A 54,971-nucleotide genomic window follows, 5' to 3' on the forward strand; every position below is an offset into this window, starting at 1 on the left:
CCTCATGTCCACCACCCTTCCCCGCACCACCACCCGCCCCTAGGTTGGGGGGACCCGCATCGCCGACCGCGCACCACAGAGTTCCGATGGAGGAACGCCATGGCCACGACACCCGTGCTCCGCAGGATCGCGATCGCGCTGGTCGCGGTCGTCGCAGTGGGAGTGGCGGGTGCCGCACCGGCGTCCGCCCTCGACAGGCCCGTCTCCGGGTACCTGAAGGACAGCGGGCTCACGCCCGAGAAGATCCGCGACTTCCTCGGCGGACCCCTCATCTCGCCCTCGACGCAGGTGGGCTACGGCGGAGCGGTCTCGAGCGTCGACGCGAACGCGAGCCGCGTGGGCATGGAGGTGCTGAAGCGCGGCGGCAACGCAGCTGACGCCGCTGTCGCCACGGCCGCCGCCCTCGGCGTGAGTGAGCCCTACAGCGCCGGCATCGGCGGAGGCGGGTACTTCGTCTACTTCGACAAGGCCTCCGGCGAGGTCAGCACCATCGACGGACGCGAGACAGCGCCGGCCGGGATCACCTCGGACGCGTTCCTCGACCCCGCGACCGGAGCCCCGTACCCGTTCACCCCGGACCTCGTCTCCTCCGGCGTCGCGGTCGGCGTGCCCGGCACGGTGGCGACCTGGGACACCGCGGTCGACCGCTTCGGAACCCTGCCGCTCCCCGTCGTGCTGGCGCCCTCGATCGCGCTCGCGGCGAAGGGCTTCCGGGTGGACGAGACCTTCCGCAACCAGACGCTCGACAACCTCGAGCGGTTCCAGGCGTTCCCCGACACGGCCGAGCTCTTCCTCCCTGGTGGGGACGCGCCGAAGGTGGGCAGCACCTTCCGCAACCTCGACCTCGCGAAGACGCTGACCTCCATCGCCGTCCACGGGCCGGACGCGTTCTACGAGGGCGCGCTGGCCGCCGAGATCGCCGACACGGTCCAGAACCCGCGGATCGCCGAGGGGTCGGACCTCCCCGCCCCGGCCGGCACGATGACCGCCGCCGACCTCGCGGCGTACTCGGTCGCCGAGCAGGCGCCGACCCGCGTCTCCTACCGCGGACTCGACGTCTACGGGATGGCACCCTCCTCCTCCGGCGGGATCGCAGTCGGCGAGGCCCTCAACATCCTCGAGAACCACGACCTCGCGGCCGAGGACACAGGCAGCGCCCTGCACCTCTACCTCGAGGCGTCCGCCCGCGCCTTCGCCGACCGCGGCGCCTACGTCGGCGACCCGGCCTTCGTCGACGTGCCCACCGAGACGCTCCTCAGCCAGGAGTTCGCGGACTCGCGGGACTGCACGATCGACCCGGCGACCGCCTCCGTCCGCCCGGTCGCGCCCGGCGCTCTCGACGGCTCGGGATGCGCGACCGCCCCCGCCGCGGAGGAGTCGGACACCGAGAACATCTCCACCACCCACCTCTCGGTCGTCGACAAGTGGGGCAACGCCGCCTCCTACACGCTGACGATCGAGCAGACCGGCGGCTCGGCGATGACCGTCCCCGGCCGCGGCTTCCTCCTCAACAACGAGATGACCGACTTCTCCCCCACCTTCGTCGACGGGGACCCGAACCGGATCGAGCCGGGCAAGCGCCCGCGCTCGTCGATGTCGCCGACGATCGTGCTCGACGGCGGGGACGTGCGGTTCGTCGTCGGCTCGCCGGGCGGATCGACGATCATCACGACGGTCCTGCAGACCCTGGTCAACCGCATCGACCTCGGCATGACGCTCCCCGAGGCGGTGGCAGCGCCCCGCGCCTCCCAGCGCAACGGCGCGACGACCTCCGCCGAGCCCGAGTTCATCGAGGCGTACGCCGACGACCTCGCTCCCTTCGGCCAGCAGCTGGTCCCCTCGGGCGACACCTTCACCTCGGCCGCGCAGATCGGGGCAGTGGCCGCCATCGAGGTCGACCCCTCCGGCCGGATGACCGCGGTCGCCGAACCGGTGCGGCGCGGCGGCGGCGTCGGGCTGGTGGTCCGGCCCGAGAAGTGACGCCCCGGAGCCTCCGCGGCCCGCTGAGAGGAACCGTCGGCCGGCCGCCCCTCTCGCCCGGGAGCGGTCCTCCGCGGGAAGGAGGCGTCTGCGACACTGGGGAGATGTCGTCGTCGCGCCCGCTGCGCACCCTCCGGGGTGTCGTCGCGGCGACGGTGGCGACGCTCGTCGCGCTGTTCTCGCACGTGGCCGGCGGCGGCCAGATCCCGGGTCCGCTCGGTGTCGCGATGCCGCTCGTCCTGTCGGTCCTGGTGTGCGTGGCGCTCGCCGGGCGCAGGCTCTCCCTGGTCCGCCTGGCGGTCTCGGTGGGAGTCAGCCAGTTCCTGTTCCACACGCTCTTCACGATCGGGACCTTCGCGGGGCCGGTCGATGCGCCGACCCTGCACGCGCACCACGGTGCCGTGATCGACGTCAGCGCGGCGATGACGCACAGCGGGATGACCGGCTCCTCGATGTGGGCGGCGCACCTCGTCGCCGCCGTCGCGACGACCGCGGCGCTCCACCGCGGCGAGTCCCTCCTCGTCCGGGTCGCCGCGACGACGAGCCACCTCGTCACCCGCCTGGTGCGGGTCCTGCCGGCTCCGGTGGCCGCTCCTCGACCCGCGCGACGCTCCTCCTTCGAGCTGCGCGACGTGCTCCCCCTCGCCTCGGGCGTCTTCCCCCAGGCGGCGCTGCGGCGCGGCCCCCCTCTGCAGCCCGCCTCCTGATCATCGACGCGAGCCGCGGCGAGGACCTCCCCGGAGGTCCCCGCGGCGTCTGACCGACCCGTCTCCTCCCCCGCAGGGGTCTCCGAGGGACGCCGGCCGGTCGGCGTCTCGGCGACTCCTCCCGGACGGATCGTCCTGGCCCGGCGCTCCTGCGCGCCGGCGGAGGGGTCTGTGGAGCGTCCCCTCGGGGACGCCCGTGAAGGGAGCCACGCCTGTGGCACAACCATCGACACCGATCGACGACGACCTCCTCCCGCCTCAGCGGCCGCTCGCCGCTCCTCTCCGCGGGGCGGAGGCGTCCCTCCTGCTCGCGATACCGGCGGCGGTCGCCGTCGCCCTGCTGGGCCTGTCGTACACCGGGGCGTTCTCGGTGGCGACGCGGCTGATCGACCCCGGCGACCTGGTGACGCGGGGCCTGCCGATCGCGCGGGTCCTGCACGACTCCGCCGCGTCGCTGACGATCGGCCTGCTCACCGCGGCCACCTTCCTGCTGCCCGGGCAGCGCATCGCGCCGGGCGTCGTCTCGTACTCGCAGAACCGCGCCCTGCGCTGGGCGACCTGGTCGGCCGCGATCTGGGTGGCGTCCGCGATCGCTGTCCTCGTGTTCACGGCGGCGAACACCATCGGGCAGCCGCTGGACGCGCCGGGCTTCCGGACGCAACTCGTCTTCTACGCCACGCGGATCGAGCTGGGGCAGACGCTCGTGGCCTCGACGGTGTGCGCGACGGCCGTCCTCCTCCTCACCCTGTTCTCGCGGCGGCTGGCCTGGGTGGCGGCGGCGACCGCGATCGCGGTGCTGGCCCTGCTCCCCCTCTCGCTCTCCGGGCACGCCGCCGGCGCCGACGAGCACGCGAACGCGGTGAACAGCCTGGCCGTGCACCTGATCGGAGTGACGGCCTGGGCCGGCGGGCTCGCCGCGGTGATCCTGCTGCGGCGGACCGTCGGCGCCCAGCTCGGCGTGGTCGTCGCGCGCTACTCCGTGCTGGCCGGCTGGGCGTTCGGGGCCGTCGCCTTCTCGGGTCTGGTGAACGCGTCGCTCCGGATCGAGGACCTCGACGACCTGAGCACGCCCTACGGGCAGCTGCTGATCGTCAAGGCCGTCGCGCTGCTCGCCCTCGGCGGCGCGGGCCTCGGGCACCGGCTGCGGCTGATCCCGCGGCTGCGCGCCGACCCGGCCGACCGCCGCGCGTTCGTCGCGATCGCGGTCGGCGAGGTGGTGGTGATGGCGCTGACCATCGGCGTCTCGGTGGCGCTCTCGAACAGCGCGCCGCCGGTCTCGCAGGACCCGATCAGCGGAGACGTCGGGCGCAGTCTGCTCGGCTTCCGCTACCCGCCCGAGGTCACACCCGAGCGGATGCTCGACCAGTGGCACCTTGACGCCGTCTGGCTCGGGATCGCGGTCGTCGGCGCCGCCCTCTACGTGTCGGCGGTCCTGAGGCTGCGGCGCCGCGGCGACGCCTGGCCGCTCGGGCGCACTGTCGCCTGGGTGGCCGGCTGCGCGGCCCTCGCCTACACGACCAGCGGCGGCCCGGCCATGTACGGGCAGGTGCACTTCAGCACCCACATGATCCAGCACATGCTGCTGATGATGGTCGTGCCGCCACTGCTCGTGCTCGGCGGACCGGTGCTGCTCGCTCTGCGGGTGCTGCCGGTGCGCCGCGACGGCGGGCGCGGGCTGCGCGAGTGGATCCTCGCCGTCGTGCACTCCCGCTACCTCGCCGTGCTGTCGCGGGCACCCGTCGCCGCCGTGCTCTTCGCCGGCAGCCTGGTCGTCTTCTACTACACCGGCTGGTTCGAGTGGGCGATGTTCAGCCATCAGGGCCACGTCCTGATGACCCTGCACTTCCTCGCCACGGGCTATCTCTTCTTCTGGGTCCTGATCGGCGTCGACCCCGGCCCGAACCGGCCCGGCCACGTGCTGAGGCTGCTGGTGATGCTCGCGACGCTGGCGTTCCACGCCTTCTTCGGCCTGGCGATCATGTCGCAGACCACCGTGCTGGCCGCGTCCTGGTGGACCGCGCTCGGGTACACCGACACGGAGGCGCTGCTCGCCGACCAGGGCGTCGGCGGAGGGATCGCCTGGTCGGCGGGCGAGATCCCGATGGTGCTGATCGCCCTCGTCGTGGTCGCGCAGTGGGTGCGCTCCGAGGAGCGGACCGCGAAGCGCTACGACCGGCGCGCCGACCGCGACGGCGAGGCCGAGCTCACCGCCTACAACGACCGTCTGAACCGGCTCGACAGCCGGAGCACTCCCCGTCCGACCACCACGAAGGAGACCGACCGATGACCTCTCGACCCCTGCGACGGCTTCCCGCCGCGCTGGCAGCCCTCGCCCTGGCGGGCGTCCTGATCGGGACGGCCGGGCCCGTCCAGGCGCACGACCAGCTGATCAGCAGCACTCCCGGCTCCGGTGAGCACTTCACGAACTCGCCTGCGGAGGTGACGCTGACGTACTCCGAGGACGTCCTCACGATCGGCGCGCTGGTCCTCGTCACCGACATGGACGGCATCGACCACGTCTCCGGCCCGGTCGAGCTGACCGACTCGACGGTCACCGCTCCGCTCGAGGCGGCGCTTCCCGGCGGCTCCTACGACCTCAAGTGGCGGGTGGTCTCCGCCGACGGCCACCCGATCGCGGGAGTCGTCCCCTTCACCGTCGGCGACGGCGCCTCGGCGCAGGCCGCGGCCGTGGCGGAATCCACCCCGACCGTCGAGCCGACCGTCGTCGCAGCCGCCTCCTCGCAGGCCCCGCCGGACGTCCTCCGACCGGTCCTCATCGGTCTGACCGGCGCGGTCCTCGCCGTCGCGGCCTTCCTCCTGATCACCCGCCGCCGCGGGCGGCCCTCGACCACCACCGAAGACCGGACGTCGTCGTGACCGCCGACGTCCTCCACCCACCGCACCACTTCACAGGAAGGCGCCACACCATGCGCACTCGACACGTCACCACCCTCTCCGCCCTCTCGGCCGCAGCCCTGCTCGCCCTGACCGGCTGCAGTGCCGGAGCCTCCGGCAGCCCCTCCGCCGAGGTCGCGCCCGCCGCGACCGAGGTGACCATCACCGACGGCTGGGTGAAGGCCGCCGACTCCGGCATGTCCGCCGCGTTCGGTGAGCTGGAGAACTCCGGCACCGAGGACGTCACCGTCGTGTCCGCCACCTCCGCCGCGTCCTCCGAGCTCGAGCTGCACGAGACCGTGGCGAACGAGTCGGGCGAGATGGTGATGCGTGCCAAGGAGAGCGGCTTCACGATCCCCGCCGGCGGCAGCCTCGAGCTCGCCCCCGGCGGGAACCACATCATGCTGATGGACCTCGCCGCGCCGATCGTCGCCGGGGACGAGGTCACCGTCACCCTCACCTTCTCGGACGACTCCACGACGGAGTTCACCGTCCCGGCGCGCGACTACGCCGGCGCGAACGAGAACTACGAGGGCGGCGACATGGACATGGACATGGGCGGAGAGGGCTGATGAGCGAGGACCGCGAGACCGGCCACAGCGCCGACGAGCGCCCGCGCAGCGCCGTCAGCCGGCGACGGCTCCTCCTCGGCGGAGCAGTCGCCGGCATCGGCGCGGCGGGTGCGATCGGAGCGGACCAGCTGCTCGGCCGCGGCGGCGCTGCGCCGGCAGCGGCCGCCGCGCTGAACGGCGACGAGACGATCCCCTTCCACGGTGCGCACCAGGCGGGGATCGCCGCGACACCGCAGGCGCACGCGACCTTCGTCGCCCTCGATCTGCGCGAGAGCACCGACCGGGACGGACTGCGGCGGATGCTGCGCATCCTGTCCGACGACGCCGCGCGCCTCACCCAGGGGCAGCCGGCCCTGGCCGACTCCGAGCCCGAGCTCGGCGTGGTCCCCGCCCGCCTCACCGTGACCTTCGGGTTCGGGCCGAGGCTCGTGTCCCTCGCGGCCGGCGAGGCGGCGAAGCCGGCCTGGCTGGCACCGCTACCTGCGTTCGGGATCGACCGGCTCGAGGAGCAGTGGAACGACGGGGACCTGCTGCTGCAGTTCCACGCCGACGACGCGTTCACGATCGCGCACGCGCTGCGGATGCTGCTGAAGAACACCCGCACCTTCGCGACCGTCCGCTGGACCCAGACCGGGTTCCGCCGGGCGCACGGCTCCGAGAAGGCCGGCACCACGATGCGGAACCTGTTCGGCCAGGTCGACGGGACCGTCAATCCGCGCCCCGAGGACGTCGACTTCGACGAGCTGGTCTGGGTCCGCGACGGCTGGCTCGTCGGCGGCACCGGGCTGGTGCTGCGCCGGATCCGGATGGACCTCGACAAGTGGGACCGCCTGGACCGCAGCGGCCGCGAGCAGTCCGTCGGGCGGACCCTCGCGAACGGCGCGCCCCTCACCGGGACGGCGGAGGCCGACGAGCCCGACTTCGAGGCGACGACGGCCATCGGCTTCCCGGTGATCCCGGAGTTCTCGCACATGAGGCGCGCCCGCTCGGAGAACACCGCCGAGCGCTTCCACCGCCGCGCCTACAACTACGACGACACCCCGACGGGCGAGGACATCTCGAACTCCGGGCTGATCTTCGCGGCGTACCAGGCCGACGTCACCGCGCAGTTCGTGCCGATCCAGAAGCGCCTGGACGAGCTGGACCTGCTCAACGAGTGGACGACGCCGATCGGCTCCGCCGTCTTCGCGATCCCGCCGGGCTGCGTCGAGGGCGGCTACATCGGCGACACCCTCCTCTGACCCTCACCGGCACCCGCCACAGCACCGAAGGACCAGAAGCATGACCACCACCGCCACGAGACCCCGCGACTCCGCCGACACCCCGCCCTCGCCGCGCAGAAGCAGCGCAGGCTGGCTCGGACAGCTGCTGCTCCGCCTGCACTTCTCCGCCGCCCTGTTCGTCGGGCCGTTCATCCTCGTCGCCGCGACCAGCGGAGCGCTCTACGCACTCACCCCGCAGCTCGAGCAGGTCGTCTACGCGCAGGAGCTGCACGCCCCCGAAGCGGACACCTACCTGCCCCTGGCCGACCAGATCGACGCCGCCGACGAGTACACCGGAGGCGGGCAGAGCATCGTCGCTGTCCGCCCCGCCCCGAACCCCGGCGACACCACCCGGGTGATGTACGCGGACCCGTCGCTCGGCGCGAGCGAGACCCGCGCGGTCTTCATCGATCCGGCCACCGCCGACGTCCGCGGCGACCTCACCGCCTACGGCACCAGCGGCGCCCTGCCGTTGCGGACCTGGATCGGCGACCTGCACCGGACGCTGCACCTCGGGGACGTGGGCCGCTCCTACAGCGAGCTCGCCGCCTCCTGGCTGGGGGTCGTCGCCCTCGCCGGCCTGGGCCTCTGGATCATCCGCCTCCGCCGCGCCCGCGTGAAGAGGGACCTGCTGCGCCCCGCGCCGAGGACCACCGGCTACAAGCGCCTGTTCTCCTGGCACGCCTCCATCGGCGTCTGGCTGCTCGTCGGCGCCCTGTTCCTCTCGACCACCGGCATCACCTGGTCGCTCTACGGAGGCGGGAACTTCGAGACCCTCCGCTCCGCAGTCGGCTGGACCACGCCCTCGCTGGGGACGACGCTCGGCGACCGGACCGGCGAGGTGGCCGACGAGCACGCCGGGCACGCCGGACACGGCGCGGCCACCGGCGACGCCGTCGAGTCGACGGCGGGCTACTCGCCGGCCGCCTACGACTCGGTGCTCTCGGTCGCCCGCGAGGTCAACGTGAACACGGGACTGGTCGAGATCCGGCCGCCCGCGGCGGAGGGCTCGGCCTGGGTCGTGCAGGAGATCCAGCGCAGCTTCCCGACCGAGGTCGACGGCGTCGCGATCGACGGGAGCACGATGCAGGTCGTCGACCGGGTCGACTTCGCCGACTTCGGCCTCGTCGCCAAGCTCTCCCGCTGGGGCATCGACACGCACATGGGCTCGATGTTCGGGCTGCCCAACCAGCTGCTGCTGTTCGTCACCGCGGCCGGCATCGCCACGATGGTCGTGCTCGGGTACCTGATGTGGTGGAAGCGCCGCCCCACCCGCGGCCCCCGACGGCTCGTCGGCACCCCGCCGGCCCGGGGAGCGCTCCGGCGCGCGCCGTGGTGGGGAGTCGCGTCCGTCCTGGTGGTCGCCGCCGCGGTCGGGCTGTTCCTCCCGCTCCTGGGTGCGAGCCTCGCGGCCTTCGTGATCGTCGACACGCTGCTGGGGCTCCGACCCGCGCACCGCTGAGCGGAGGGGGCGCCGGCCCGGTGGGGTCCACCGGGTCGGCGTCACAGCCCCTTCGGGAAGGCGAGGGAGCGCAGCGCGGGGTCGAGGCCCTCCCACTGGTGGCGCCGCTCCGCGTCCCGGTCGGCGTCGCTCCCCCGGAGCCCGACCGCCTTCGCGGCGTACACGGCGGCGTGCGAGCAGTGGTCCGCCATGTGCGCGACGGCCGCGGCCTGTCCGGCCGCCCGCGCGGCGGCGGTGGCGGCGCGCTCGCCCGCCTGCGTCGCGGCGCGGGCTGCGGCGTGCGCCGCGAAGGCGGCCGTGCGGCACTCCGTCATCGGAGCCCCGCCCCGCTCCCAGGCGCGGAGGACGTCGAGCGCGCGCCGGGGCCGGGGATCGTCCGGATCCCACTCCTCGAACGCGGGGAGGGCGCGCTCCGCGCACTCCGCCGCCCATCGCGCGAGCGCCCGGTGGACCTCCGGCTCCGGATTCGCCCAGGCCGGCTTCTCCGCTCCGCTCACGGGTCTTCCTCCGATTCCGGAGCTCAGCTGGCTCTTCCCAGATGAGGGTGTAGGTCGGCCGGGAGCGTCGGTCCGCAGATAGACGTCGAGGTCTCCCGACGACGGAGGTTCCTCCGCCATCCGTCCGAAAGACCTCGACGTGACCGACGCTACCCCGCCGGCCGGCTTCGGCCTCCCTGACCTGACCGCCTTCGCGTCTCATCCCAGTCGACCCTGATCGAGTCTGCTGACCCCCTCGACGAGAACGCAGCGACATCACAGCCACCCAACCCCGACCGTCCGGGAAGCCGGGACACGTCACATGACCTGTGCTGCGGGCGTGTCGAGTGGGTCGTCCAGGGGCGACGCAGGAGCGTCGACGCGACGTGCTGAGAGGTGGTTCCAGTCGAGCGCTAGGACACCGGCTACAGGCATGGCGATAGGTCAGGAACGGCGTCGCTCCCTGCGCAGGAGGGAGCGCAGAGTCTCGGCATTCGCGTAGCCGACCCGTAGCGCGATCTCGGCGGAGGTGAAGTCCGTGGTTGCTGAGAGGTGCCGAGCTCGTTCGATGCGAAGCCGTTGGACGAAGCCGAGCGGAGTGAGGTTGAGCGCCGCACGGACTCGTCGTTCGAGGGTGCGCCGGCTGGTGCCGAGCGACTGCGCGACGAAGGCGACGTTGAACGGTTCGTCCAGGCGGGCGCGCACGAAGCGTTCGAACTCGACGACGATCGGGTCCTCGTGCCGGAGATGTTCGTAGGCGACGAAGGCCGCCTGAGACGGACGCTCGTCGATGATGAGGAGCTTGGCGACATGTTGGGCCAGGTCGGGGCTGATCGATCGCACGAGTGAGAGCGCGAGGTCGATGTGGGCGAACGCGGCGCCGGCGGTGACGAGGTTCCCGTCGACCACGACCATGGTGTCGAGATCGAGGGCGACGGTCGGATAGCGCTTCAGGAACTCCGGCCCCAGGAACCAGCTGGTCGTCGCCCTCCGATGATGCATCCGTCCGGTCTCGGCGACAGCGAACACGCCGGTGCACGCCGCGGCGATCCGGGTGGTCGCCTCGTCGAGGCGCCCGAGCGAGGCGATGACCGAACGAGCATCTCGGCTCTGGAGGACGTCGTTGGTAGCGGCGGCCGTAAGGGTTCCAAGCGCAGGGACGACGACCACGTCGAACTCTCCGGACTCCGACAGCGGGTGGTCCACCGACAGGGTCATCGATGCCGTCGTGGTCACTCGCCGTTTCGGTCCGAGGATGGCGAGTTCGATCGGGTCGATCCGCGGGTCGACATCGCCGCGGGCTCCGTCGGCCACCCGCACGATGTCGATGATCGACGCGATAGCCGAACCGAAGCAGCCGTCGATCGCGATCAGTCCGATACGCATGACGTAAACAATAGCAATACTGCCGTATACGCCACTCCCCACCGGCCCTCGCTCGTCATACGCTGAACTCGTCCCACGAAGAACCCCGACGTCAAGGAGAGTCCCTCATGTCCACACCCGCATCACTTCCGTATGCCTTCGTCGCCAAGATCGTCGCGGCCGATGGACAGCACGACGCGGTCGCCGATCTGCTCGCCGGCGCTGTCGCACTCGCCAACGAAGAAGTAGGAACGATTGTCTGGTTCGCGGTCAGGACCCACGCCGACACCTTCTGGATCTTCGATGCATTCCCCGACGAAGCCGCTCGCGACGCCCACGCCAACGGCGCCATCGTCGCAGCCCTGATGGCCAACCAGCACCTCCTCGGCGCAGCACCCGAGATCCTGGCGGCCGACGTCCTCGCGTCCAAGCTCCCGTAGTCCGCCAACGCACGAGACGATCGCGCCCCGCCGAGCCGTCGCCAGGTCGCGACGCAACGCCACGCTGCGTTGCCGAGCGGTGCGAGGCCTATCGGCACACGGACAGGATGCCGGCCGCGAGCGCTCAGCCGGCGAGGGGTCCGTCGCAGAGGAGAGCGACGTCGGTGTCGGGCAGAGCCGTGAGGCCAGCGCATCGCGCGACCACCAGAACGGTTCGCCGGAGCCGCCTGTCGGAATCGAACGGACGACCTAATCACGTCGGCTTTGCGTCTATCGCTTGATGCGCCCACTGGGCGAACGAGCCGCTGACCTGCGCAAACGCCGAGCGTGGAGGACGCCGCCATCCGGTGGTGACCGACGACGACCGACCAGTACCGACCGTTTCACCGGAGCTTGCGGCGGCGTCGAAGCCGAGCAAGCTCCATTCTTTCAACTCACCGCGCCCTCCTCCTCGCCGGCCCCGTCGTCGGCGAAGACGTTTCAGGGGTCTTCTCAGATGACGGTGTAGGTCGGCCGGGAGCGTCGGTCCGCAGATAGACGTCGAGGTCTCCCGACGACGGAGGTTCCTACGCCATCCGTCCGAAAGACCTCGACGTGACCGACGCTACCCCGCCGGCCGGCTTCGGCCTCCCTGACCTGACCGCCTTCGCTCGACTCGACGGCCTCGGTCTGCACACCGGCGCGGACCTGCTCACCGACAAGCAGAGCGACAGGCTACGCGCGCTGTTCGTTGATGACGCTCACGTCGAGGTCGAGGCGACCTGGGGTGTCTACCAGCGCATGATCGCCGCCTATCGCCACGAGGACCGGCAACGTGGCCGCGAGCTCATGGAGAAGCTGATCACCGACCTCAGCGCCGGCGTCCCCAAGGTGCTCACCGAGCTCACCACCCTGGGCCGGACCCTGAAGAAGCGAGCCGCTGACGTGCTCGCCTACTTCGAACGACCCGGCACCAGCAACGGGCCGACCGAGGCGCTCAACGGACGGCTCGAACACCTGCGCGGCTCCGCACTCGGGTTCCGCAACCTGACCAACTACATCGCCCGAAGCCTGCTCGAGACCGGCGGCTTCAGACCCCAACTCCTACACCCCCGATTGGGATGAGCCGCTCAGCTCCGGCGCGGCCGCCCCGTGAAGTGCTTCACCCCGTAGACCAGGAGGAGCAGGATGCCGCTCAGCTGCAGGGCGAGCGAGAAGCCGGAGGCGAACTCACCGGCCGGCCACACCAGCCTCAGCACCAGCGCGACGAACATCGCTGTGACCCCGACGACGAACAGGACTCGATTCCGCATCCATCGAGTCGACCATCCGCACGCGCATCGGGGCCGGCCGGAGGCCTCAGCTCCGCGGCCGCCGCAGTTCGGCGTCGTCGTCTCGCGGCGCTCACCTCCCGGATGCAGGAGCCGGCGTCGAGCTGTCCTCGGAAGTGGACCAGACCGCCTGCGCTCCGGTGTCGCCGATCTGGACGACGTTCGCAGTCGCTCCCACTGCGACGACGATCGCGACGGCGGCGAGGATCAGCGAGGGGACCGAGCGGGCGCTCCGTCCCCTCGTGTCGGCGGAGTTCCTCCCGCGCGTCCGGAACCAGAGCCAGTGCGCCACGCAGAGGACGAACAGTCCGGCAGCCCAGGGCAGCAGGTGATCGCCGAGCTCGGCGTGGCGTTCGAGTGCTGCGGAGGGGTCGACCTGCCGTTCGAGCGCTTCGCCGGCCTGAGTGGCGAGCGGGACTCCGAGAAGGGCGACGAGGGCGGTGATCGGAGTGATCACGCCCAGGCGTCGGCGGGCGGCCGGCCAGACGCTGCCGAGGATGAGCATCAGGGCGGCGAGGGGGAGCAGGACGACGACGACGTGGACGAGGAGGGGGTGGAGGGGGAGGCCGTTGATCTGCCAGTCGGTCATCGTGAGTCACGCTTTCGGTTGAGGAGGCGTTCCGGTGCGCAGCGCATCGTTCAGCCTCCGGCGAGGGTGGTCAGCAGGTCCTGGATGCTCGTCTTCTCTGCGACCGGGTCGGGGCTTCCGGCGCGGACGGAGGAGAGGACGGGGTCGATCTGCTGGTCGACGTAGGTCCACGTCTGGCAGTTCGCGGCGCTCAGCGCAGGCTCCGCGTCGTCCCAGGCGGTCTCGAGGTCGGTGGCGCGGGCTTTCGCGCCGGCCTGGTCGCCGCTGGTGACGAGGGCGAGGGTGTCGGCGGTGATCGTCTGGAAGTTCTGCACGTCGGCGGAGGGGAAGTCGGTCTGAACGGATGCCTTCGCGTCAGCTGCGGACAGCGTTCCCGACGCATCGCAGGCCGGGGCTGCGCCTTCGGGTGCTGGGGTGGTGTGCGGCTGGCTGTTGGTGAAGGCGAGCAGCCCGACGACGGCGACGGCGAGGACCGCGAAGGCGACGAGTGAACGGCGTTCGCGGGCGACGGGCGGGGCGTGGTGCTCGGATGCGCCTTTGTCGACATCGGCCTTGCTGAGGGAGAGGTAGACGACGGTGGCGAGGATCGCGACCAGGAAGATGATGCTGGTGACGAAGGTGCCGAGCCCGAGGCCCTGCTCGTCGGGGGACAGGCCGAGCCAGTCGCCGATATTGGCGCCGAGGGGGCGGGTGAGGATGTAGGCGATCCAGAACGCGAGGACCGGGTTCGCGCCGTAGCGCCAGAGGCCGGTGACGATCGCGATCAGGGCGAGGGGCAGGAGGATCGAGACGCCGGGGCCCCAGCCGGTGAGCTCGAGAGTCCAGTCGCCGAGGGCGGTGCCGAGCGCGAAGGTGACCAGGACGGTGAGCCAGTAGAACGCCTCCCGCGGGGTGGTGTCGATGCTGTGGATCGAGAGGGTGCGCTCCTTCGAGTACCAGACGCCGAACACGATCACGAGCAGCACGGAGAAGACGAGGGAGCTGGCCCAGAGAGGCACGCCGAGCTGGTCGGTGAGGATGTCGGTGAGCAGGGTGCCGGTGACGCTCATCACGACGACGGTCAGCCAGTACGCGGAGGGGACGTAGCGTCGCAGCCGCATCTGGATGGCGAGCACCACCGCGGTGACCACGATGAAGATCACGGCGGTCGCGATGAGGCCGACGCCGAGGACCATGTTGATCCAGTCGGCGAAGCTCTCACCGACCGTGGTGCAGAGGATCTTGATGATCCAGAACCAGATGGTGACCTCGGGGACCTTGCTGAGCAGCCGCCGGCCCGAGGCGCGGGATGTCGTCGTTGAGATGTCCATGCCCGCAGAGTCTCAGTCGGGACGTGGGCGGCGGCTCGGGATGCGCCGTACTGCGTTGTGTGTGCTCACAACGACCCGAAGCACCGCGGTTCGACCAGGTCAGTACCGAGCCGATGGGCTGAGGTTCTGTGCTTTCACAACAGTTGCAGGAGAATCCTCTGCCGCAGGTGGACGCACGTTCGTAGCGTGGACTCCTCCGGCGCGCTCCGCGTCGAGAGACGAGGACGACACTGATGCCGAACCGGGATCCCCTATCGGACGGTGAGATCGCCTACCGGGCAGCGCGACGCTGGCCGCTGATCTCGGCCGGCCTCGCGGTGCTGCTCACCGTCCTCCTGGCCGCGCTGATCTTCTACCGCGAGCACGACAAGCCGTTCGGATTCGACACCGCCTGGATGAACGAGATCATCGAGCACCGGTCCACGTTCTGGCTCGTGCCGTCGCTGGTGATGAACAGCCTCGGAGGCGGGATCCTCGGCACGATCGTGATCCCTCTCATCGTCTTCGTGGCGCTGCTGATCCGGCGCGGACGCTGGACGGCGACGTACTTCGCGATCGCCGCGCCGCTCGGCGGGCTGCTGGTGCAGATCCTCAAGAACGCGATCGGTCGTCCCAGGCCGCTGGAGATACTCGTGAACGCCGACTTCGGCTCGTTCCCCTCCGGCCACAGCGCGAACGCCGCCACGACCGCGGTGGTCCTCGCTGTCGTCTTCCCGCTCTGGTGGGTCCGCATCGCCGGCGCCGTGTACACGGTGGCGATGATGCTCAGCCGCACCTACCTCGGGGCGCACTGGATCTCCGACACCGTCGGCGGACTGCTCCTGGGCGCCGGCGTTGCCCTGATCGTCTGGGCGCCGCTCGCGGTCCGGCTGCACACCGAGCGCGTGGCGTCACCGCCGCCCCTCTGGCGCCGGATCGCCCGACGGCGGGCCCTCAGCTGACGCCTCGTCAGGGTCGAGGCTTCTCGACGGCGCCGCGGAGGATCGTCAGGAGGACGACGGCGACGATCGACCCGGACGCGATCAGGCCCGCGAGCACGACGATCTGGAAGACGCCCGCCGCCACAGGCGAGAGTCCGCCGAAGACGGCGCCGATGAACGCGCCGGGCAGGACGACGAGACCTGTCGTCCTGGTCTGGTCGGTCAGCGGCACCAGGCCGGTCCAGGCCGCCTCCCGCGCCAGGCCGATCGTCGCCTGCCGGGGCCGGGCGCCGAGAGCCAGCCAGCCCTCGACCTGCTCCCAGCGGTCGGCGAGCGTGATCGCCAGGGCTCGGCCGGTGACGGTCGCGACGGTCATCGCGCCGCCGAGGAGGATCCCGCCGACCGCGAGGACGTAGCGGCCGGTGAACGGGACGGCTCCGAGCCCGAAGACGATCCCGGCGCTGAGGGCGACTCCGGCCGTCATCGCCGCGGTGACCGCGAGGACCGTGCGCCGGGTGCGGCCGAGGCGGGCGGACGCCGTGAGCACCGCGGTACCGAACATGACGGCCAGGAAGAGCAGGACCCAGCGGAGGTCCGCGATGACTCCCGAGAGGATCACCGCGAGCACTCCGAGCTGAACAGCCCCACGGAGGATCGCCAGCGCCGGTCGCGCGAACGAGACGACTCCGAACGCGCGGAGTGCGGCCACGGAGACTGCCGCGCAGATCGCGACCGCCGCGGCCACGGCCGCCGGGGTCAGCTGGTCGATGGGCGTTCCTGGATGACCCAGGTGTTGCCGTCGAGGTCGGTGAAGAAGACGAACGAGTTCCACTCCCCGCCGCGGCCCTCGAGGCGGACTCCGTCCTCGAAGTGCGTCACCGGGCTGACGTCCACCCCGCGCTCGGCGAGCTCGGCGCGGGCTGAGTCGATGTCGTCGACGACGAGCTGCAGCCCTTCGAGCCGGGTGGTGCCGGTCTTGAGCTGGATGCTGCTGTGCGAGCCGGGCGGGGTGAGCTGCACGATGCGCATTTCGTCGTTGATCCGCACGTCGAGGTCGAGGTGGAACCCGACCTGGTCGGCGTAGAACGCTTTCGCCCGGTCGACGTCCTCGACGCTGACGGGGACGACTTCGAGATTCCACTGCACAGGGTGCCCCTTCGAGGAAGTGATGGACGAGCGTCGGTCGCCGTCCAGTGTGTCCGGCGGGAGGGCGCCGGGCGATCGGGTCAGCTCGCCGCGATCGTTCCGGTGAGCAGGAGCCCGGACACGACGAAGGCCAGGGCGACGCGGTAGCCGACGAAGACGCCGAAGCCGTGGCCGGCGACGTAGCGCAGCAGCCACGCGATCGATGCGTACGCGACAACGAAGGAGACGAGGGTCGCGACGAGGGTCGGAATCCAGCCGACGCTCACGCTGACATCGGACGCGGCGGTCGCCGCTTCGTAGGCACCGGCGGCGGTGAGCGCGGGGATGGAGAGGTAGAACGCGAACTTCGTCGCCGTCACCCGGTCCAGCCCCCGGAACAGCCCACCGCTGATGGTCGCTCCGGACCGGGAGACGCCGGGGATCAGTGCGATGCACTGCACGAGGCCGATGATGACCGCGTCCTTCCGGGTGATCGCGCGACGGTCCTTGGTCTGGGTGCCGACGCGTTCGGCGACGAGCATCACGATGCTCCAGCCGAGCAGCGCGGCGACGACGACCCACAGATTTCGCAGGCCTCCGCTGATGAGGTCCTTGCCGAGGAACCCGATGACCCCGATGGGGATCGATCCGAGGATGACGTACCAGGCGATCCGGTAGTTCGTCCGCGTGCGCTGCGACGGGTGGCGCAGCCCGACGAACCACGCGACGGCGAGCTCGGCGATGTCCTTCCGGAAGTAGAGGAGCACGGCGGCGATCGCGCCGATCTGGATGATCGCGGTGAACGCGGTCACCCCGGCGTCGTCGACGCGGAGGCCCATCAGCTTCTCGGCGATGGTGAGGTGCCCGGTGCTGGAGACCGGGAGGAACTCGGTCAGTCCCTCGATGATGCCGAGGATGATCGCCTGGAGGATGTCCATCGGGTCCGTTCCGGTCGGAGGGGAGCCGCGGCGGATCCCGCGAGCGCTTCCGAGAGTAAGGATCGCGACGGCCCTGCTCGGCCGGAAACCGGGACGCTGTGTGCATCTTCAACGGCCCCGGCGAAGAGCACAGGATGCGGGTCCACCCGCTGCTCGAGCATGACGGGATGACGCACCTTCTCGCCCCGCGCCGATCCTCGCTCCGCGGCGGTGTCCTCGCCGGCCACTACGCCTCCTCCACGGTCCCGGAGGCGACGGCGCTGTTCTGGATCCTCAAGGTGCTGACGACCGGGATGGGCGAGACGGCGTCGGACTTCCTCGCGACCGCGTTCGACCCCGTGATCGTGGTCGGCGCGACCGGATTCGCGTTCCTCGCCGCGCTGGCGCTGCAGTTCGCGGTGCGCCGGTACATCCCGTGGGTGTACTGGTTGGCGGTGCTGATGGTGAGCGTCTTCGGCACGATGGCCGCCGACGTGCTGCACGTGGTCGCCGGGGTCCCGTACCTCGTCTCCACGCTCGGTTTCGCGCTCGCCCTCGCCGTGGTCTTCGCCCTCTGGTGGCGGGTGGAGCGGACGCTGTCGATCCACTCGATCACGACGCCTCGCCGGGCCCTGTTCTACTGGCTGGCCGTCTCGGGGACGTTCGCGCTCGGCACGGCGGCCGGTGATCTGACCGCGTCGACTCTCGGGTTCGGCTACCTGCCCTCCGCCGTCCTGTTCGCGGTGATCATCGCGGTGCCGGCCCTCGCGCACCGGTTCACGGGGAGGAACGCGGTCCTCGCGTTCTGGTCCGCCTACGTCGTCACCCGACCGCTCGGAGCGTCCGTGTGCGACTGGCTCGCGGACCCCGTGAGCACCAGCGGCCTCGGCCTGGGCACCGGCCCGGTCACTCTCGGAGCCCTGGTGGTCTTCCTGCTGCTGGTCGCCGTGATCGCGGTCGGCCGCAGGCCGCGCGGAGCCGTCGCGGCGCCGACTCTCTGATGTCCGCGGTCAGGCGTCGCGTCGGGCGCGGTTCCTCTGCCGCCAGTAGGTCAGAGCGATGCCGGCGAGGCTGATGACGACGATGCCGACGAGGACGATGTCGATGTACTTCCCGACGAAGTCCGCGACGCCGGGGATCTGTCCCAGGAAGAAGCCGAGGAGGATGACGCCGGTGGACCAGACGGCCGCGCCGAGGGCGTTGAAGCCGACGAAGTGGGCGTAGTGCATCTTCCCGACGCCCGCGGCGACCGGGGCGAAGGTTCGCACGACCGGGACGAAGCGGGCGATCGTGACCGCCCAGCCGCCGAACCGGTCGAAGAACGACTGGGTGCGGGCGACGCTCGAGCGGCTGAACAGGCCGCTGTCCTTGCGCTCGAAGATGCGCGGGCCGGTCTCGCGGCCGATGACGAACCCGAGCTGATCGCCCAGGAACGCGGACACGGCGACCATCAGGATCACCAGCGGCACCGGGGGGCCGATCACGCCGGTGGCGACGAAGACGCCGGTGAAGAAGAGCAGGGTGTCGCCGGGGAGGAAGAACCCGATCAGCAGGCCCGTCTCGACGAACGCGATCAGGCAGACCAGGGCGATCGCCCAGGGTCCGGCGCCGTCGAGCAGGGATTGAGGGTCGATCATCGGTTCTCCTTGCGAGGGGTGAGGTCGGGGCGCGTCACGGGGAGGCGGACCTCCACGCCGAGCCCGCGCGGTACGAGGTTGCGGATCGTGAGCTCACCGCCGGCGGACCGGCTGAGCCCGGCGACGATCGCGAGCCCCAGGCCGGCGCCGCCCTCACGGGAGCGGGCGGCGTCCGGGCGGGTGAACCGGTCGGTCGCGACCGCGAGGAACGCGTCGGGGACGCCCGGGCCGTCGTCGTCCACGGAGAGGACGATCTCCTCGGCGCGCTCGACGAGGGTCGCGGTGACGCTGCCGCCGTCGGGCGTCGCGGTCACGGCGTTCGCGAGCAGGTTGTCCAGGATCCGGCCGAAGTCGGTCGGGGAGATCGGGTAGCGGGCGGCGACGGTCGAGGCGGGGGCGACGAAGTCGATGGCGAGGTCCCGGTCGCGGGCGAGCATCCTGGCGCGGTCGACGCTGTCGGCGACCTCCGCGCGCAGAGCCGTCGACGTGCCGTCGCCGACCACCGCGCCGGCGTCGATCCTCGACAGGATCAGCAGCCCGTCGGTCAGGGACTGGAGGCGATCGACCGAGCGGCGCGCGTCGACGACGTCGGCGTACAGCGCTGCCGGGTCGTCGCGGACCCGCTCGGCGAGCTCGAGGCGGGTGCGCAGTGCGGCGAGCGGGGTGCGCAGCTCGTGGCTCGCGTCGGCGACGAGCCGCCGCTCCCGGTCCGCCGACTCCCGCAGGTCCTCGATCAGCGCGTTGAGCGTCGCGGCGAGGTCGGAGAGCTCGTCACGGGCCGGCCCGACGGGGAGCAGCTCCGTGGAGCGGCCGTGGCGCAGCCGGTCGGCGATGGCGCGCATCCGCCCCACGGGGCGCAGCGCGAGGCCGACCAGGGCCCAGGACGTGGCGGCGAACGCGACGAACAGGATCGCCAGGGCGATCAGCAGTGTCGTGCTCACCCCGCCCACGACCGCCTCAGCGGTGTCGCGGCTCTCCTCGATCAGCGCCTGCGAGGCTCCGGAGCGGACGAGCTCGATGGTGGACTCGTCGAGGATGTGATCGAGCTGCTCACGGACGATGATCGCGACGATCCCGAAGAACAGCATCGCGACCAGCAGGCTCGAGACCGTGATCCGCACCCGGATCGACAGCGACCGCCACCTCACGGCTTCACCCCGAGGCGGTAGCCCGCGCCCCGCCGGGTGACGATCTCGACCGACGCGCCGCCGGCGCTGAGCTTGCGGCGGAGGTAGCTGATGTACTGCTCCGCGATGTTGTGGTCGACGAACTCCGCCGACCCCCACACCTCCAGCAGGATCTCCTCCCGCGGCATGAACTCCCCCGCACGCACCGCGAGCGCGCGCAGCACCCCGAACTCCTTCGGGCTCAGCGGCAGCATGGAGTCGTCGACGAACGCGGCGTGCGCGTACGGATCCACGCGCAGGTTCCCGAGCACGACCGGTACCCGGTTCGTGAGGTGCTCCCTGCGGATCATCGCCCGGAGGCGAGCGGACAGCTCCTCGAAGTGGAACGGCTTCGCGAGGTAGTCATCGGCGCCTGCATCGAGCCCGAAGACGCGGTCCTGCAGCGCGTCGCGGGCCGTCAGCATGATCACCGGGAGCGTGGCGCCGGTCGCGCGCAGGTGCCGGCAGATCTCGAAGCCGCTCATGCCGGGGAGCATCACGTCGAGGACGGCGGCGGCGTAGTCCGCCTCTCGCGCCGCGTTCAGCGCGTCGACCCCGTTCGAGAACAGGGCGACGTCGTAGCCGTCGCCGGTGAGACCGCGCCTGATGAGCTCGCCCATCTCGACGTCGTCCTCGACGACGATCACTGATTCACGCATCCAGGCCTCCTACGGTCATGCTCGCACCGGTGGCGCGGCGGCACCGGCCCGATCCGCCGAGATATGCGGCTTCTCAGCGGTACGCACGGCATCCGGAGGCACCGCACGCCGACCACCTCGACGCACGACCACAGGTCGCGCTCGACAGTGACGCCGATCGGAGCGGTGAAGGCGGGGTCCGGAGGCCGGCGCTCGTCCGCTCTCCTCCGCGGACGCCGCGCTCCCGCCGGAGGCGACCCGCTCGCTGCACCGGTCGAGGATCTCGTCCTGCATCGCACTGTCGCGCGGACGATCGACCCTGCGACGACAGGGGATCGACGGGAGCAAGCCGATCCGCCGGAGAGCTCCGACGCGCAAGGTGGGCCTGGAAGGGCCACGCTTCGGGAGGGGTCCCTCCGCGAGGATCACGGCATGGCCCCCCACACGGATCCCCGCCGATGACTCTGCAGGACCTCGCCGACGAGCTCGCCCAGGCTCTCGACCGCCCGGTGACGATCGAGGACGCCTCGAGCCGGGTGCTGGCCGCGACGCGCGCGCGCGAGGAGGCTCCTCACGACGGCGTGTTCCCCGTCCAGGATCCGCGGGGCCGGCTCGCGACCCTCCTCCTCCCCCGGGAGCGGCCCGCGCCGCTCACTCCGGCCGAGTACTCGCTCATCGACGCGGCCGTCGGAGCGATCCGCCGCCTCCTCGGCCCCTCGACGCGGGCGGGCGGCAGCTCCCGGCGCGCAGACGTCCTCGCGGCGCTCCTGTCGGGCGACGGCGGCATCCGGCGCGCCTCCTTCGCCGAGGCGGTCGAGCGCCGCTGGCTGCGCCGGGACGCCCAGACCGTGGTCCGCGCGGTGCGGCTGACCGGCCCGACCGGCTCCCTGCAGCGGACGGCGCTGGCGCGGCGGATCGACGCGAGCGCCGCCTCCGGCCTGACGTTCCTCGGCGACCAGGAGGGCGTGCTGTTCTTCGTGAGCGTGGAGGCGCCCGAGGCCGCCGCGGAGGCGGACGACGTCCTGCGGGCCGAGGCGCGCGGCCGCGGCACGGCCGTCGACGCGATCGGCTCGGCCCGCTTCGACGTCCGCGACGACGACCTCCTGCCGACCGCCGAGCGGGCCGCTCTCGCGGCGACCATCGTCGGCTCCCTGCCCGACAGCCGTGGCCGGGCCGACATCGCCGAGCTCGGGGCGTGGGTGCTCCTCGCCTCGATCGGGGCGGACAGCTCGCAGCTCGCCATGCTCTCGCCGGCCGCGGCGACACTGCTCGAGCGGGGTGACGAGGTGCAGCGGCGGACCGTGGAGGCCTACCTCGACGTGCGCGGCAGCGTGCGGGAGGCGTGCGGGCTCCTCCACATCCACCGCACCACGCTCTACTACCGCCTCGACAACCTGCCCGAGGCGGTCCGGGAGGCGCTCGACGACGGCCTCGCCCGCAGCACGCTGCACCTCTGCCTCAAGCTGATGAAGTTCCGCGACGGGCTCGAGCGGCGGCGGGCCTCGTGACCGTGCCCGGGGACCTCCCGCAGGTCCGCCTCTACGGGCGGCGCGAGAGCCGCGACGCGTGGGAGATCCGCGACCTGCTCTCGCGCAGCGTCGTCTCGTTCTCGTGGACGCCGATCGACACGGACGAGCAGTGCCTCGCCGTCGCCGGGCACCCGCTCGCCACCGCATCACTCCCCCTCGTGGTGTTCCCGGACGGCAGCCGCGCCTCCGATCCGACGCTCGCCGAGGTCGCGGCCCGGCTCGGCTGGGTCGGCTCGCCGCGGCTCGCGGAGTACGACCTCTCCATCTACGGAGCCGGTCCGGCCGGGCTCTCGGCCGCCGTGTACGCCGCCTCGGAGGGGCTGAAGGTCGTGGTCCTCGAGCGCTCGGCGATCGGCGGGCAGGCCGGCTCCAGCAGCCTGATCGAGAACTACCTCGGCTTCCCGCACGGGATCGCGGGAGCCGATCTGGCCGAGCGCGCGCGGCAGCAGGCCGTCTCGTTCGGCGCCGAGCTGCTGCGGATGCGCGAGGGGATCCGCGGGCGCTTCGCCGACGACCGGATCCACGCGCTGCTCGCCGACGGGACGACCGTCGTCGCCCGCACCAACATCTGCGCCACGGGCATCCAGTGGCGCCGGCTCGGCCTCGAGCGCGAGGACGAGCTGCTCGGCGTCGGCGTCTACTACGGTGCCGGCACGAGCGAGGCGCCGCTCTGCGAGGGCGAGGACGTCGTGGTCGTCGGAGGCGGCAACTCGGCCGGGCAGGCCGTGATGAACCTCTCGGCGCACGCGCGGCACGTGACCATGCTGGTCCGCGGCCCGGATCTGGCCGACAGCCTCTCCTCCTACCTCGCGGAGCGCGTCGTCCGGCAGTCGAACGTGACGATCCTGCTCGACTCCCGCGTCACCCGCCTGCACGGCGCCGACGCCCTCGAGTCGATCGAGGTCGAGAACTCGGCGACCGGCGCGCACGGGGCGCTGGCCACCTCCCACCTCTTCGTCTGCATCGGCGGCGAGCCGGACACCACGTGGGCGGCGGAGACCGCGATCGTCCGCGACTCCGGCGGCTACCTCGTGACGGGACCGGACCTCGCCGGCGAGCACGCCGCTCCCGACTGGCCGCTCGAGCGGGCGCCGTTCTACCTCGAGACCAGCGTCCCCGGCTCCTTCGCCGCGGGGGACGTGCGCCGCAGCTCGGTCAAGCGCGTCGCCTCCGCCGTCGGCGAGGGCGCGATGGCCGTCACCTTCGCCCACCGCCACCTGCAGGAGACCTCGTGAGCCGCCGCCTGCCGACGGTGCGCCACGGCGTCGGCTTCTGGATCGTCGCCGCGACCTTCCTGCTCGTGATGGCGTACTCGACGGTGCCGACTCCGCTCTACCCGCTCTACCAGCAGCTCGACGGCTTCCCGCCGTTCGTGATCACCGTCGTCTTCGCCGCCTACGCGGTCGGAGTGATCGTGAGCCTGTACCTCGCCGGTCACGTCAGCGACTGGCTCGGCCGCCGCCGAATGCTGCTGATCGCGGTGCTCGTCTCGGCGATCTCGGCCGTGCTCTTCTCGCTGACGACGGAGGTGCCGGGGCTGATCGTCGCCCGCTTCGTCAACGGCGTCAGCATCGGGATGCTCACCGCCACCGCGACCGCCCATCTGGGCGAGCTGCGCGCCCGTGCCCGGCCGGACGAGAACACGATCGTCGCCGCGTCGATCTCGGGCGCGGTGAACCTCGGCGGACTCTCGCTGGGCCCGCTGCTCGGAGGGGTCTTCGCCGAGTTCCTGCCCGATCCGCTCCTCCTGCCGCACCAGGTGTTCCTGGTCGCGCTGCTCGTGGCGGGCCTGGCGCTGCTCCTCGTGCCCGAGACGGTCGACGTGCCGGAGACGGCGCCCCCCTACCGGCCGCAGCGGCTCTCGGTGCCGGCGGACGCGCGCCGGGCGTTCCTGCTCGCGGCGTTCGGAGCGTTCTCGGCCTTCTCCGTCCTCGGCCTCTTCACCTCGCTCGCACCGACGTTCCTGGTGCAGACCTTCCAGGTGCGCGACCACCTGCTGGCCGGAGCGACGTCCTTCGCCGTGTTCGCCTCCGCGGCCCTCGGCCAGCTGCTGCTCGTGAAGGTGGGGACGCGCCTGCAGCTCTCGATCGCGGTGGCGGGCTGCGCGGTCGGGCTGGCGGCGGTCGCGGCCGGAGCGATCGCTCCGCAGCTGGGGGTGTTCCTCGCCGGAGCCGTCGTCTCGGGCTTCGGAGTGGGGCTGCTCTTCAAGGGCTCGATCGGCACGGCGGTCGCCCTCGCGGATCCCGCCCGCCGGGGCGAGACCCTGGCGGTGGTGTTCCTAGTCGCGTACACAGGGCTCGCCGTGCCCGCACTGGCAGCGGGAGCGGCGCTCGATCTCGTCGCCGCGACGACGGTGCTGACGGTGTTCGCGGCGCTGGTCCTGGCGGCGACCGCGACGGCCGGTGTGCTGCTGCGCGCCCGCAGCGCGGCGGCCGGGCGATGAGCGGCGGAGCGGGGCGGCGCTGCGGGGTGCGAGCCGGCGGCCGTCCGGGTGCCGACCGCGTGCACCCCGGACGGCCGCCCGCCACGTCAGAAGTCCTCGCGCCGCTCCTGCTCGGCCTCGGCGGCCGGCTCGAGCGCGGCGAGATCCCCGAGCGCGAGGCGCAGCTGGCGCAGCAGCCACTCCTCGGTCAGCGCACCCGCGTCGAGCGCGTCCAGCCGGCGGAGGCGCTCGGCGGCCGACCCGGTGAGGTCGGCGGGCGTCCCGGCGCTCATGCGCCGTACCCCGCTCCGCGGAGCAGGCGGCGCAGGTCGACGAGCTGCTGCTCGTCCACGTCCTTGTGGTGCCGCCGGTGGAGGGTCTCGGTCGTCGAGCCGACCGTCACCGAGAAGGCGCCGTCGTGCTTCTCGTGGACGGTGCCGACGGCCTCGAGCAGCGTCAGCACGTCCGCCCAGAGGACGTTGTGGCTCGGCGAGTCCTCGAGCAGCCGCTCGAGGGTGTCTCGCTGGTTCGAGTGGAGGTGGCGGGTGTCGGTCATGAACGGCCCTTCGGTGTCTGCGCACGCGCCCCGGTGGCGGTGCTCGGCGTCGCGTCCGACGGTAGGCGCGCGGGTGGAGCCGGTGCGCGAGTCGGATGACTCGAAGAGCGGACGCCGCGGGGCGGCCCCGCGAGAGGTACGGTCCCCGCGAGAGGTGCGGCCGTGAATCCGGAGCCGAGCGACCGCCTCGACGAGGAGGAGCATCCCCGCACGCCCGCGCTGCCCGAGGCCGCCGTCTCCGCTGCGTCGCTCCCGGACCGGCCGGCCGCGTTCCTCAACGCCCTGCTGACCGAGCACTTCGTGCTGGAATCGGCGCGCGGCATCACCGTGACGGAGTCGAGCAGCCGCGCCTCGCTCTATCTGACGATGCTCTCCAGCTCGCTCGTGGCCTTCGGCTTCCTCGCCCCGACCCGGTACGCGATGGGGTTCCTCGCGGTGATCATCCCGGTCGTCGTGCTGCTGGGGGTGTTCACCTACGAGCGGCTGGTGCAGACCTCGATGGAGGACATCGCCGCGCTGACCGCCATCCAGCGCATCCGCCGCTACTATGGGACGCTGCTGCCGGGCGCGGGCGCCTACTTCGCGGTGCCGCGCGGCCGCCACGCGCCGAATGAGCTGCTCGAGATCGGCCGGCGGCAGAGCTGGCGGGGCATCTTCTTCACGATGTCCTCGGCGATCGCGGTGGTCAACTCGATCGTGGCGGGCGCCGGAGTCGCGCTCGCGCTGACGCAGAGCGGCGTGGACGAGGTCCCCGCGATCGCGTGCGGGATGGCGGCCGCGGTCGTCCTCGCGGTGCTGCACGGGGTGTACCAGTTCCACCGCTACCGGCAGATGCGGCTGCGGATCGCCGAGGCGGAGGCGCTGGACGGGGTCGAGAGGGGGTGACGGGGCGGGGCCCGGCCGGCGGGGTCCGGAGGTGACGGGCGCCGTTCAGACGCGGCGTCGGCCGCCCGCTGGGCAGCTGGCTCCGACCTGCTCCCGCGACTGCTCCCGCGACTGCTCAAGAGTTGTCGCACTCGACGCCCAGTGCGACAACTCCTGGACTCTCGTGGCGATCGCTCCTCGGCGGGCCGCCGCGAACATTCAGCAGTCGCCGTGGTCGGTCGCGAGCACGGCGACTCCTGGCTACTCGCCGCCTGTGGACAAGCGTTGGGTGTCGGCGGCTCCGACGGCCGCGACTGCTCGAGAGTTGTCGCACTCGACGCCCAGTGCGACAACTTCTGGACTCTCGTGGCGATCGCTCCTGGGCGGGCCGCCGCGATCATCCAGAAGTAGCCGTCGTCGGTCGCGAGCACGGCGACTTCTGTCTGCACGCCGCCTGCGGACGTGCGCAGGGAGCCGGCGGCCGGCGACTGTCCAGGAGTTGTCGCAGTCGATGCCGAGTGCGACAACTCCTGGACTCTCGCGAAAGTCCTGCGCTGTCGCGAGGCGCGCGGCTCAGCCGCGCTCGGCGCGCTCGGCGAGGAGGTACTGCCAGTCGCGCGGCACGCGGTCCTTCGGCCCCGGGGTGGTCTGGCTCGCCGGGTGGCTCTGCGGGTCGGCCAGTGCGGGGCCGTCGGCGTAGTCGTCGGTCCGGTAGTCCCAGAACCAGTCCTCGCCGGGCTCGAAGCTGCGGATGACCGCGTGGCCCGTCGAGTGGTAGTGGGCCGTCGCGTGGCGGTTCAGCGAGTCGTCGCAGCAGCCGATGTGCCCGCAGAGCGCGCAGCGGCGCAGGTGCAGCCACCACGAGCCGGACTGCTCGCACTCGACGCAGCCGGGGCCGCTCGGCGGGACGGAGGGGTCGATCATCTGCTGCGACGTCATGCGCTCAGCATGCGCCTCCCGCGGCGGCAGGCACCAGGTCGGATGACTCGATCCTGCGGCTCCGTCACGCGCTCCGGGCGTCCTCGAGGCTGAGGAGCGCGTCGCGGAGCCCGGCCCGCGAGGTCACCCCGAGCTTGGGGAAGATCCTGTACAGGTGCCCGCTGACGGTGCGGGGCGAGACGAAGAGCTGCTGGGCGATCTGCTTGTTCGACAGACCGGCAGCGGCCAGGGAGACCACGCGCCGCTCCTGCTCGCTGAGGTCGGCGGCGACCGGCGCCTCCCCCGCTCCGCCCGCCGCCCGCAGCTCGTGCTGGGCGCGGGCGAGCCAGAGCTCGGCCCCCACCGCGGCGAACCCCGCGGCGGCCTGGCGGAACCGGGTGCGGGCCTCCAGCGGGCGCATCCGGCGGCGCAGCCACTCGCCGTGGCAGAGCTGGACGCGCGCCCGCTCGAACGGCCACTCCTCGGAGGCCGGGTCGAGGGCGCGCTCGAAGAGGGCGCCCGCGCCGCCGGTCGGATCGAGGACCGCGGTCGCCGCGAGGGCGAGCATCCGCCCGCGGGGAGCGAGGGGCCGCGCGGCGAGTTCCGCCGCGGCCGCCGCCAGCTCGGCGCAGTGCTCGGGCAGGCGGAGGCGCGAGGCGGCCTCGGCAGCGTCGAGGAGCTCCAGCGGGTCGCCGCCGGCGCGGGAGGAGGAGCGGGCGTGCGCCTCCTCGAAACGGCCGCCGCCGAGGTCGAGCGAGCACAGGGCGTGATCGGCGGCGCGCGCGACCGACGCCGCTCCGTGCCGCAGCGCCCAGGCCGTCGCGCGCTCGGCGCACTCGAGGGTGCGTGCCCGGTCGCCCTGCACGGCGTGGACCCGGGCGCGAGTCGCGTCGATCAGCGCGCGCACGGCGGGCAGGTCGTCGGCGCGGGCGGCCGCGCGGTCGAGGTCGGCCGAGGCGTCGTCGAGGCGACCGCCGTCGAGGGCGGTGGTGCCGCGGCGGAGGAGGGCGAGGGCGCCGGGCAGGCCGTCCGCCTCCTCCCCGCCGTCGAGGAGCCCGGCGAGGCGGTCGCGGCGCTCGTCCGAGACCTCGAGCAGCGACCAGGCGAGGTGCAGCGCGACCGTCTTCCACGGGTCGCCCGTGACCGCGGAGTCCTCGGCGAGCCGCAGGCGACCCTCCCACTCCTCGTCCGGGACCGGCCGCACGCAGGCCTCCACGAGGCGCAGGACGGGATCGAGGGGGTGCTCCTCGCCGACGGCGAGCGCCTCCTGCCACCACGCGGGATCGCCGCGGAGCATGCAGGCGAGGTGGAGGACGGTCGCCAGCAGGTCGGCGGCGGCGTGAGGGGCGATGCGGTCGGCGGAGAGGCTGCCGGCGTCGTCGCGGGAGGCGTCGGTCTCGGCGGGAGCGACACCGCCGACTGGAGAGGCACCACCGACAGACGAGGCACCGCCGGCGATCGAGGCACCACCGACTCCCGAGCCCCCACGCCCCACCCGAGCGCCGAGCCCCCGGAGGGCCGCGCGGCGGACCCCGCCCACGTCCCCCGTGCGGAGCAGCGCATCGGCCAGCCGCGCCGCCTCGACGCCGGCCCCGGGAACCCCGCCGTCCTCCCGCGAGCGCTCGACCACCCGCTCGAGGGCCGCCGCGTCGCCGGTGAAGGCCGCGACGGCGGCCGCGCGCGCCTCGAGCTCCTCCCGCAGAGCAGCACCGCGCGCACTCGAGCGCGCCTCGGCGAGGAGGAGCAGCGCCTCCTGCGGCCGACCCGCGCGGAGTCGCTCCTCCGCCGCGTCCCTCAGCAGACGCGCCCGCTCCTCCGGCCCGGCCGCGTCGTCCGCCGCGAGCAGCAGGCGGAGGTGCGGGGCCGACTCCGGGCGCTCGGCGAGCCGCCTCCGTGCCGCCCGCAGCGCTCGGGGCGACGCCGTCGAGAGCACCACCGCGCGGACCACCGGGTCGCGGAACGCACGGCCGCCCGCCGTCAGGATCCCCGCCTGCACCAGGGCGCGGTCCCCGTCTCCGGGGGCCGACCCGATGCTCTCCGGGAACTCGGCGCACGCCACCGCGGCGACCAGGAGCGCCTCCCGGCACTCCTCCGACAGCGGAGCCAGCAGGTCGAGCACCCTGGTCTCGGCCTGCTCGAGCCGCGGGTAGACCGGGAAGGGCGAGGGAGCGTCCTCGTCGGCCCAGGCCCGCCCGAGGACGTCGAGGAGCAGCGGATTCCCCTCCGCGACCCGCAGCAGGCGCGCCTCGACGGCGAGCGACCGCCGGCCGCCGTGGGCGCGCAGGAAGCCGCAGGCCGCCTCCGCGTCGAGGGGCTCGGTGCGACGGCGCCGGAGGCCCTCCCAGCCGGCGAGGACGCGCCGGTCGCCGGTGGCGAGGAGGCAGGCTGCGCCGACCTCGTCGACCAGCCGGGTCACCAGGGCCTGGAGGGTCTCGCGGGCGGCGACGTCGAACCGCTCCCAGTCGTCGACGACGATCAGGAAGCCGGGGTCGCAGGGCGAGGCGGAGGAGTCGCGCACCCGCTGCAGACGGCCGATCAGCGTGGCGAACAGCGCGAGCGAGGACGCGCCGATCACGGCGTCGCCCCGGTCCGGCCGCACCTCCACGACCTCGCAGCCGGCGGCGCGAGCGGTGGCCGCGGCGGAGCGCAGCATGTGCGTCCGGCCCGAGCCGATCCCGCCCTCGACCACCAGGAGCCGCTCCCGCGCGGGCGACGCCGAGCTCAGCATCCGGACCACCACGTCCTCGGGGGCGCTCGGGTGCGCGGGCGGCGAGGAGAGTGCACTGATCGTCATCGCGACTCCTGAGGGACGGGTTCCGAGGACCCCATGCTGACCGCCGGGCGCGGCCGCGCTCTCCTCCCTCTGTCGGAACCCTCCGGACCGCACCCTCTGTCGAACCGTCCCGAGCGCCCGTCTCCCGGTCGGCGCCGGGCAGGAGGCACAGGAGGGCAGTGGGCCCCGCGAGCGCCCGACGGTACTCTGTGTCCCACCGGACGACCGGTACGGCCCCACCCCCGCATGACCGCCGCTCGACCCGGCGGGTGATCCGATGGAGTCGCACGATGAGCTCTCGCAGCCCCCTCGCGGAGTTCCTCCGCGCTCGCCGGGCGGCGCTGCGGCCGGAGCAGGTCGGCGTGCCGACCGCGGGCACCCGGCGGCGGGTGCCGGGCCTGCGCCGCGAGGAGGTCGCCGACCGCGCCCGGATCAGCCGCGACTACTACCTCCGCGTCGAGCAGGGGCACGCGGTCGCCCCGTCCGACCAGGTGCTGAACGCCCTCGCCGAGGCGCTCGCCTTCGACGAGTTCGAGCGCGCCTACCTCTTCCGGCTGGCCCGGCTGCGCCCCGGCCCGCGCGATCCCGACTCCCCTCCGCCGGGCCAGGGCGTGGAGTCGCTGCTCGCCCACTGGCCGAGGACCCCGGCGTACGCGTTCGACCGCAACCTCGACGTCCTCGGCGCGAACGACCTGATGAGCCGTCTCGCCCCCGACAAGGGCGTGCCCGGCGCCAACATGCTGCTCTCCACGTCCCGCGGCTACGTGCGCGCCGTGGCGGACGGCGACCCGCCGGACCAGCTGCAGGCGTGGGGCCAGGTCTTCCGCGAGCTGATCGCCGCGCTGCGGTTCTACAGCGACCCCGACGATCCGCGGCTGCACGAGATCGTCGGCGAGTGCTCGGTCGAGAATCCGCTGTTCCGGTCGATCTGGGCCGAGTACCAGGTCCGCCCCTTCACCCACCGGTGGATCCGCGTCCACGTCGAGCCGTTCGGCTGGCTCGACCTCGAGATGCAGACCCTGGAGCTCGCCGGCGCTCCGGGCCGGTACGTCGTGACCTACCTCGCGGCAGCGGGGACTCCGGCGGCCGCGGCCGTCGACGTCCTCGCCTCGCTGCGGCCCGCTCCGGAGGCGGGCACCGCGCTGGCCGCCCCGGCCGGCGCCTGACGCGTGGCCGCGAGCCGGGCGAGAGCCTCGCGACCCGCCGCGTCACCCGCCTCGAACAGGAGCAGGAGGCGCGCGCCGTCCCGGACCAGCCGGTAGTCCATCGGAACGGAGCCGACCGCGGTGTCGAGGAACACGACCGACCCGCGTGCGTCGGCCTCCGCCCCGGCCGCCCACGAGTCCGCGAACCGCGGGCTCCTCGCCGAGAGCTCCCCGACGACCGTCAGGAACTCCCGGTCCCCCCGATGCCGCTCGAGCGAGTCGCGGAGCATCGCCGCGACCTGATCGGCGGCGGACCCCCAGCAGGGCAGGTCCTCGACCTCGGACGAGTCCAGGAAGGTGAAGCGGGCGATGCTCACTCCTGGGGCGAAGGCGGGCGAGAGCGCCCGCGCGCGCGGAGTCGCGGCCAGCACCCGCAGGTGCCGGTCCAGCAGCACCGCCGCCCTCCCCGCCCACGGCAGGAGCGCCGCCTCGTGATCCTCCGCCATGTCCCCGTCCCCTCCGCGCGTCCCTCCCTCAGCGCAGCGGAGTGATCCCCTGCGTCCCGGGCGGGAAGGTCGCCAGCACCTCCTCCGGGATGTTCAGGTGCTGCGCGACCAGCGACGGCGGCAGGTGGCTCAGCCACTGGGCGAGCGACACCTCCTCGTAGCGGGAGCTCTTGAAGGTCTCGATGTAGACGAGCGTGTCGTCGCCGGTGTTCTCCACGTAGTGGCCGAAGTTGCGGCGCACGACGCCCACGTCTCCGGCGTGGAAGTCGGTCGTGTTGGCGTGCGGGCCGGTGTTGAAGACGGTCATCCGAGCGGATCCGCGGAGGTAGTACTGCCACTCGTCGGCGTTGGGGTGCCAGTGCAGCTCGCGCATCGAGCCGGGCTCGACGGTCGTCAGCGCGGCCGAGACCGTGCGCGAGGCCGGGAAGTTCGTGCTGTCGGCGATCTGGATCCGGCCGCCGCTGTTCTGGTGCACGGGCTCCGAGCGGGAGAGCCGGAAGATCACCGCCTCGTCGCCGTCCTGCACCCCGGCCGCGGCCCGGTCGGCCTGGAGGTCGCCGGGCACGTCGCCCGGGAAGATCCAGAGGTCGTGCAGCGGGATGTCGCGGAAGACCTCCTGCGCGACGCCGAAGTTCTTCGCCAGCACGTCCGGCGGCGTGTGCGCGAACCAGTCGGTGAGCAGGAGCGTGTTGCTCTCGGACTGCTCGCCGTCGTCGAACGCGAGCACGAACTCCGCCCCGTCCGGGCCGAGGCCCTGCAGGGAGTGCGGCAGGCCGGGCGGGAAGTACCAGAGGTCCCCCTCCTGCACGTCGTCGACACTGGGCCGGCCGGTGCGGCTGAGCGTGGTGATGCGGCAGTTCCCCTTGGTCATCAGCGCCCACTCGGCGCTCTGGTGCCAGTGCAGCTCGCGGATCCCGCCTGCCTCGAGGTACATGTTCACGCCCGCGATCTCGTTCGAGATCGCGAAGTCGGCCTGCGTGAGCTCGCGCGCCCAGCCTCCCCGCTGCACCCGCCGCGGCGAGATGTTGAAGGAGGACCAGAAGAACGGCTGCGTGCTGATGTCCGTCGCGGGCGCGGCGATCTGGTTCGGGAACAGTCCCTCCAGGACGCGGTTCTGCGGGCCGGTCATCGTGTTCGCCGAGGGATCGCCCTCGGTGTTCACGATCCCCTCCTGGGGGAGGTCCGGGTCTCCGAAACCGGGGGTCTCGTGGTGCGGAGCGGTGCTGTCGTCGGGTTCCACGGCGTTCTCCCTGCTGATCGTCCTGCGCGCCTGCGCTGCTCCGATCCCACCGCTCCGGCCCGGGCGGCACCACGGTCATCCGACTCGATCCGCCCCCCGACGACCGGCCGAGCTCAGCCGCCCAGGCCCTCGAGCACGTCCCGCGAGGGCACGAAGTAGACCCCGCCGGTCGTCGCGGTCGAGAAGTCGAGGAGGCGGTCGTGCCGGCCCGCGGGCACGCCGACGAACATCCGCGTCAGCATCGTCTCGATCACCGACAGGTCGGCGGCCAGGCCGAGGAAGTACGTGCCGAACTCGCCCTTGCCGGGCCGGCCGAAGGGCATGTTGTGGCGGAGGATGTCGTGCTCGGTCCCGCCGGCGTCGACCACGGTCGCGAGCCCCTTGTGCGAGAGCTGCGCCGGATCGTCCTCGCGCTCGACGTTGTCGGCCTTGCTCCGGCCGATGACCCGCTCCTGCTGCTCGGTGGTGAGCGCGTGCCAGGCCGTCAGGTCGTGCAGGTACTTCTGCACGACCAGGTAGCTGCCGCCCGCGAACGCCGCGTCCTCCGCGCCGATCAGCGCGACGCGGGGCAGCGCCTCCCCGGTCGGGTTCTCGGTGCCGTCGACGAAGCCCAGCAGGTCTCGGTTGTCGAAGTAGCGGAAGCCGACCACCTCGTCGCGGACGACGACGTCCTCGCCGAGCGCGTCGAGCAGGAGGCGCTCGAACTCGAAGCAGGCGTCGTCCCGCTCCGCCCGGATGTGGAACAGGAGGTCGGTCTGCGTCGAGACGGCCGTGTGCGCCGCGCCGACCACCTCCCTGAACGGGTGCAGCTGTACGGGGCGCCCCTCCCCGCCGAAGCGGTCCCACGCGTCGCTCCCGATCCCGACCAGGCAGGAGAGGCGCAGGCCCAGGTCGCGGAAGCCGACCGCGCGGAGGATCCCGCCCACGTCGGCGACGACGTCCCGCACGCGGTCCGCGGCGTCCTGCCCGCCGACGATGTCGAGCGAGAGGAAGACGGCGGACCGGCTGAGCGGAGCGACGACCGCCTGCGGCTCGATCGGGACGCGGTCCTCGACGGTCACCGGAGCACCGCCGGCCGGGGCGTCGTCGTCCTGCGCGTCGGCAGGGCCGTCGTCGTGGGCGTCGTCGTGGGCATCGCGACCTCCGATCCGCGCGCCGCGGGAGGGCGCGTCCGCCGCGATCCTGTCAGCGTCCGCGGTGCCGGTCACGAGTCATCCGACCCCACTCGGCGAGCGCGGCCGGCGGCCCCGGCACCGCCCGGGCGACCAGGTCTGGACGATCGTCGGAACATCTCCCTGCACTCTTCAGGGAGCGCTCCCACGCCCCTATCGTGGAGCCGCTCCCCACCCTCATCCGGGGAGGCACCACCTTGGACACGACCCGGGCCGGGCTCGGGATCGACACGAGCACGGAGGTTCGAAGATGCCGTTTGTGACCACGGACGACGACGTCGAGATCTACTACAAGGACTGGGGCAGCACCGACGCGCAGCCCATCGTCTTCCACCACGGCTGGCCGCTGTCGTCCGACGACTGGGACGCGCAGATGCTGTTCTTCCACGCGCACGGCTACCGCGTCATCGCGACCGACCGCCGCGGGCACGGACGCTCGACCCAGGTCGGCACCGGACACGACATGGACCACTACGCCAGCGACGTGAACGCGGTCGTCGAGCACCTAGACCTCCGGAACGCGATCCACATCGGCCACTCCACCGGAGGCGGCCAGGTCGCGCGCTACGTCGCGAAGTACGGCGAGCCCCAGGGCCGAGTGGCCAAGGCCGTCCTCGTCTCGTCGGTCCCGCCGCTGATGGTGCAGACGGAGGCGAACCCCGAGGGCACGCCGATCTCGGTGTTCGACGGCTTCCGCGACGCTCTCGCGGCGAACCGCGCCGAGTTCTACCAGGCCGTGGCCTCCGGGCCCTTCTACGGCTTCAACCGCGAGGGCGTCGAGCTCTCGCAGCCCGTGGTCGACAACTGGTGGCGCCAGGGCATGACCGGATCCGCGCTCGCGCACTACGAGGGCATCAAGGCCTTCTCGGAGACGGACCAGACCGAGGACCTGAAGGCGATCACCGTCCCCGTCCTCGTCACCCAGGGCGACGACGACCAGGTCGTCCCCTACAAGGACGCCGCGCTCAAGCAGCACGAGCTGCTGCAGAACTCGACGCTCAAGATCTACGAGGGCTACCCGCACGGCATGCTGACCGTCCACGCCGACGTCATCAACCCCGACCTGCTGGCCTTCATCCAGGAGTAGCGCGGTCCGCTCGCAGGCGCGTCCCGGCCGTTCCGGGGCGCGCCTGCGTGTCTGCGCTCGGAGTGGGGCCCGCGCGCCCCTGCGAGCGGAGCCCCGCCTCAGACGTCGGCGCCCGCGTCCCTCCCGAGCACCGCGGCGAGCTCGCCCCGCCCGCCGATCCCGAGCTTGCGGTACGCCGCGTACAGGTGCGCGCCGACCGTGCGCGGCGAGAGGAACAGGTTCTGCGCGATCGCGCGGTTCGACAGCCCCGTGCTCGCGAGAGCGCAGATGCGCAGCTCCTGCGGGGTCAGCGTCGCAGCGGCCGGCGACGGCGCGTCCGCGATCCTCCCTCCGGCGGCCCGGAGCGCGTCACGGGCCCGATCGGCCCAGGCGTGGATCGGCAGCTCCTCGAGCATCGCCAGTGCCTCGCGGAGGAGGGGCCGCGCCTCCGCCGCCCGACCGGCCCGGTGCAGCCCGTCGCCCACGAGCAGCAGCGCCCGCGCCCGCACGTACGGGAGCGGCGGCGGAGTCCGGCGGAGCAGCCCGGCCGCGACGTCCGGCGCTCCGTCGGCGAGCGCCACGGCGATCTGCGCGTACCGGAGGGCCGCCTCGATCATCGGCTGGTGCCAGCGCTCGAAGAGCGATTCCAGCCTCGCGGCGTGCAGGCGCACGACTCCGACGTCCCCGATCGCGAGAGCCGCGTCGACGAGATCGGGCGTGGTCAGGATCGCGAAGCCGGGGTTCAGGGAGTCGTCGTCCGTGTCGAGGAGGGGCAGGAGCTCCGGCACGGCGTCGCCCGGTCGAGACTCGAGGACCGCCACCGCCGCTCTCGATCCGCGGAGCGTCGCCCGCATCACGCTCGAGCAGAGGACGGCCGCGCCGATCGCGCTGCCCGCGCTGATCGCCTCGGGATCGGGCGCGACTCCCTCCATCGCGTCGAACCAGGCCAGGCAGGCCCGGGAGGCGGTCTCGAAGCCGACGTCCCCCAGGTCGCTCCCGAGGACGAGCGCCTCCTCGGCGAAGGAGCGGGCGCGCGAGAAGCGGCCGGCGAGCGACGTGGTCATCGAGGCGGCGAGGAGCGCCTGCGGGAGGATCCGGATGTCGCCGCGCGCGCGCAGCCCGGTGATCGCCTCCTCCAGGAGCTCCCGGGCGACCTCGACCTCGCCCGCCGTGTTCAGCGCGTAGCCGAGCCACCACGCCTCCTCCGGACCGCTCGCCCCGCCGGCCGCCGCGAGCGCCCGGCGGACGACCTCGTCGCCGCGGGCGATCGGCTCGGTGACCGCCGCGAGCAGGACGGCGCGCGGGTCGGAGTCGTCGAGGGCGAGCGCGCGCACCGCCTGGATCATCGGCTCGCCGGGCGACGCCTCGCGGTTGTGGTCCCAGGCGATGGCGGCGAGGTGCAGGAGCGCGGCGGTCGCGGCGTCGACGGCTCCGTGGCTCTGCAGCGCCGTCACTGCGGCGAGCGCGGGCGAGAGGTCGCCCCGCGAGAGGGCCGTGCGCCCGGTCGGCAGCGTCTCGCGCGTCCAGGCGGCGCGGGCGGTGAGCACCGGATCGACGGTCTCGCCCGCCGCGCGGTGCACGAGCAGCGCCGCCTCCGCGGTCCGGCCGGCGAGCCCGGAGTACTCGGCCGCGTCGATCAGGCGCGAGACGCGCAACGGCCCCGCGGGGGTCAGCTCCGCCGCCCGCTCCATCGCCTGAGCCGCCAGGACGACGTCGCCCGTCGCGAGGCCGGACGCCGCGAGACCGGCGAGCTCCTCGCCCACCGGCCCGTCCGAGCCGGTCGCGAGCTCCGACCGCCACCAGAGCGTCCGGCTCGGGTCGTCGCGGTGCTCCTGGACGAGCGTGCGGAGCACGGCCGCGCGCTCGGAGGGGCGGCTCACGCTCGTCACCGCGGACTGCACGAGAGGGTGCCGGAAGCGGAGTCCGCTCCCCGGCGTCCAGCTGAGCAGCGACGCGGCGACGGCCCGGTCGATCCAGGAGGGGTCGGGGTGGCGGCCGATCGCCAGGTTCGCCAGCCGGCTCGCCTCCTCCGCCGTCGCGACGTCGCCCAGCGCCACGGCCAGCACGGCGAGCCGCGAGGGCTGGTCGAGCTCCGCGAAGCGCTCGGCGAAGGCCGACTCGAGGCGTCCGGTCACCGCGCGGTCCTCCGCCTCGTCTACCGACGGGTCGCGCCCGGTCAGCTCCACCAGGGCGAGCGGATTCCCGCGGGCGAGGTCGAGCAGAGCGCGCCGGGCGGCGCCGCGAGGAGGATGCGGGAGCGTGTCGAGGAGAGCGGCCGACTCGGCGGCCGACAGCGGCCCGAGGTGGAGGTGCTCGAGGCCGGAGTCCTCCTCGGGCCGGTCCCTCGTGGTCATCACGACGACGACGCGGTCCTCGCCGATGCGCCGGGCGAGCATCCGCAGCGCCCACGCCGACTCCGGGTCGATCCGGTGCAGGTCCTCCACGACGACCAGCAGGGGCCGATCGGCGGCGGCGTCGCTCAGGAGGGTCAGGGCCGAGAGGCCGGCCAGGAGCGGCGTCGGCTGCACTCCGTCCGCCAGGTGGAAGGCCACGCGGAGCGCGTCCCGCTGCGGCAGGGGCAGGCCGTCGAGGCCCGGGCGGAGCGGGTGCAGGAGGAGCTGCAGCGCCGCGTACTGGTCGCCCGACTCCGCTGCGGAGCCCGCGGTCCGCAGCACCCGCACGTCGAGTGCGCGGGCGTAGGCGACGACCTCCTCGACCAGGGTGGTCTTGCCGACCCCGGCGTCCCCGTCGATGACGAGCGCCGACCCGTGGGCGGCGATGCCGTCGACCATCAGCCGGAGCCGCGCGAGCTCCGATCCCCGACCGACGACGAGCGCGTCCCGCTTCACGCGTCGAGTATCGCACCCTCGCGCAGACACTCCTCGACCCGGTGACGGGCCCGGATGAAATCGATCGCGGCGGCCGCGGCGCTGCCGGGGGCGCCGAAGAAGGAGGTCAGGAAGTGGTCGCCTCCGTGCACCTCCAGGGTCTGCCAGCGGAAGGCGATGAAGCCGAAGGGGTCGACGCGCACCGGCGACGAGCCCTCGCGGAGCGGATACGCCTCCTGGCTCGCCCAGACGCGGCGGAACACCCGCGAACGGCCTCCGAGCGAGGCGACCAGGACCCGCAGACGCGGGTCCACCGGGTCGGAGTGGAAGCGGAGGGCGGCGGTCATCACGGCGATCGTGCGGTCCCAGTCCTCGTGCCGCTCGGCGTCGGTCTCGAGCGCCGCGGCGTCGACGACGGCCTCGATCATGTTGGTCCCCTGCTCGCAGGCCAGGGGGAGGAACAGGCGGCCGAGCTCGTTCACGGCGACGAGGTCCTGGTAGCGGTCGACCACGTAGGCGGGCGTCGTGGTCCAGGACGAGACCATGCTCGTCAGGCTGCCGACCTGCGCCGGCGTCGGCCCGGCCTGCGCCCAGCCCGGTGAGCGGCGCGGCGCGGCGTGTCCGCCGAGCCGGAAGAGGTAGTCGCGCCCGTCCGCGTCGAGACGGAACGCGCGGGCCAGAGCGTCCAGGACCTGCGCCGAGGGGCGGCGGTCCTTGCCCTGCTCGAGCCGCAGGTAGTAGTCCGGGCTGATCCCCGCGAGCACGGCGACCTCCTGGCGGCGCAGCCCGCTGACGCGGCGCCTGCCGTCGGCGCCCAGGCCGACCTCGTCGGGGCGCAGCCGGTCGCGGTGCCCCCGGAGGTAGGCGCCGAGCCGCGCGGTGTCCGTGTCCACGATCCCGCCCTTCTCTCCCTTCGAGGCTAGGGAGGCGGCGGGCCCGACTCCACGCGACGCCGACCTAGATCCGCGGCGGGAGTACCTAGATCGGCGGGGCGTGCTTCCGGGTGGGGGCGGTGCGCGGCGGGGTGCGGAGGAGCGCACCGGCACGCGGCGCACCCCTCCGCGGTCAGGCGACTCCGCGGTCAGCTCAGCTCCGCCGCGGCGTCGGCGATGACCCGCGCGACCTCCTCCGGGTGCGAGCGCATCACCAGGTGCGGCGCGTCGAGCTCGACGACCGAGCGCACGCCCGCCCGCCGGTAGCCGAACCGCTCGACGTCCGGATTGATCGTCCGGTCCGCGGCGGCGACGACGCCCCAGCTCGGCCGGGTCCGCCAGGCGGCGACGGGAGCGGCCTCGCCGAAGGCCAGAGCGGCGAGCGGGCGCTGGCCGACCGCGAGCACGGCCGCCTCGGCCGGATCGATCCCGGCCGCGAACACCTCCGGGAACGCCGGCACCGCGACCGACACGTCCGTGCCCGGCTCCGCTCCGTCGATCGGGAACGGGGTGTAGACGAGGTTCGCCGGGAGGTCGGAGTCGGGGAAGGCGCCCTGCAGCTGCCCGAGGCTCTCCCCCTCCTCGAGCGCGTAGGCCGCGAGGTAGACGAGGCCGACCACGTTCTCGGCGACCCCCGCCACCGTGATTACGGCGCCGCCGTAGGAGTGGCCCGCCAGCAGGACCGGCCCGTCGAGCTGCTCCACGAAGGAGCGGAGGTACTCCGCGTCGCCCAGCAGGCTGCGGTTCGGCACGGCCGGGACGCGCACGGCGTGGCCGGCGTCGAGCAGGATCCGCGTGACCGGGGCGAAGCTCGCGGCGTCGGCGAACGCTCCGTGGACGAGGACGATGGTGGGTGCGGTCATGGGGCTGTCCTTCCGGTCGGGCTGCGGTCCGGCAGCCGGCTGCGCAGCCGATCCGGACCCGGGCCGAACCTAGGACGGCGGACGGCGCGCGTCGTGACCCCGCGACTCCCCTGCCGACCGGGCGGCCGCCTGTCGCCCGCCCGAGGACACGCTCCAGCGCTCGTCCCGCCCGCTCACGGCGGGCCCCGACCGCTGCAGCGTCCGCGTCCTGGCCCCGGCGGGGTCACCCTTCGACGGCTGGACCGCCCGGGATCGCGGCGAGGTCGGCCAGCGGGCTCTCCGGCCGGCTCGCCGGCGACAGCGGCGGAGAGGCTCGCGGCCTCCTGCGGCCCGAAGCCCGGGCCGCGGCGTGTCAGCTCGCGAACTCCTCCGGCCAGCCCAGCGCGGCCAGCGACCGGCGCACGCGCTCGATGTCCTCCTCCGAGGGCAGCTCCGAGGTCACTCCGGCGATCGCGGTGCCGACGTCCGCGCGGGAGGCGGGCGCGTCGGCGGCGAGACCGGCGGCCACCTCGGCCACCTCCTCGTCGCTCAGACGGCGGCGGAGGAGCGCCAGCAGCGGCACGAAGTCCTGCTCGGGCAGCCCGGCCGGATAGCCGGCGCGCAGCCAGCGGACGATGCGCGCGACCAGGCCCTCGCGAGTGTCCGGCTCGGCCAGCGACTCCGGGCCCGCCAGCGGCCAGCCCGCGCTCGCGAGCCGCGAGGAGACGCGGGCGACGTCCTCGGGCAGCGCCGGTCCGAGCAGCAGCTGCTCGATCCGCTCGCGCACGACGGCCCGTGAGACGACCGTCTCGGCCCGCTCCGACTCCGACAGGAGCCGCGCGACGACCTGCTCGACCTCGTCCGTCGTGAGGCTGCGGCGCAGCAGGCCCAGCAGCGGCAGGTAGTCCTGCTCCGGCACGCCGGACGGGTAGCCCGCGCGCAGCCAGCCGACCACGCGGGCGACGATCCCCTCCCGCGCCGCGATCGGATCGGTCGAGGCCATGCTCAGCCCTTGGGCACGAAGGTCGGGATCACGTGCTCGAAGCTCACCGACTGGCCGAGGCCCGTCGCGATGATGACGCTCAGGCCGATCACGACGGAGCCGACGACGAAAGCGAAGCAGAGCACGCCGATCCCGCGCAGCACCGGGGCGGGCAGACCGCTCCGGACCGCGGGGGCGTCGGACCCGCCCGAGGCGGGAGCACCGGCGGCGACGGCGAAGGAGCGGACGCCGACGGCGAAGAGCACGGGCAGGCCTGCTCCGAGGAGCACGGCGACGAGGGCCACCTGGCCGGCGGCGGAGAGGAAGAGGGAGAGCACGGTGCGGATCCTTTCGCTCAGACGCCGGCGGTCTCGGGCGCGGGGCGTGCCGCCGCGTCCTGCCACTCGTCGTTGACGTTGTGCGCGCCGATGCTGTCGCGGCGCGAGCGGATGTAGATGAGGGAGGCGACGGCGACGAGGATCGCGGCCATCAGGAGGCCGCCGGCCGCGCCTCCGACGAGGTGGCCGATCCACCACATCACGGCGCCGACGAGGGCGGCGGCCGGGAGCGTGATGACCCAGGCGATCACCATGCGCAGCGCCACGCGCCAGCGCACCTGCGCTCCGGGGCGGCCGACTCCGGAGCCGAGGATCGAGCCGGTCGCGACGTGGGTGGTCGAGAGGGCGAAGCCGAGGTGGCTGGAGGCGAGGATGACCGCGGCGGAGGCGCTCTCGGCGGCCATGCCCTGCGGGGTGTCGATCTCGACGAGGCCCTTGCCGACGGTGCGGATGATCCGCCAGCCGCCGATGTAGGTGCCGAGCGAGATGGCCAGCGCGCAGCTGAGCTTGACCCAGAAGGGGACCGACTCGGTGTCGCTCCAGCCGCCGGCCGCGATCAGCGCGAGCGTGATCACTCCCATGGTCTTCTGCGCGTCGTTGGTGCCGTGCGCGAGCGAGACGAGGGAGGCGCTGCCGATCTGACCGAAGCGGAAGCCGCGGTGGAGGCTCTTCTCGGCGAGGTTGCCGATCACCCGGAAGACGAGCCAGGTGCCGATCGCCGCGACCGCTCCGGCGAGCACGGGCGACATCAGCGCCGGGAGGATCACCTTGCCGACGACGCCGTCGAGCTTCGTGCCGTCGCCGGCCCAATTCACGCCGTTGAGGCCGAGGCCCGCGAGAGCGGAGCCGATCAGGCCGCCGAAGAGGGCGTGCGACGAGCTCGAGGGCAGGCCGAGCAGCCAGGTCAGCAGGTTCCAGACGATGCCGCCGATGAGGCCGGCCAGCACGATCAGCAGCAGAGCGGAACCGCCGTCCTCGAGCAGCGCCGGATCGGGTGCGCCCGAGGAGTCCTGGATCTTCACGACCGCGTTGGTGACGGTCAGCGCCACCTCGATGCTGAGGAACGCACCGACGAGGTTCAGCGACGCCGAGAGGGCGACGGCGGTGCGGGGCTTCAGGGCACCGGTCGCGATGGACGTGGCCATCGCGTTCGCCGTGTCATGGAAGCCGTTGGTGAAGTCGAAGGCGAGGGCCGTGACGACGACGAGCGCGAGCAGGATGAAGGGATCCACGCAGACATGATGCTCCCGCGGCGGGAGGCGTTCCGGCGTGGTCGCGAGGCTTCACCTGCTGTTCACCTCGCGGGGCACGCCCGCCCGAGTACCCTGTGCGGATTCTCAGGCGGGCGGCGCATGCGGCGGCTGCGATTCTCCTGAGCCCGCACCGGCATGCGGCGCTCAGACGGGTGCGCTCAGGAGGCCGAGCGCGGCATCGGCGGGGTGAGGTCCGGGGTGTGCGCGGGGTCGGAGTCGGGGGCCGGCTCCGGCTGTGCGGCGGACCCGGCCGCGGCACCGGCGTCCTCGGCGGACTCCTGATCCTCGGCGGGCTCCTTCGAGCCGGGAAGCGGCGGGGTGAGGTCGAGGGCGCCGACCGCCGGCTCGGCGGCGTGCTTCGGCGTGGTCGGGCGGTTCTCGGCCGCGGCCGCCTTCTTCGCCGCCTTCTCCTGGGTCCGCTTGAGCTTCTCGGTCTGCTCGGCCAGCTTGCGGGCCTTCTTGCGCAGCTTCTTGCTGGAGTCGCGGACCGCCTCGTGCGCCGCGCGCACCGACTTCTCGGCCTTCTTCAGCGCCTTCTTCGCGCGCTTCTGCGCCGCCTTGTCGCGTGCGTCCTTGTCCTTGCCGGTCCCGGCCATGTCCGCTCCTCCGCTCGTCGACCGCTCCGGCCGACTCCCCCACGCTACCGAGCGGCACCCGCCCCGCGAACCCGCTGGCGAGCGCGCCCGGGCCGCGCTAGGCGCGCGGGCGGCGGCCGTCGTGCGGCCGTGCCGTCCTTGCTCCTCTCCCCCTCGGCCGCCGCCTCTCCCCCTTCTCCTCGGCTCTCACTTCAGCCCTGCGGTGCCGTTCGCGGCTGGGAGTCGCGGGCGAGTCGACCCCGCGACGGGCGCGGGTTCGGCAGGCTGGGGGCATGGTCTTCCAGCACGATCCCGGCGGCTACCAGGGCCGCGCCGGCCTCCGGCGTCCCGTGCGCGGGCCCAGGCGCGACAAGTGGATGTGGTGGCGCCTGGGCTCCGGAGTCGCGGCGACGGTCGCCGGTGTGATCGCCCTGCTCGTCTTCACCGCCGACCGCTGAGCACGCCCACCGGCGACCCGGCGCACCCCCGCCATTCCGGATCGAGAGCCGATCGATGCGCTCAACCGCTTGACTCCGGAGGTTTCTCTCAGGTCGGATCCGGCGGAACGCGGGTAGTTTGGAGGGTCGCATCGGCTCAGCCGTGCGATCAGCCCCACTGCCCCACCCGTCGCTCGAGGGGGGGAGGCGAGCGTCGGCAGACCTGGAACCTCCTCTGCATGCACCGTTCGTCACGCGCCTCGACTCCCACCCCCGCAGGAGCCGAGACCGGCAGTCCGTCCGCCCTCCCGACCCGTCGCTCGCTCCGTGAGCAGGAGTCCCGCAGCCGCCGCCCCTCGCGCGGCCCGTCGCGCCCCCGAGTCTCCGCAGTCGCCGCGATGACCCTCGTGGCCGGCATCGCGATCACCTCGACGATGCCCGCGTTCGCCGTGGGCGGCACCGCCGACTCCGAGCTGACCCGCGACACGGCCACCGCCGTCGCCGCGGCCCGCCCGCAGAGCTTCGTGGCGGCCGGAGTCGTGCAGCAGAGCGTCACCCGCGACGCCTTCGCCGCCGAGGCCAAGCCCGAGGTCCTCGTGCCCACCGCGTCCCTCGAGGCGATCACGGCCACCTCCGGCGAGTCGACCGCGGCCGCCGCCGGAGCGTCCGGAGCGTGGGTCGTCCCGATCTCCGGTCACATCAGCAGCAGCTACGGCCCCCGCCCCGACGCGCCGGTCGCCGGCGTGAACCTGTTCCACAAGGGCACCGATCTCGCCGGCGCCTGCGGCACGCCCGTCCTCGCGGCCTCCAGCGGCACCGTCGAGGAGGCGTCGTACCAGGGCAGCTACGGCAACTGGATCCTGCTCGACAACGGCGGCGGCATCGAGACCGGCTACGCCCACAACAGCGAGCTGATGGTGTCGGTCGGCGAGACCGTCACCGTCGGCCAGGTCATCGCGCTGCGCGGCTCGACCGGCGCCTCCACCGGCTGCCACCTGCACTTCGAGACGCGGGTCGACGGCGAGGCGGTCGACGCCGTGCCGTTCATGGCCGAGCTCGGCGTCCCGATCGGCTGACGCCCCGGGGACTCGAGAACCCGGACGTCGCGGTGGCCGCTCTCGACCACCGCGACTTCTGCGTTCTCGGAGGGCGCGGACCGGCGTCAGGGCCCGGGGACCGTTCGCGCCCCGGTCGAGACGGCGGCCGACCAGTGCGCGTCGTCCGGCACCGTCGTCACCCTGATCTCGGCGTCCTGCTCGACGGCGATCTGCATGGTGCCCGTGTTGCCGCCTCCGGTGCCGGTGCGGGTCGTGCTCGGGCTGTAGACGCACGACGATCCGCTCGTCATCAGGCCGACGACCTCGATCGTCACCTCGGCGTCCGCGGTGTCGCAGGCGACCGAGACGGTGATGTGCAGCGGACCGCCGCTGAGGTTCACGGTCTGCGGATCGACGGGGCCGACCTGGTCGGTCCACCGAACGGCGGCGGTCGCGCCCTCGGGCAGCGTCACGGGCCCGAGCGGAGCGTCGGTAGGCGTCGCGGTCGGAGCGGTCGTCGGAGCAGCGGCGCCCGGGGCGGCGGGTGTCGCCTCCTCCGCCTGGTCGGCGCCGCTCGTGCAGCCGCTCAGAGCGAGCGCCGCGAGCAGTGCCGAGGCGCCCAGCGCGGTCGCGCGCCGTCCCGCCCGGAGCCCCGTCGCCCGGCGCGGAGCGGTCGTTCTCGTGGTGTCCATGGTGGTTCCCCCTGTCCACTGGCGTCCCTCCGGTCTACCCGAGCCCGCGCGGCCGCGGATCGCACTCTGCGGCGGTTGCCAGGGTCGGGAGCCGTGCTGCGGATCGATGGGGAGCTCCTCCGTACCGGCGCGGCGGCCCGTCGATCCGCTCGGGTGCCGCGGATGATCGGCACCGGGCGGATCCGACGCCCGCCGCACCCGGCGCACCCCGCCGAGCCGCCCCTCTGCACCCGGAAGGCACCGCCATGATCGCCTCGAACACCTACCCCTTCGCCGGACGCACCGTCCTGGTCACCGGAGCCGGCTCCGGAATCGGCCGCTCCATCGCACGCGCCTTCCTCGAGCAGGGCGCGAGCGTCGCGGTCGCCGGGCGCACCCCCGCCACGCTCGAGGAGACCGTCGCCGGCTTCCCGGCCGAGCGCGTCCTGGTCGTCCCCACCGACGTCTCGGTCCGAGCCGAGGTCGACGCGCTCGTCGAGGGCACCGTCGCGAGGTTCGGCGGGATCGACGTCCTCGTGAACAACGCGGCCGGCCACGTCGGCGGCCCGATCGAGGAGGTGGAGGACGACGCCTGGCGCTCGCTCTTCGCGACGAACGTCGACGCCCTCTTCTACGCGGTGAAGGCGGCGCTCCCGCACCTCAAGGCGAGCCGCGGCAACATCGTCGTCGTCTCCTCCGTGTCGGGCATCCGCGGCGACTGGGGCCAGGCCGCCTACAACGCGACCAAGGGCGCGATCACGACGTTCGTGCAGTCGCTGGCCCTCGACTTCGGCGCGCACGGGGTGCGGGTCAACGCCGTCGCCCCCGCCTTCACGCAGACGCCGCTGACCGAGTCGATGGCCTCGACCCCCGAGGAGCTCGCGCCCTTCATCGACCGCATCGCCCTCGGACGCCCCGGGCAGCCGGACGACATCGCCCCGCCGGTGCTGTTCCTCGCCAGCGCGGACGCGGCGTACATCACCGGCGCGATCCTGGCCGTGGACGGCGGAACGAGCGCCTCGACGGGGCAGCCGCACCTGTAGGCGGGCGAGCGGCGGATCGGGGTCGGGGGGGCGGGGGCTCTGCCCAGAACCCGAGTGCTCGCGTCGGATCCTGCGGCCCCGCTCGCGAGGGTCCACCGGGCTCGACTGCGGGCGCCCACGGCCCGGATCGCTCCCTCCCTGACCGCGCACTCATACTCAACCGACACCTGTGGAGTATCGTGGAGCCAATTGCATGCAGACGCATGGATACGGACTCGCCGACCGCACGGCCTCCGAGCCCATCCCTCTTCGAGCAGGAGTCGTCATGACCACCACCAGCACCCGATTCACCGACCGCGTCGTCCTCATCACCGGAGGTGGATCCGGCCTGGGCCGCGCTGCCGCCGTCCGCCTCGCCCAGGAGGGCGCGAAGCTCGCCCTCGTCGACATCTCGGAGCAGGGCCTCGCCGCCACGGTCGACGTCCTGCCGGAGGGCACCGAGTCGATCACCGTCCTCGCCGACGTGTCGAAGGAGGCGGACGTCGACGCCTACGTCGCGCGCACCCTCGAGGCGTTCGGCCGCATCGACGGCTTCTTCAACAACGCCGGCATCGAGGGCCGCCAGAACCTCACCGAGGACTTCAGGGCCGACGAGTTCGACAAGGTCGTCGCGATCAACCTCCGCGGCGTGTTCCTCGGCCTGGAGAAGGTGCTGAAGGTGATGCGCGAGCAGGGCTCGGGCATGGTCGTCAACACCGCGAGCGTCGGCGGCATCACCGCGATCGGCAATCAGTCCGGCTACGCGGCCGCCAAGCACGGCGTCGTCGGCCTCACCCGCAACTCCGCGATCGAGTACGGCGAGTTCGGCATCCGCATCAACGCGATCGCGCCCGGGGCCATCTGGACCCCGATGGTCGAGAACTCGATGAAGCAGCTCGACCCGCAGAACCCGCGCAAGGCGGCCGAGGAGTTCATCCAGGTCAACCCGACCAAGCGCTACGGCGAGGCCGACGAGATCGCCTCGGTCGTCGCCTTCCTCCTCTCGGACGACGCCTCGTACGTGAACGCGACCGTCCTCCCGATCGACGGCGGTCAGTCCATCAAGTACTGAGGTCCCGCGGAGGGAGCGGAGGGAGCGCCTGCTGCGGCGGGCGAGCCCTCCGCTCTCCCGCTGACCCCGTGTCGTCCGTGGGACTGACTCGGCCGCTCCTCCACAGGTGCTCCCTCCGACGTGCGTCCCCACCGGGCCTCCGTCGCGCAGCACCCGGCACCGCGGCGGGAGCAGAATGGGGGTCGGTCCCGCCAGCGGCCGGACCTCGACCGCTACGGAGACATGCATGAACCCCACCGGGAGCTTCCGCGCCGCCCGCGACACCCTCCTGCAGCACCGCACCGATGCGGTCGCCGCGAACGAGGCCTTCCGGTGGCCGGACGTCGGGCCCCGCTTCAACTGGGCGGTGGACTGGTTCGACGCGATCGCCATCGGCAACGAGCGCCCCGCCCTCTGGATCGTGGAGGAGGACGGCTCCGAGGAGAAGTACTCCTTCGACCGGATGCGCTGGCGCTCCGACGAGGTCGCCGCCTGGCTCCACTCGGTCGGCGTCGAGCAGGGCGATCACGTGATGCTCATGCTCGGCAACCGCCTCGAGCTGTGGGAGTCGATGCTCGCGATCATGAAGCTCGGCGCGGTCATCCTCCCCACGACGACCCTGCTCTCACCCGCCGATCTGGCCGACCGCCTCGAGCGCGGCGAGGTCGCGCACGTCATCGCGGACGCCTCCGAGACAGCCAAGTTCGACGAGATGGAGGGCGGCTTCGGCCGCATCGCGGTCGGCGGCGCCATCGAGGGCTGGCTCGACTACGCCGACTCGCTCGAGCCCTTCGGCATCAGCCCGACCGTGGTCGTCCAGAGCTCCGATCCGTGCCTGATCTACTTCACCTCCGGCACCACCTCGAAGCCCAAGATGGTCGTGCACACGCACGAGTCGTACCCCGTGGGGCACCTCAGCACGATGTACTGGCTCGGCGTCCAGCCGGGCGACCTGCACATGGCGATCAGCTCGCCGGGCTGGGGCAAGCACGCGTGGAGCTGCTTCTTCGCGCCGTGGAACGCCGAGGCGACGGTGTTCGTCTACAACTACAGCCGCTTCTCCCCCACCGCTCTGCACCAGCAGCTCGACCGGGCCGAGGTCACCACGTTCTGCGCGCCGCCGACCGTGTGGCGGATGCTGATCCAGTCGGCGCTGGGAGCGAAGCCGCGCGCGCTGACCGAGATCCTCTCGGCGGGCGAGCCGCTCAACCCCGAGGTCATCGCGACCGTCGAGCGGGAGTGGGGACTCACGATCCGCGACGGCTACGGCCAGACCGAGACCACCGCGATCATCGCGAACCCGCCCGGCGCCCCCGTGGTCCCCGGAGCGATGGGTCGCGCGCTGCCCGGCGTCGCCATCGCCCTCGTCGATCCGCTGACCGGCGAGCCCGCCTCCACCGGTGAGATCTGCCTCGACCTGTCCGTCGAGCCCGTCAACCTGATGTCCGGCTACCTCGGCGACGCGGACCGCACCGAGCGCGCCCGCGCCGACGGCTACTTCCACACCGGCGACGTGGCCGTCCGCGCGGTCGACGGCACGATCACCTTCGTCGGCCGCACCGACGACATCTTCAAGTCCTCCGACTTCAAGATCTCGCCGTTCGAGGTCGAGAGCGTCTTGCTGCAGCACCCCGCCGTCGCCGAGTCCGCGGTGGTGCCGGCTCCGGACGAGGTGCGCCACAGCGTGGTGAAGGCGTACGTCACCCTCGCCGAGGGCTGGGAGCCGACCGCCGAGACGGCGAGCGCGATCTTCGCCCACACCCGCGAGCTGCTCTCCTCCTTCGAGCGGGTGCGGCGCCTCGAGTTCCACCCCCTGCCCAAGACGATCTCGGGCAAGATCCGCCGCGTCGAGCTGCGCGAGCGCGAGGAGGAGGCGTTCCGCCGCGGCGAGGAGATCCCCACGGAGTGGCGCGCCGACCGCCTCTAGGCGCGGCGGCCCTCGTCCGCCGGGACACCGCCGCGGCACCGCTGAGACGGCGGCGTCCCGGCGGGGCGGTGGTGTCTCGGCGGGATGCGGTGGGCCGGGACGTCGGCCGCCGGTGACCAGCAGGAGCGGGTGCCGTCAGTGCGGAACCAGCGCGGCGTCGGCGGCGTCCGGATCACAGGTCGGCGATCAGCTCGGCGTCAGCGTGGGCGGACGGCGATCAGCTCGCCGTGGTCGCGGACGCCGGGGGCGCTGCGGCGGAGCGAGTGGGTCACCTCGAGGCCGGCCTGCTCGGCGAGGGCGCGCATCTCGGCGAGCGGATGGAACCACGCCGGTGCGACGGCGTGCGCGAACGCCTCCGTGCGCGGCCCTTCGAAGAAGCCGATCAGCAGGCTTCCGCCCGGTCGGAGGTGCGCGGCGAGCGCCGCTACCGCGCCGGGCAGCTCCGCCGGCGGCAGGTGGATGAGCGAGTACCACGCGAGAACGCCCCCGAGGCCGTCGACGTCGAGCTCGAGCGCCGAGCCGAGCCGGAACGGGACGTCCGGGAACCGCGCTCGAGCCAGCGCGACGAACTCCGGCACCGGGTCGACGCCGACCGCGGCGGCTCCGCGGCGCTGGAGGAACTCCGTCCAGTGCCCGGGCCCGCAGCCCACGTCGGCGACCGTGCCCTCCAGCCCGTCGGCCCACGACCCGATCAGCTCGCGGTCGGCCGCGGGCCCCGCGTCGACCGATCCGAGCAGCGCCGCGTACTCCTCCGCCCGCGCGCCGTACGCGTCCCGCACCTCGTCCATCCGGTGAGCGTAGGCCGTCTCGAAACGGCGCGCAGCGGGCACGCGGAGGCGCGTGGCACGTTCCGCGGTGCCGTTGGCACAGCTCGGCGGCACGGTCCACTGGCGCGTTCTGACGTTCTGGCGCGCCTGCCTCGTGAGCGTTCGCGCCCGGCCTCCCGAGGCGCTCCGCGAGGACGGATCATCGAGGTGCCGCGCCCCGTCCCCGCCCCGAAGGAGACCCGATGACCCCTGCCGACGCCGCCCCCGCCCTGCCCGCCGCCGCCCTCGTCTTCCCCCTGCTCGTCGGCGTCGCGCTGCTCGCCTCGGGCGCGACCGCCCTGCTCCGCGCCGCTGGTCCTCATGGCGTCCGGAGGCGCCTCGAGGAGTCCCGCGCCCGCGCCGCGGCCCTCGGCGGAGGCCCGGGCGCGCGCGGATGCAGCGCTCCCGGCGTCCTCCCGGCCTGCCTGCGGGTCGTCGTCGGCGCCCTCCTCCTGCTGGCCGCCGGCCCGGCCTACACCGCGGCCGCCCTCGTCGCCGCAGCCCTCTGCGCACTCGCCCTCGCGCACGCCGTCCGCCGCTTCGCCCAGGACTCGGAGGGCGACCCGCCCGCCCCGGCCGCGGTCGCCGCCACGGCCGCGCTGCTCGCCTTCGCCACCGTCGCCGCGGCCCAGGGGATCCTCGGATTCACGGGCGTCCCGGCGCACCTCCGGGAGTTCGACCAGCAGGACCTGAGCTGGGCGGCCGCCCTCGTCGGAGTGGTCGCCGCGTGCGGCCTCCTGCAGCTGGCGGGACGCGCAGCGGAACCGGTGGCCGCACCGGCGGCGGGCGTCAGGCGGCGCGGCTGATGCTCGGAGCTCCGACGCTCGATGCGCCCCCGCACCTCGTCCTCGACGGCAGCGCGGTGCGGCTCGCGCCCGCCCGCGGCTCCGTCGCCGTGATCACCTTCTGGGTGCAGTTCCACAACTCCGGCACCGCCGCCCTGCACGACCTCGCCCTGTTCTGCGGCTCCTTCACCGACGGCTCGGGCGTCGAGCTCGACTACGACGAGGCCCCGGTCACCGTCGTCGGCCGGCCCGAGCGGGTCGCCCCGGGAGCGGGATTCGTGGCCGTCGCGCACTACACGATCGCGCCCCTGCGGGCACCGCGGACGCTCCGCCACTCCATCGTGCTGCGGGGCCGCACGAGCGACGACCGGCCCTTCACCGACGTCGCCGCGCTCGAGGTCCACGTCGATCCGAGGCGCACTCCGGAGGTGCGGTTCCGTCCCCCGATGGCGGGATCCGACACCTTGCGGTGGAGGTGAGCGACAATGCGGTCGCATGAAGACTTCTCACCACCGGGCCGGATCGGCCAGGGTAGAGGGATCGCGTCGTACGGAGGACGCGCCAGAGGAAAGGACTCCGCCGTGAGGGGAATCGCAGAAGGCAGCCGACCGATCGTCGATCGCGGAGTGTCCCGCCGGGACACCGCGGCCGCCGCGTGGCTGGCCCAGAGCGGCGTCGACGTCCGCGCGAACGGCGCGTTCCGCATCGTGGCCGACACCCTCTGCAGCGACGGCGTCGACGTGCTCCGGATCTGGCACTCGCCGGCCCGCCTGCACCGCACCTCCGCCATCGGCCCGGGCGTCCGCCTGATCATCCCGCTCGAGGGCGCGCTCGTGATCCAGCCGGATGATCCGGCGGCGCTCGAGGTCCGCGTCGCGCCGGGCGACATCGCCTTCCTCCACTGCGACTCCCCGTTCACGATCGTGACCGACACCCCGAGCGCCCGCACCGAGATCGCCCTCGACCGCCCGCTGCTGGGCCTGGTCGACTCGGCCGACCGTGGCGCCGTCGTCACCGAGGCCGACGCGGCCAGCCGCGGAATCCTGCTCTCGACCGTCAACGCGACCTTCGGCTCCACCCTCGACGCCGACTCCCCCGCCTTCCCCCTGGTGCGGGCCGCCGTCGAGCAGCTGGCGGGCGCTGTGCTGGCGACCTCGCTGCCGCGCGAGAGCAGCGAGGACGTCTACACGCGCGCCCTCGCCCTGATCGCCGCGATGTCCACCGACCCCCGCCTCTCGGTCCAGGAGATCTGCGAGCGCCTCGGCGTCCCGAAGCGGACGCTGCAGCGCACCTTCGCGCGGAACGGCACCACGGTGTTCGACGAGATCCGCCGCGCACGCCTCACGACCGCGCGCGCCCTCCTCGGCGGGAGCGACTCCCCGCCCTCGCCCGAGCACGTGCTGAGCAGCTACGTCCGCTCGCAGCGCCTGCGCCGCGACCTGCTCCACCTCGAGGCGGTGCCCGCCTCGAAGCTGGGCTGACCCCGGGGCCGCAGCGCTCTCCGCGTCGACAGCCCCGTCGGCGGCGGAGGTCACCGCGCGGGCGCACGCCCCCGGTCCGGACGCTCCGGCTCGGAGGCACCGTCGCCGCCCCGCGCTCAGCCCGGGTACGGCACCGCCGCCGCCGGCCACCCCGACGCCGCGAGCTCCGCGCGCAGACGGTGGTGGTGCTGCACGGCGCCGAGGGAGTCGGTGCGGAAGGCGATGGCGAGGGCCGCGTCGGCCCAGTAGGCGTCCCAGCCGGAGTAGCGCTCGAAGACGCGGTCGCCGACGGCGGCCAGCAGCTCCCAGGCCCGTGCCGCCGGGAGGTAGCCGGCGACGTAGGCGTAGCGGATCGCGCCGATCGTGCGCTCGGCGTCGCCCGCGAGCAGGAGGAGCGGCGGACGCCCGTCGACCGCCTGGGCGAGCTCGAGGAGGTGGAACTCGCTGCCGCCGGTGAGCGCGGCGACCCGGGAGCGCATCCGCTCGGCGTCGGCGGAGGCCGAGACCTCGGCGAAGCGGGTCGAGAGCGGCCCGCGGGTGAGCACGTCGGCGACCAGCAGCTCGACGTCGTCGGCCGAGGCGATGCGGAAGTCGCGGTCGAGCGCGACCCGGTGCTCGACGAGCGGATGCAGCGGCAGCTGCTGCCACGGCGCTCCCTTCGCTCCGTCGGCGTAGCGGCGCCGCAGCTCCTCCGGGAGCTCGGCCCAGGAGGGCTGGAAGGCGAGGGAGGAGTTCCAGCCGGCGAACGAGAAGTCGCTGACCGCGTCGAGCGCGAGCAGCTGCTGCTGGCGGAGGGACGGGGTCGGCGAGCCGGCCGCGCCGAGGTACGCGAGCTGCTCGCGGCGCGGCGCGCGCGCATCCCACTGCTGGAAGCCGACCGTGGCGGCGAGCAGCCCGAAGGCCAGAGCGAACGCGAACGCCGTGAACGCGACGACGCTCTCGCCGCCGCCGAGCGCGAGCCCCCACGCGAAGCCGACCAGGCCCACCGGAGCCGCGAAGGCGGTCACCAGGAGCGCGCGGCGTCCGGCGCCCTGACCGCGCCGGTGCGCATCGGCCGCCCGCGCGTAGCGCAGCCGGGGTCGGACGGGGAACTCGACGTCTCCGGGATGGTTCTGCAGCGGCACGGTCGCAGCCTAGGGGCGCGGGTCGCGTCGATGTGTGCTTGCCTGGTCGCATGACTCTCGCCGAAGCACTCCTCGAGCGGGCCGACCTGCAGAAGCGGATCGAGGCCCTCCAGTCGCGGATCGTCGCGAACGCCTCCTACCAGGAGGGAGAGGAGCCGACCGAGGACCCGGCCGAGCTGCTCGCCGACTGCACTCGCGCGCTGGGCGAGCTCGAGCGGCTGGTCACGGCGATCAACCTCACCAACGCGACGGCGACCACTCCCAACGGAGAGGTGCTGACCGCGGCGCTCGCCCGGCGCGAGGCCCTGCGCGCCCGGCACAGCCTCCTGACCCGCGCGGCCGACGCGGCCGCCGGCGAGCGCGGCTACCGCCAGCTCCGGAGCGAGCTGCGCCGCCTGCCCGCGCTGCCGGTGCGGGAGCTGCGCGAGCAGGCGGACGCCGTGGCGCGCGAGCTGCGCGGGCTCGACGCCGACGTCCAGAGGACGAACTGGGGGGTCGAGCTGCAGAGCTGACACGAGACGCGGTGAGTCGGTAGGCGCACCGGAGCGAGCACGCACCGTCGGGCCGGCGGTTCATCCGGCCCTCTGTCACGCGGTGGGCAGCGTCCCGGCTCCGGCCGTCACTCACAGCCCAGCACCGAGGACCGGTGACCGCGCAGACAGGACACCTCATCACCATGTGCTGGCCGGTGCGCCGAGGGCGGGTTCGGGGACCTCACCGCGTCTCGGGCGCACGCGGACGCACGTCGGGTCGGGCCGGGATCTTCTCGAACGGGCGCGTTGACGCACGCCGGGCTCGGGGCAGCGGCTTTTCGAACGGGCACGTGGACGCCTGCCGGGTCCGGGCCGGCGTCCGGCCGCCCCCGCCCGGCCGCGCCCGCCCTCCCCGCCGCTCAGTACTCGATGCGCCCGCGCCGGTCGTGGAACTCGCCCGTCGGCCCGTCGGAGCCGAGCAGGGCGAGCGCGACGGTCGCGTCCGTGCCCTCGGTGACGGTCTGGTGCCCGCCGTGTCCGTTGAAGTCGGTCGCGGTGTATCCGGGGTCGCTCGCGTTGATCCGCATCGCCGGCAGGTTCTTCGCGTACTGCACGGTGAGCGCGACGACCGCCGCCTTCGAGGCCGCGTAGGGGATCGCGGTGACGGGGAACTCGTCGTGGCCCTCGGTGCTCAGCCAGCGCGGCCAGCCGACTCCGGACGCCACGTTCACGACGACCGGGGCCGCGGAGGCCCGCAGCAGCGGGAGCGCGGCCTGCGTGACACGGACGATGCCGACGACGTTCGTCTCGAGGACGCCCGCCATCGCCTCCGGGGTGAGGTCGTCGACGCCGAACGAGGTGCCGAGCACGCCGGCGTTGTTGACGAGCACGTCGAGCCCGGGCAGGGAGGCGATCGCGGAGTCGACGCTCGCCTGATCGGTGACGTCGAGGCGGACGGGGTGGGCGCCGAGCGCGCGGGCGGCGTCGCCGTCGGCGGTGTCGCGCATGCCGGCGTAGACGGTGTGGCCCGCCTCGAGGAGTCGGCGGGCGGTCTCGAGGCCGAGGGAGCGGTTCGCTCCGGTGATGAGTGTCGTGGTCATGCGCCCATCTTGCGCGGGTCGTCGGGCCTCGACCAGGCCGCGCTCGACGGGGGGACCGGCAGTACCTGGCTCGGCGACGGCGGGCGGAGGAGGATGGGCGGCATGGAGGAGTTCGCCACGGTGCTGCGCTCGTGGCGCGACCGCATCCGTCCCGCCGACGTCGGCCTGCCCGCGGGCTCGGGCCGCCGCGCCACGGGCCTGCGCCGCGAGGAGCTGGCGGCACTCTCGGGCGTGAGCGTCGACTACCTCGTGCGGCTCGAGCAGGGACGCGCACGGAACCCGTCGCCGTCGATGCTCCGCTCTCTCGCGGTGGCGCTCCGGCTCACGGACAGCGAGCGCGACCAC

At 73.3% G+C, this 54,971-nt stretch carries 56 protein-coding genes and 1 pseudogene (1 of these 57 running past the window's edge); 28 read left to right on the top strand and 29 right to left on the bottom strand.

Annotated features, from left to right (window positions below; translation table 11 throughout):
* Window positions 1–99: 99 nt before the first annotated feature.
* From ggt to C5B92_RS05845, 7 genes are all read left to right on the top strand, one after another.
* Window positions 100–1,980 carry a gamma-glutamyltransferase gene (gene ggt / locus C5B92_RS05815; protein WP_104250437.1) on the top strand — a complete coding sequence of 627 codons (1,881 nt, stop codon included), beginning with the start codon at window positions 100–102 and terminating at the stop codon, window positions 1,978–1,980.
* Between the two features lie 104 nt (window positions 1,981–2,084).
* A complete protein-coding gene (locus C5B92_RS05820; RefSeq protein ID WP_104350155.1) occupies window positions 2,085–2,687 on the top strand; it encodes a hypothetical protein in 603 nt (200 codons plus the stop codon).
* A gap of 214 nt (window positions 2,688–2,901) precedes the next feature.
* Complete coding sequence (locus C5B92_RS05825) at window positions 2,902–4,974, top strand: bifunctional copper resistance protein CopD/cytochrome c oxidase assembly protein (RefSeq protein WP_258061275.1); 2,073 nt, start codon at window positions 2,902–2,904, stop codon at window positions 4,972–4,974.
* Window positions 4,971–5,564: a copper resistance protein CopC gene (locus tag C5B92_RS05830; RefSeq protein ID WP_104250440.1), complete on the top strand. Its 594-nt coding sequence runs from the start codon at window positions 4,971–4,973 to the stop codon at window positions 5,562–5,564. Before C5B92_RS05825 ends, C5B92_RS05830 begins: the two co-directional genes overlap by 4 nt.
* Before the next feature lie 50 nt (window positions 5,565–5,614).
* Window positions 5,615–6,154, top strand: a complete 540-nt coding sequence (locus C5B92_RS05835; RefSeq protein WP_104274074.1) for a copper chaperone PCu(A)C — start codon at window positions 5,615–5,617, stop codon at window positions 6,152–6,154.
* Window positions 6,154–7,395: a Dyp-type peroxidase gene (locus C5B92_RS05840; protein ID WP_104350157.1), complete on the top strand. Its 1,242-nt coding sequence runs from the start codon at window positions 6,154–6,156 to the stop codon at window positions 7,393–7,395. Before C5B92_RS05835 ends, C5B92_RS05840 begins: the two co-directional genes overlap by 1 nt.
* A 40-nt stretch (window positions 7,396–7,435) precedes the next feature.
* Window positions 7,436–8,878 (top strand): PepSY domain-containing protein, encoded by a 1,443-nt coding sequence (locus C5B92_RS05845; protein WP_104350158.1) that lies wholly within the window; start codon window positions 7,436–7,438, stop codon window positions 8,876–8,878.
* 41 nt (window positions 8,879–8,919) lie between these two features.
* On the opposite strand, the gene C5B92_RS05850 is transcribed toward C5B92_RS05845, so the two are convergent.
* Window positions 8,920–9,375 (bottom strand): putative immunity protein, encoded by a 456-nt coding sequence (locus C5B92_RS05850; protein ID WP_104255763.1) that lies wholly within the window; start codon window positions 9,373–9,375, stop codon window positions 8,920–8,922.
* Between the two features lie 423 nt (window positions 9,376–9,798).
* Window positions 9,799–10,740, bottom strand: coding sequence for a GlxA family transcriptional regulator (locus tag C5B92_RS05855; protein WP_053548963.1), 942 nt, complete (start codon window positions 10,738–10,740; stop codon window positions 9,799–9,801).
* A gap of 107 nt (window positions 10,741–10,847) precedes the next feature.
* Between C5B92_RS05855 and C5B92_RS05860 the strand changes: the two genes are divergently transcribed.
* Both C5B92_RS05860 and C5B92_RS05870 read left to right on the top strand, forming a co-directional pair.
* Window positions 10,848–11,159 (top strand): putative quinol monooxygenase, encoded by a 312-nt coding sequence (locus C5B92_RS05860; protein ID WP_033107114.1) that lies wholly within the window; start codon window positions 10,848–10,850, stop codon window positions 11,157–11,159.
* Window positions 11,160–11,828: 669 nt separating this feature from the next.
* Window positions 11,829–12,263, top strand: a pseudogene (locus C5B92_RS05870) (transposase); the annotation flags it as partial.
* A gap of 5 nt (window positions 12,264–12,268) precedes the next feature.
* Here the strand turns inward: C5B92_RS05870 and C5B92_RS05875 are convergent.
* The 3 genes from C5B92_RS05875 to C5B92_RS05885 all read right to left on the bottom strand — a co-directional run bounded on the left by C5B92_RS05875 (window position 12,269) and on the right by C5B92_RS05885 (window position 14,368).
* Complete coding sequence (locus C5B92_RS05875) at window positions 12,269–12,451, bottom strand: hypothetical protein (RefSeq protein ID WP_104224784.1); 183 nt, start codon at window positions 12,449–12,451, stop codon at window positions 12,269–12,271.
* 91 nt (window positions 12,452–12,542) lie between these two features.
* A complete protein-coding gene (locus C5B92_RS05880; protein WP_104314232.1) occupies window positions 12,543–13,058 on the bottom strand; it encodes a DUF2231 domain-containing protein in 516 nt (171 codons plus the stop codon).
* Window positions 13,059–13,108: 50 nt separating this feature from the next.
* Window positions 13,109–14,368 carry a hypothetical protein gene (locus C5B92_RS05885; protein WP_104255760.1) on the bottom strand — a complete coding sequence of 420 codons (1,260 nt, stop codon included), beginning with the start codon at window positions 14,366–14,368 and terminating at the stop codon, window positions 13,109–13,111.
* A gap of 233 nt (window positions 14,369–14,601) precedes the next feature.
* Between C5B92_RS05885 and C5B92_RS05890 the strand changes: the two genes are divergently transcribed.
* Complete coding sequence (locus C5B92_RS05890; protein WP_181028749.1) at window positions 14,602–15,309, top strand: phosphatase PAP2 family protein; 708 nt, start codon at window positions 14,602–14,604, stop codon at window positions 15,307–15,309.
* A gap of 7 nt (window positions 15,310–15,316) precedes the next feature.
* Here the strand turns inward: C5B92_RS05890 and C5B92_RS05895 are convergent, their stop codons facing one another.
* The 3 genes from C5B92_RS05895 to C5B92_RS05905 all read right to left on the bottom strand — a co-directional run bounded on the left by C5B92_RS05895 (window position 15,317) and on the right by C5B92_RS05905 (window position 17,351).
* A complete protein-coding gene (locus C5B92_RS05895; RefSeq protein ID WP_258061276.1) occupies window positions 15,317–16,033 on the bottom strand; it encodes an ABC transporter permease in 717 nt (238 codons plus the stop codon).
* Between the two features lie 11 nt (window positions 16,034–16,044).
* Window positions 16,045–16,434 carry a VOC family protein gene (locus C5B92_RS05900; protein ID WP_104350159.1) on the bottom strand — a complete coding sequence of 130 codons (390 nt, stop codon included), beginning with the start codon at window positions 16,432–16,434 and terminating at the stop codon, window positions 16,045–16,047.
* Window positions 16,435–16,514: 80 nt separating this feature from the next.
* Window positions 16,515–17,351 carry an undecaprenyl-diphosphate phosphatase gene (locus C5B92_RS05905; protein ID WP_104255758.1) on the bottom strand — a complete coding sequence of 279 codons (837 nt, stop codon included), beginning with the start codon at window positions 17,349–17,351 and terminating at the stop codon, window positions 16,515–16,517.
* A 167-nt stretch (window positions 17,352–17,518) separates the two neighbouring features.
* On the opposite strand from C5B92_RS05905, the gene C5B92_RS05910 reads away from it, so the two are divergent.
* A complete protein-coding gene (locus C5B92_RS05910; RefSeq protein WP_104255757.1) occupies window positions 17,519–18,331 on the top strand; it encodes a hypothetical protein in 813 nt (270 codons plus the stop codon).
* 9 nt (window positions 18,332–18,340) lie between these two features.
* Here C5B92_RS05910 and C5B92_RS05915 read toward each other — a convergent pair whose 3' ends face one another.
* The 3 genes from C5B92_RS05915 to C5B92_RS05925 are packed head-to-tail and all read right to left on the bottom strand — an operon-like array spanning window position 18,341 to window position 20,792.
* Window positions 18,341–18,967 (bottom strand): DedA family protein, encoded by a 627-nt coding sequence (locus tag C5B92_RS05915; protein WP_104350160.1) that lies wholly within the window; start codon window positions 18,965–18,967, stop codon window positions 18,341–18,343.
* Complete coding sequence (locus C5B92_RS05920; RefSeq protein WP_146079265.1) at window positions 18,964–20,115, bottom strand: cell wall metabolism sensor histidine kinase WalK; 1,152 nt, start codon at window positions 20,113–20,115, stop codon at window positions 18,964–18,966. Before C5B92_RS05920 ends, C5B92_RS05915 begins: the two co-directional genes overlap by 4 nt.
* Window positions 20,112–20,792, bottom strand: a complete 681-nt coding sequence (locus C5B92_RS05925; RefSeq protein ID WP_104255755.1) for a response regulator transcription factor — start codon at window positions 20,790–20,792, stop codon at window positions 20,112–20,114. Before C5B92_RS05925 ends, C5B92_RS05920 begins: the two co-directional genes overlap by 4 nt.
* A 437-nt stretch (window positions 20,793–21,229) precedes the next feature.
* Here C5B92_RS05925 and C5B92_RS05930 point away from each other — a divergent pair, with 437 nt between their 5' ends.
* Genes C5B92_RS05930 through C5B92_RS05940 form a run of 3 tightly spaced genes read left to right on the top strand, consistent with a single transcriptional unit; the run spans window position 21,230 to window position 24,743 of the window.
* The gene (locus C5B92_RS05930) at window positions 21,230–22,279 is read left to right on the top strand and encodes a helix-turn-helix domain-containing protein (protein ID WP_146079266.1); all 1,050 of its coding nucleotides are present in this window, start codon (window positions 21,230–21,232) and stop codon (window positions 22,277–22,279) included.
* A complete protein-coding gene (locus C5B92_RS05935; RefSeq protein ID WP_181028750.1) occupies window positions 22,276–23,535 on the top strand; it encodes an NAD(P)/FAD-dependent oxidoreductase in 1,260 nt (419 codons plus the stop codon). Before C5B92_RS05930 ends, C5B92_RS05935 begins: the two co-directional genes overlap by 4 nt.
* Complete coding sequence (locus C5B92_RS05940; protein ID WP_258061277.1) at window positions 23,532–24,743, top strand: MFS transporter; 1,212 nt, start codon at window positions 23,532–23,534, stop codon at window positions 24,741–24,743. Before C5B92_RS05935 ends, C5B92_RS05940 begins: the two co-directional genes overlap by 4 nt.
* 86 nt (window positions 24,744–24,829) lie before the next feature.
* On the opposite strand, the gene C5B92_RS05945 is transcribed toward C5B92_RS05940, so the two are convergent.
* Both C5B92_RS05945 and C5B92_RS05950 read right to left on the bottom strand, forming a co-directional pair.
* Window positions 24,830–25,015, bottom strand: a complete 186-nt coding sequence (locus C5B92_RS05945) for a hypothetical protein (protein WP_104224778.1) — start codon at window positions 25,013–25,015, stop codon at window positions 24,830–24,832.
* Complete coding sequence (locus C5B92_RS05950; RefSeq protein ID WP_104255753.1) at window positions 25,012–25,278, bottom strand: hypothetical protein; 267 nt, start codon at window positions 25,276–25,278, stop codon at window positions 25,012–25,014. Before C5B92_RS05950 ends, C5B92_RS05945 begins: the two co-directional genes overlap by 4 nt.
* Window positions 25,279–25,440: 162 nt before the next feature.
* Between C5B92_RS05950 and C5B92_RS05955 the strand changes: the two genes are divergently transcribed.
* Complete coding sequence (locus tag C5B92_RS05955) at window positions 25,441–26,163, top strand: hypothetical protein (RefSeq protein WP_104350163.1); 723 nt, start codon at window positions 25,441–25,443, stop codon at window positions 26,161–26,163.
* A gap of 210 nt (window positions 26,164–26,373) precedes the next feature.
* The gene (locus C5B92_RS16870; protein WP_146079267.1) at window positions 26,374–26,553 is read left to right on the top strand and encodes a hypothetical protein; all 180 of its coding nucleotides are present in this window, start codon (window positions 26,374–26,376) and stop codon (window positions 26,551–26,553) included.
* Between the two features lie 162 nt (window positions 26,554–26,715).
* On the opposite strand, the gene C5B92_RS05960 is transcribed toward C5B92_RS16870, so the two are convergent.
* Both C5B92_RS05960 and C5B92_RS05965 read right to left on the bottom strand, forming a co-directional pair.
* Window positions 26,716–27,081 (bottom strand): UBP-type zinc finger domain-containing protein, encoded by a 366-nt coding sequence (locus C5B92_RS05960; RefSeq protein ID WP_104227372.1) that lies wholly within the window; start codon window positions 27,079–27,081, stop codon window positions 26,716–26,718.
* A 64-nt stretch (window positions 27,082–27,145) separates the two neighbouring features.
* Window positions 27,146–29,854 carry a LuxR C-terminal-related transcriptional regulator gene (locus tag C5B92_RS05965; protein ID WP_104350164.1) on the bottom strand — a complete coding sequence of 903 codons (2,709 nt, stop codon included), beginning with the start codon at window positions 29,852–29,854 and terminating at the stop codon, window positions 27,146–27,148.
* A 269-nt stretch (window positions 29,855–30,123) separates the two neighbouring features.
* Here C5B92_RS05965 and C5B92_RS05970 point away from each other — a divergent pair, with 269 nt between their 5' ends.
* Window positions 30,124–30,999 (top strand): helix-turn-helix transcriptional regulator, encoded by an 876-nt coding sequence (locus C5B92_RS05970; protein ID WP_104256536.1) that lies wholly within the window; start codon window positions 30,124–30,126, stop codon window positions 30,997–30,999.
* On the opposite strand, the gene C5B92_RS16875 is transcribed toward C5B92_RS05970, so the two are convergent.
* The 3 genes from C5B92_RS16875 to C5B92_RS05980 all read right to left on the bottom strand — a co-directional run bounded on the left by C5B92_RS16875 (window position 30,891) and on the right by C5B92_RS05980 (window position 33,932).
* Window positions 30,891–31,484 carry a hypothetical protein gene (locus C5B92_RS16875; RefSeq protein ID WP_104274589.1) on the bottom strand — a complete coding sequence of 198 codons (594 nt, stop codon included), beginning with the start codon at window positions 31,482–31,484 and terminating at the stop codon, window positions 30,891–30,893. The genes C5B92_RS05970 and C5B92_RS16875 overlap by 109 nt on opposite strands.
* A gap of 28 nt (window positions 31,485–31,512) precedes the next feature.
* Window positions 31,513–32,724, bottom strand: a complete 1,212-nt coding sequence (locus tag C5B92_RS05975) for a cupin domain-containing protein (RefSeq protein ID WP_258059808.1) — start codon at window positions 32,722–32,724, stop codon at window positions 31,513–31,515.
* Between the two features lie 113 nt (window positions 32,725–32,837).
* Window positions 32,838–33,932, bottom strand: coding sequence for a Dyp-type peroxidase (locus tag C5B92_RS05980; protein ID WP_308471280.1), 1,095 nt, complete (start codon window positions 33,930–33,932; stop codon window positions 32,838–32,840).
* A gap of 214 nt (window positions 33,933–34,146) precedes the next feature.
* Here C5B92_RS05980 and C5B92_RS05985 point away from each other — a divergent pair, with 214 nt between their 5' ends.
* Window positions 34,147–34,983, top strand: coding sequence for an alpha/beta fold hydrolase (locus C5B92_RS05985; RefSeq protein ID WP_104224006.1), 837 nt, complete (start codon window positions 34,147–34,149; stop codon window positions 34,981–34,983).
* Between the two features lie 98 nt (window positions 34,984–35,081).
* On the opposite strand, the gene C5B92_RS05990 is transcribed toward C5B92_RS05985, so the two are convergent.
* From C5B92_RS05990 to C5B92_RS06020, 7 genes are all read right to left on the bottom strand, one after another.
* A complete protein-coding gene (locus tag C5B92_RS05990) occupies window positions 35,082–37,811 on the bottom strand; it encodes an AAA family ATPase (RefSeq protein WP_104350165.1) in 2,730 nt (909 codons plus the stop codon).
* The gene (locus C5B92_RS05995) at window positions 37,808–38,683 is read right to left on the bottom strand and encodes a helix-turn-helix domain-containing protein (protein WP_146079268.1); all 876 of its coding nucleotides are present in this window, start codon (window positions 38,681–38,683) and stop codon (window positions 37,808–37,810) included. Before C5B92_RS05995 ends, C5B92_RS05990 begins: the two co-directional genes overlap by 4 nt.
* A 188-nt stretch (window positions 38,684–38,871) precedes the next feature.
* Window positions 38,872–39,585, bottom strand: a complete 714-nt coding sequence (locus C5B92_RS06000; protein WP_104350167.1) for an alpha/beta fold hydrolase — start codon at window positions 39,583–39,585, stop codon at window positions 38,872–38,874.
* Window positions 39,586–39,937: 352 nt separating this feature from the next.
* Window positions 39,938–40,567: a DUF3349 domain-containing protein gene (locus C5B92_RS06005; protein WP_104227379.1), complete on the bottom strand. Its 630-nt coding sequence runs from the start codon at window positions 40,565–40,567 to the stop codon at window positions 39,938–39,940.
* 2 nt (window positions 40,568–40,569) lie between these two features.
* A complete protein-coding gene (locus C5B92_RS06010; RefSeq protein WP_104350168.1) occupies window positions 40,570–40,884 on the bottom strand; it encodes a hypothetical protein in 315 nt (104 codons plus the stop codon).
* A gap of 17 nt (window positions 40,885–40,901) precedes the next feature.
* Window positions 40,902–42,116, bottom strand: coding sequence for an inorganic phosphate transporter (locus tag C5B92_RS06015; RefSeq protein ID WP_104224012.1), 1,215 nt, complete (start codon window positions 42,114–42,116; stop codon window positions 40,902–40,904).
* Window positions 42,117–42,295: 179 nt separating this feature from the next.
* Window positions 42,296–42,733, bottom strand: a complete 438-nt coding sequence (locus C5B92_RS06020; RefSeq protein WP_104350169.1) for a hypothetical protein — start codon at window positions 42,731–42,733, stop codon at window positions 42,296–42,298.
* A gap of 272 nt (window positions 42,734–43,005) precedes the next feature.
* Between C5B92_RS06020 and C5B92_RS17240 the strand changes: the two genes are divergently transcribed.
* Window positions 43,006–43,170, top strand: coding sequence for a hypothetical protein (locus C5B92_RS17240; protein ID WP_159940529.1), 165 nt, complete (start codon window positions 43,006–43,008; stop codon window positions 43,168–43,170).
* A 377-nt stretch (window positions 43,171–43,547) separates the two neighbouring features.
* Entirely contained in the window at window positions 43,548–44,225 is a 678-nt protein-coding gene (locus C5B92_RS16880; RefSeq protein ID WP_146079269.1) for a M23 family metallopeptidase, read from the top strand.
* Window positions 44,226–44,311: 86 nt separating this feature from the next.
* On the opposite strand, the gene C5B92_RS06030 is transcribed toward C5B92_RS16880, so the two are convergent.
* The gene (locus C5B92_RS06030) at window positions 44,312–44,878 is read right to left on the bottom strand and encodes a hypothetical protein (protein ID WP_104350171.1); all 567 of its coding nucleotides are present in this window, start codon (window positions 44,876–44,878) and stop codon (window positions 44,312–44,314) included.
* Window positions 44,879–45,123: 245 nt separating this feature from the next.
* On the opposite strand from C5B92_RS06030, the gene C5B92_RS06035 reads away from it, so the two are divergent.
* From C5B92_RS06035 to C5B92_RS06045, 3 genes are all read left to right on the top strand, one after another.
* Window positions 45,124–45,900 carry an SDR family NAD(P)-dependent oxidoreductase gene (locus tag C5B92_RS06035; RefSeq protein ID WP_258061278.1) on the top strand — a complete coding sequence of 259 codons (777 nt, stop codon included), beginning with the start codon at window positions 45,124–45,126 and terminating at the stop codon, window positions 45,898–45,900.
* A gap of 265 nt (window positions 45,901–46,165) precedes the next feature.
* Complete coding sequence (locus tag C5B92_RS06040) at window positions 46,166–46,951, top strand: glucose 1-dehydrogenase (protein WP_258061279.1); 786 nt, start codon at window positions 46,166–46,168, stop codon at window positions 46,949–46,951.
* 226 nt (window positions 46,952–47,177) lie between these two features.
* A complete protein-coding gene (locus C5B92_RS06045) occupies window positions 47,178–48,857 on the top strand; it encodes an AMP-binding protein (RefSeq protein WP_104256545.1) in 1,680 nt (559 codons plus the stop codon).
* 197 nt (window positions 48,858–49,054) lie between these two features.
* Here C5B92_RS06045 and C5B92_RS06050 read toward each other — a convergent pair whose 3' ends face one another.
* Window positions 49,055–49,645 (bottom strand): trans-aconitate 2-methyltransferase, encoded by a 591-nt coding sequence (locus C5B92_RS06050; protein ID WP_104256546.1) that lies wholly within the window; start codon window positions 49,643–49,645, stop codon window positions 49,055–49,057.
* 221 nt (window positions 49,646–49,866) lie between these two features.
* Between C5B92_RS06050 and C5B92_RS06055 the strand changes: the two genes are divergently transcribed.
* The 3 genes from C5B92_RS06055 (at window position 49,867) to C5B92_RS06065 (ending at window position 51,929) form a co-directional block, all read left to right on the top strand.
* A complete protein-coding gene (locus C5B92_RS06055; RefSeq protein WP_104256547.1) occupies window positions 49,867–50,469 on the top strand; it encodes a hypothetical protein in 603 nt (200 codons plus the stop codon).
* A complete protein-coding gene (locus tag C5B92_RS06060; RefSeq protein WP_104256548.1) occupies window positions 50,469–50,927 on the top strand; it encodes a hypothetical protein in 459 nt (152 codons plus the stop codon). Before C5B92_RS06055 ends, C5B92_RS06060 begins: the two co-directional genes overlap by 1 nt.
* A gap of 147 nt (window positions 50,928–51,074) precedes the next feature.
* On the top strand, window positions 51,075–51,929 hold the full coding sequence (locus tag C5B92_RS06065) for a helix-turn-helix domain-containing protein (protein WP_181028751.1): 855 nt from the start codon (window positions 51,075–51,077) through the stop codon (window positions 51,927–51,929).
* Between the two features lie 116 nt (window positions 51,930–52,045).
* Here the strand turns inward: C5B92_RS06065 and C5B92_RS06070 are convergent, their stop codons facing one another.
* A complete protein-coding gene (locus C5B92_RS06070; RefSeq protein ID WP_104256550.1) occupies window positions 52,046–53,053 on the bottom strand; it encodes a DUF1266 domain-containing protein in 1,008 nt (335 codons plus the stop codon).
* Between the two features lie 50 nt (window positions 53,054–53,103).
* Between C5B92_RS06070 and C5B92_RS06075 the strand changes: the two genes are divergently transcribed.
* Entirely contained in the window at window positions 53,104–53,565 is a 462-nt protein-coding gene (locus C5B92_RS06075; RefSeq protein ID WP_104256551.1) for a DIP1984 family protein, read from the top strand.
* Window positions 53,566–53,945: 380 nt separating this feature from the next.
* On the opposite strand, the gene C5B92_RS06080 is transcribed toward C5B92_RS06075, so the two are convergent.
* Window positions 53,946–54,626 carry an SDR family NAD(P)-dependent oxidoreductase gene (locus C5B92_RS06080; protein WP_104227483.1) on the bottom strand — a complete coding sequence of 227 codons (681 nt, stop codon included), beginning with the start codon at window positions 54,624–54,626 and terminating at the stop codon, window positions 53,946–53,948.
* 102 nt (window positions 54,627–54,728) lie between these two features.
* Between C5B92_RS06080 and C5B92_RS06085 the strand changes: the two genes are divergently transcribed.
* Window positions 54,729–54,971, top strand: the beginning of a protein-coding gene (locus tag C5B92_RS06085) for a helix-turn-helix transcriptional regulator (protein WP_104255236.1). The gene runs 600 nt beyond the window's last position; only the first 243 of its 843 coding nucleotides appear in the window; it begins with the start codon at window positions 54,729–54,731; the stop codon falls past the right edge of the window.

It is taken from the genome of Rathayibacter sp. AY1A4 (assembly GCF_002930955.1).
GTDB lineage: Bacteria > Actinomycetota > Actinomycetes > Actinomycetales > Microbacteriaceae > Rathayibacter.

Excerpts from the sequence above, each read along its gene's own strand:
- C5B92_RS06075 (WP_104256551.1), top strand. The coding sequence starts at position 53,104 with ATGACTCTCGCCGAAGCACTCCTCGAGCGGGCCGACCTGCAGAAGCGG.
- C5B92_RS05860 (WP_033107114.1), top strand. The coding sequence starts at position 10,848 with ATGTCCACACCCGCATCACTTCCGTATGCCTTCGTCGCCAAGATCGTC.
- C5B92_RS05945 (WP_104224778.1), bottom strand. The coding sequence starts at position 25,015 with ATGAGCGCCGGGACGCCCGCCGACCTCACCGGGTCGGCCGCCGAGCGC.
- C5B92_RS17240 (WP_159940529.1), top strand. The coding sequence starts at position 43,006 with ATGGTCTTCCAGCACGATCCCGGCGGCTACCAGGGCCGCGCCGGCCTC.
- C5B92_RS06035 (WP_258061278.1), top strand. The coding sequence starts at position 45,124 with ATGATCGCCTCGAACACCTACCCCTTCGCCGGACGCACCGTCCTGGTC.
- C5B92_RS05880 (WP_104314232.1), bottom strand. The coding sequence starts at position 13,058 with ATGACCGACTGGCAGATCAACGGCCTCCCCCTCCACCCCCTCCTCGTC.
- C5B92_RS06045 (WP_104256545.1), top strand. The coding sequence starts at position 47,178 with ATGAACCCCACCGGGAGCTTCCGCGCCGCCCGCGACACCCTCCTGCAG.
- C5B92_RS06060 (WP_104256548.1), top strand. The coding sequence starts at position 50,469 with ATGCTCGGAGCTCCGACGCTCGATGCGCCCCCGCACCTCGTCCTCGAC.
- C5B92_RS05930 (WP_146079266.1), top strand. The coding sequence starts at position 21,230 with ATGACTCTGCAGGACCTCGCCGACGAGCTCGCCCAGGCTCTCGACCGC.
- C5B92_RS16880 (WP_146079269.1), top strand. The coding sequence starts at position 43,548 with ATGACCCTCGTGGCCGGCATCGCGATCACCTCGACGATGCCCGCGTTC.
- C5B92_RS06030 (WP_104350171.1), bottom strand. The coding sequence starts at position 44,878 with ATGGACACCACGAGAACGACCGCTCCGCGCCGGGCGACGGGGCTCCGG.
- C5B92_RS05875 (WP_104224784.1), bottom strand. The coding sequence starts at position 12,451 with ATGCGGAATCGAGTCCTGTTCGTCGTCGGGGTCACAGCGATGTTCGTC.
- C5B92_RS05910 (WP_104255757.1), top strand. The coding sequence starts at position 17,519 with ATGACGCACCTTCTCGCCCCGCGCCGATCCTCGCTCCGCGGCGGTGTC.
- C5B92_RS05970 (WP_104256536.1), top strand. The coding sequence starts at position 30,124 with ATGAGCTCTCGCAGCCCCCTCGCGGAGTTCCTCCGCGCTCGCCGGGCG.
- C5B92_RS05915 (WP_104350160.1), bottom strand. The coding sequence starts at position 18,967 with ATGATCGACCCTCAATCCCTGCTCGACGGCGCCGGACCCTGGGCGATC.
- C5B92_RS06020 (WP_104350169.1), bottom strand. The coding sequence starts at position 42,733 with ATGGCCGGGACCGGCAAGGACAAGGACGCACGCGACAAGGCGGCGCAG.
- C5B92_RS05905 (WP_104255758.1), bottom strand. The coding sequence starts at position 17,351 with ATGGACATCCTCCAGGCGATCATCCTCGGCATCATCGAGGGACTGACC.
- C5B92_RS06080 (WP_104227483.1), bottom strand. The coding sequence starts at position 54,626 with ATGACCACGACACTCATCACCGGAGCGAACCGCTCCCTCGGCCTCGAG.
- C5B92_RS06050 (WP_104256546.1), bottom strand. The coding sequence starts at position 49,645 with ATGGACGAGGTGCGGGACGCGTACGGCGCGCGGGCGGAGGAGTACGCG.
- C5B92_RS16875 (WP_104274589.1), bottom strand. The coding sequence starts at position 31,484 with ATGGCGGAGGATCACGAGGCGGCGCTCCTGCCGTGGGCGGGGAGGGCG.
- C5B92_RS05890 (WP_181028749.1), top strand. The coding sequence starts at position 14,602 with ATGCCGAACCGGGATCCCCTATCGGACGGTGAGATCGCCTACCGGGCA.
- C5B92_RS05820 (WP_104350155.1), top strand. The coding sequence starts at position 2,085 with ATGTCGTCGTCGCGCCCGCTGCGCACCCTCCGGGGTGTCGTCGCGGCG.
- C5B92_RS05965 (WP_104350164.1), bottom strand. The coding sequence starts at position 29,854 with ATGACGATCAGTGCACTCTCCTCGCCGCCCGCGCACCCGAGCGCCCCC.
- ggt (WP_104250437.1), top strand. The coding sequence starts at position 100 with ATGGCCACGACACCCGTGCTCCGCAGGATCGCGATCGCGCTGGTCGCG.
- C5B92_RS05925 (WP_104255755.1), bottom strand. The coding sequence starts at position 20,792 with ATGCGTGAATCAGTGATCGTCGTCGAGGACGACGTCGAGATGGGCGAG.
- C5B92_RS05830 (WP_104250440.1), top strand. The coding sequence starts at position 4,971 with ATGACCTCTCGACCCCTGCGACGGCTTCCCGCCGCGCTGGCAGCCCTC.
- C5B92_RS05960 (WP_104227372.1), bottom strand. The coding sequence starts at position 27,081 with ATGACGTCGCAGCAGATGATCGACCCCTCCGTCCCGCCGAGCGGCCCC.
- C5B92_RS05835 (WP_104274074.1), top strand. The coding sequence starts at position 5,615 with ATGCGCACTCGACACGTCACCACCCTCTCCGCCCTCTCGGCCGCAGCC.
- C5B92_RS05855 (WP_053548963.1), bottom strand. The coding sequence starts at position 10,740 with ATGCGTATCGGACTGATCGCGATCGACGGCTGCTTCGGTTCGGCTATC.
- C5B92_RS05985 (WP_104224006.1), top strand. The coding sequence starts at position 34,147 with ATGCCGTTTGTGACCACGGACGACGACGTCGAGATCTACTACAAGGAC.
- C5B92_RS05885 (WP_104255760.1), bottom strand. The coding sequence starts at position 14,368 with ATGGACATCTCAACGACGACATCCCGCGCCTCGGGCCGGCGGCTGCTC.
- C5B92_RS05845 (WP_104350158.1), top strand. The coding sequence starts at position 7,436 with ATGACCACCACCGCCACGAGACCCCGCGACTCCGCCGACACCCCGCCC.
- C5B92_RS05840 (WP_104350157.1), top strand. The coding sequence starts at position 6,154 with ATGAGCGAGGACCGCGAGACCGGCCACAGCGCCGACGAGCGCCCGCGC.
- C5B92_RS06000 (WP_104350167.1), bottom strand. The coding sequence starts at position 39,585 with ATGACCGCACCCACCATCGTCCTCGTCCACGGAGCGTTCGCCGACGCC.
- C5B92_RS06040 (WP_258061279.1), top strand. The coding sequence starts at position 46,166 with ATGACCACCACCAGCACCCGATTCACCGACCGCGTCGTCCTCATCACC.
- C5B92_RS06055 (WP_104256547.1), top strand. The coding sequence starts at position 49,867 with ATGACCCCTGCCGACGCCGCCCCCGCCCTGCCCGCCGCCGCCCTCGTC.
- C5B92_RS05950 (WP_104255753.1), bottom strand. The coding sequence starts at position 25,278 with ATGACCGACACCCGCCACCTCCACTCGAACCAGCGAGACACCCTCGAG.
- C5B92_RS06005 (WP_104227379.1), bottom strand. The coding sequence starts at position 40,567 with ATGGCCTCGACCGATCCGATCGCGGCGCGGGAGGGGATCGTCGCCCGC.